Annotated in this window: 57 protein-coding genes and 2 pseudogenes (2 of these 59 running past the window's edge); 53 read left to right on the forward strand and 6 right to left on the reverse strand. The window is 42.5% G+C overall.

The window, feature by feature from the left end:
- The 5 genes from ACYQ3Q_RS16865 to ACYQ3Q_RS16885 form a co-directional block, all read left to right on the forward strand.
- A protein-coding gene (locus tag ACYQ3Q_RS16865; protein WP_459927235.1) for a transposase crosses the window boundary here: on the forward strand, nucleotides 1–96 show its 3' end. It extends 192 nt beyond the left edge of the window; 96 of the gene's 288 nt are visible here — the last part of the coding sequence; its start codon lies beyond the left edge, outside the window; its stop codon occupies nucleotides 94–96.
- A gap of 23 nt (nucleotides 97–119) precedes the next feature.
- Nucleotides 120–995, forward strand: coding sequence for an IS3 family transposase (locus tag ACYQ3Q_RS16870; protein WP_459927236.1), 876 nt, complete (start codon nucleotides 120–122; stop codon nucleotides 993–995).
- A 225-nt stretch (nucleotides 996–1,220) separates the two neighbouring features.
- Nucleotides 1,221–1,940 (forward strand): transporter substrate-binding domain-containing protein, encoded by a 720-nt coding sequence (locus tag ACYQ3Q_RS16875; protein ID WP_459929695.1) that lies wholly within the window; start codon nucleotides 1,221–1,223, stop codon nucleotides 1,938–1,940.
- Between the two features lie 182 nt (nucleotides 1,941–2,122).
- The gene (locus tag ACYQ3Q_RS16880) at nucleotides 2,123–2,776 is read left to right on the forward strand and encodes an amino acid ABC transporter permease (RefSeq protein WP_459929696.1); all 654 of its coding nucleotides are present in this window, start codon (nucleotides 2,123–2,125) and stop codon (nucleotides 2,774–2,776) included.
- Between the two features lie 5 nt (nucleotides 2,777–2,781).
- Nucleotides 2,782–3,504, forward strand: a complete 723-nt coding sequence (locus ACYQ3Q_RS16885; protein ID WP_459929832.1) for an amino acid ABC transporter ATP-binding protein — start codon at nucleotides 2,782–2,784, stop codon at nucleotides 3,502–3,504.
- 48 nt (nucleotides 3,505–3,552) lie between these two features.
- Here ACYQ3Q_RS16885 and ACYQ3Q_RS16890 read toward each other — a convergent pair whose 3' ends face one another.
- On the reverse strand, nucleotides 3,553–3,693 hold the full coding sequence (locus ACYQ3Q_RS16890) for an ATP-binding protein (RefSeq protein WP_459929833.1): 141 nt from the start codon (nucleotides 3,691–3,693) through the stop codon (nucleotides 3,553–3,555).
- Nucleotides 3,638–3,769, reverse strand: a complete 132-nt coding sequence (locus ACYQ3Q_RS16895; RefSeq protein ID WP_459929697.1) for a PAS domain-containing protein — start codon at nucleotides 3,767–3,769, stop codon at nucleotides 3,638–3,640. Before ACYQ3Q_RS16895 ends, ACYQ3Q_RS16890 begins: the two co-directional genes overlap by 56 nt.
- A gap of 526 nt (nucleotides 3,770–4,295) precedes the next feature.
- Here ACYQ3Q_RS16895 and ACYQ3Q_RS16900 point away from each other — a divergent pair.
- Together ACYQ3Q_RS16900 and ACYQ3Q_RS16905 are read left to right on the forward strand one after the other, a co-directional pair.
- A complete protein-coding gene (locus tag ACYQ3Q_RS16900) occupies nucleotides 4,296–5,402 on the forward strand; it encodes an ABC transporter permease (RefSeq protein WP_459929698.1) in 1,107 nt (368 codons plus the stop codon).
- Entirely contained in the window at nucleotides 5,402–6,337 is a 936-nt protein-coding gene (locus ACYQ3Q_RS16905; protein WP_459929699.1) for an ABC transporter permease, read from the forward strand. The genes ACYQ3Q_RS16900 and ACYQ3Q_RS16905 overlap by 1 nt, the downstream gene beginning before the upstream one ends.
- Nucleotides 6,338–6,457: 120 nt before the next feature.
- On the opposite strand, the gene ACYQ3Q_RS16910 is transcribed toward ACYQ3Q_RS16905, so the two are convergent.
- The gene (locus ACYQ3Q_RS16910; RefSeq protein WP_459928991.1) at nucleotides 6,458–7,702 is read right to left on the reverse strand and encodes an IS110 family RNA-guided transposase; all 1,245 of its coding nucleotides are present in this window, start codon (nucleotides 7,700–7,702) and stop codon (nucleotides 6,458–6,460) included.
- Nucleotides 7,703–8,005: 303 nt separating this feature from the next.
- On the opposite strand from ACYQ3Q_RS16910, the gene ACYQ3Q_RS16915 reads away from it, so the two are divergent.
- The 4 genes from ACYQ3Q_RS16915 to ACYQ3Q_RS16930 all read left to right on the forward strand — a co-directional run bounded on the left by ACYQ3Q_RS16915 (nucleotide 8,006) and on the right by ACYQ3Q_RS16930 (nucleotide 12,014).
- Entirely contained in the window at nucleotides 8,006–9,037 is a 1,032-nt protein-coding gene (locus ACYQ3Q_RS16915; protein WP_459929700.1) for a BMP family protein, read from the forward strand.
- 13 nt (nucleotides 9,038–9,050) lie between these two features.
- Complete coding sequence (locus ACYQ3Q_RS16920) at nucleotides 9,051–10,559, forward strand: ABC transporter ATP-binding protein (protein ID WP_459929701.1); 1,509 nt, start codon at nucleotides 9,051–9,053, stop codon at nucleotides 10,557–10,559.
- Between the two features lie 214 nt (nucleotides 10,560–10,773).
- The gene (locus ACYQ3Q_RS16925; protein WP_459929702.1) at nucleotides 10,774–11,235 is read left to right on the forward strand and encodes a peptidoglycan-binding domain-containing protein; all 462 of its coding nucleotides are present in this window, start codon (nucleotides 10,774–10,776) and stop codon (nucleotides 11,233–11,235) included.
- Nucleotides 11,236–11,651: 416 nt separating this feature from the next.
- Nucleotides 11,652–12,014, forward strand: coding sequence for a MarR family winged helix-turn-helix transcriptional regulator (locus ACYQ3Q_RS16930; RefSeq protein WP_459929834.1), 363 nt, complete (start codon nucleotides 11,652–11,654; stop codon nucleotides 12,012–12,014).
- A 52-nt stretch (nucleotides 12,015–12,066) separates the two neighbouring features.
- Here the strand turns inward: ACYQ3Q_RS16930 and ACYQ3Q_RS16935 are convergent, their stop codons facing one another.
- Nucleotides 12,067–12,315 (reverse strand): peptidoglycan-binding domain-containing protein, encoded by a 249-nt coding sequence (locus ACYQ3Q_RS16935; RefSeq protein WP_459929703.1) that lies wholly within the window; start codon nucleotides 12,313–12,315, stop codon nucleotides 12,067–12,069.
- A 274-nt stretch (nucleotides 12,316–12,589) separates the two neighbouring features.
- Between ACYQ3Q_RS16935 and dsdA the strand changes: the two genes are divergently transcribed.
- Complete coding sequence (gene dsdA / locus ACYQ3Q_RS16940) at nucleotides 12,590–13,948, forward strand: D-serine ammonia-lyase (RefSeq protein ID WP_459929704.1); 1,359 nt, start codon at nucleotides 12,590–12,592, stop codon at nucleotides 13,946–13,948.
- A gap of 402 nt (nucleotides 13,949–14,350) precedes the next feature.
- Nucleotides 14,351–15,919 carry an amidohydrolase gene (locus ACYQ3Q_RS16945; RefSeq protein WP_459929705.1) on the forward strand — a complete coding sequence of 523 codons (1,569 nt, stop codon included), beginning with the start codon at nucleotides 14,351–14,353 and terminating at the stop codon, nucleotides 15,917–15,919.
- Between the two features lie 80 nt (nucleotides 15,920–15,999).
- Here ACYQ3Q_RS16945 and ACYQ3Q_RS16950 read toward each other — a convergent pair whose 3' ends face one another.
- Nucleotides 16,000–16,836: a DUF2889 domain-containing protein gene (locus tag ACYQ3Q_RS16950; protein WP_459929706.1), complete on the reverse strand. Its 837-nt coding sequence runs from the start codon at nucleotides 16,834–16,836 to the stop codon at nucleotides 16,000–16,002.
- A 536-nt stretch (nucleotides 16,837–17,372) separates the two neighbouring features.
- On the opposite strand from ACYQ3Q_RS16950, the gene ACYQ3Q_RS16955 reads away from it, so the two are divergent.
- The gene (locus ACYQ3Q_RS16955) at nucleotides 17,373–18,182 is read left to right on the forward strand and encodes a methyl-accepting chemotaxis protein (protein ID WP_459929707.1); all 810 of its coding nucleotides are present in this window, start codon (nucleotides 17,373–17,375) and stop codon (nucleotides 18,180–18,182) included.
- A 366-nt stretch (nucleotides 18,183–18,548) separates the two neighbouring features.
- Nucleotides 18,549–19,169 carry a DUF4352 domain-containing protein gene (locus ACYQ3Q_RS16960; RefSeq protein WP_459929708.1) on the forward strand — a complete coding sequence of 207 codons (621 nt, stop codon included), beginning with the start codon at nucleotides 18,549–18,551 and terminating at the stop codon, nucleotides 19,167–19,169.
- Nucleotides 19,170–19,202: 33 nt separating this feature from the next.
- On the opposite strand, the gene ACYQ3Q_RS16965 is transcribed toward ACYQ3Q_RS16960, so the two are convergent.
- Nucleotides 19,203–19,529 carry a DUF1904 domain-containing protein gene (locus tag ACYQ3Q_RS16965; RefSeq protein WP_459929709.1) on the reverse strand — a complete coding sequence of 109 codons (327 nt, stop codon included), beginning with the start codon at nucleotides 19,527–19,529 and terminating at the stop codon, nucleotides 19,203–19,205.
- 311 nt (nucleotides 19,530–19,840) lie between these two features.
- On the opposite strand from ACYQ3Q_RS16965, the gene ACYQ3Q_RS16970 reads away from it, so the two are divergent.
- From ACYQ3Q_RS16970 to sucC, 38 genes and pseudogenes are all read left to right on the forward strand, one after another.
- Complete coding sequence (locus ACYQ3Q_RS16970) at nucleotides 19,841–20,245, forward strand: DUF2089 domain-containing protein (protein WP_459929710.1); 405 nt, start codon at nucleotides 19,841–19,843, stop codon at nucleotides 20,243–20,245.
- Nucleotides 20,246–20,448: 203 nt separating this feature from the next.
- Nucleotides 20,449–20,637: an SHOCT-like domain-containing protein gene (locus tag ACYQ3Q_RS16975; RefSeq protein ID WP_459929711.1), complete on the forward strand. Its 189-nt coding sequence runs from the start codon at nucleotides 20,449–20,451 to the stop codon at nucleotides 20,635–20,637.
- 86 nt (nucleotides 20,638–20,723) lie between these two features.
- Nucleotides 20,724–21,332, forward strand: a complete 609-nt coding sequence (locus ACYQ3Q_RS16980; RefSeq protein WP_459929712.1) for a TetR/AcrR family transcriptional regulator — start codon at nucleotides 20,724–20,726, stop codon at nucleotides 21,330–21,332.
- Between the two features lie 250 nt (nucleotides 21,333–21,582).
- Nucleotides 21,583–21,750, forward strand: a complete 168-nt coding sequence (locus tag ACYQ3Q_RS16985; RefSeq protein ID WP_459929713.1) for an ATP-binding cassette domain-containing protein — start codon at nucleotides 21,583–21,585, stop codon at nucleotides 21,748–21,750.
- A 21-nt stretch (nucleotides 21,751–21,771) separates the two neighbouring features.
- Nucleotides 21,772–22,155, forward strand: a complete 384-nt coding sequence (locus ACYQ3Q_RS16990; protein ID WP_459929714.1) for a hypothetical protein — start codon at nucleotides 21,772–21,774, stop codon at nucleotides 22,153–22,155.
- A gap of 234 nt (nucleotides 22,156–22,389) precedes the next feature.
- Complete coding sequence (locus ACYQ3Q_RS16995; RefSeq protein ID WP_459929715.1) at nucleotides 22,390–22,707, forward strand: DUF3870 domain-containing protein; 318 nt, start codon at nucleotides 22,390–22,392, stop codon at nucleotides 22,705–22,707.
- A gap of 432 nt (nucleotides 22,708–23,139) precedes the next feature.
- Nucleotides 23,140–23,538, forward strand: a complete 399-nt coding sequence (locus ACYQ3Q_RS17000; protein ID WP_459929716.1) for a thiamine pyrophosphate-binding protein — start codon at nucleotides 23,140–23,142, stop codon at nucleotides 23,536–23,538.
- A 62-nt stretch (nucleotides 23,539–23,600) separates the two neighbouring features.
- Complete coding sequence (locus ACYQ3Q_RS17005; RefSeq protein ID WP_459929835.1) at nucleotides 23,601–24,443, forward strand: DUF6282 family protein; 843 nt, start codon at nucleotides 23,601–23,603, stop codon at nucleotides 24,441–24,443.
- Nucleotides 24,444–24,727: 284 nt separating this feature from the next.
- Nucleotides 24,728–25,759 (forward strand): DctP family TRAP transporter solute-binding subunit, encoded by a 1,032-nt coding sequence (locus ACYQ3Q_RS17010; protein ID WP_459929717.1) that lies wholly within the window; start codon nucleotides 24,728–24,730, stop codon nucleotides 25,757–25,759.
- A 57-nt stretch (nucleotides 25,760–25,816) separates the two neighbouring features.
- On the forward strand, nucleotides 25,817–26,347 hold the full coding sequence (locus ACYQ3Q_RS17015) for a TRAP transporter small permease (RefSeq protein WP_459929718.1): 531 nt from the start codon (nucleotides 25,817–25,819) through the stop codon (nucleotides 26,345–26,347).
- The gene (locus tag ACYQ3Q_RS17020) at nucleotides 26,344–27,621 is read left to right on the forward strand and encodes a TRAP transporter large permease (RefSeq protein WP_459929719.1); all 1,278 of its coding nucleotides are present in this window, start codon (nucleotides 26,344–26,346) and stop codon (nucleotides 27,619–27,621) included. The genes ACYQ3Q_RS17015 and ACYQ3Q_RS17020 overlap by 4 nt, the downstream gene beginning before the upstream one ends.
- Nucleotides 27,622–27,885: 264 nt before the next feature.
- Nucleotides 27,886–29,049, forward strand: a complete 1,164-nt coding sequence (locus ACYQ3Q_RS17025; protein WP_459929720.1) for a 2-methylaconitate cis-trans isomerase PrpF family protein — start codon at nucleotides 27,886–27,888, stop codon at nucleotides 29,047–29,049.
- Between the two features lie 28 nt (nucleotides 29,050–29,077).
- Nucleotides 29,078–29,758: a 4Fe-4S dicluster domain-containing protein gene (locus ACYQ3Q_RS17030; protein WP_459929721.1), complete on the forward strand. Its 681-nt coding sequence runs from the start codon at nucleotides 29,078–29,080 to the stop codon at nucleotides 29,756–29,758.
- An 11-nt stretch (nucleotides 29,759–29,769) separates the two neighbouring features.
- The gene (locus tag ACYQ3Q_RS17035) at nucleotides 29,770–31,395 is read left to right on the forward strand and encodes an FAD-binding protein (protein WP_459929722.1); all 1,626 of its coding nucleotides are present in this window, start codon (nucleotides 29,770–29,772) and stop codon (nucleotides 31,393–31,395) included.
- A gap of 13 nt (nucleotides 31,396–31,408) precedes the next feature.
- On the forward strand, nucleotides 31,409–32,389 hold the full coding sequence (locus ACYQ3Q_RS17040; protein ID WP_459929723.1) for a cytochrome b/b6 domain-containing protein: 981 nt from the start codon (nucleotides 31,409–31,411) through the stop codon (nucleotides 32,387–32,389).
- A 32-nt stretch (nucleotides 32,390–32,421) separates the two neighbouring features.
- Entirely contained in the window at nucleotides 32,422–34,350 is a 1,929-nt protein-coding gene (locus ACYQ3Q_RS17045) for an aconitate hydratase (RefSeq protein WP_459929724.1), read from the forward strand.
- Between the two features lie 91 nt (nucleotides 34,351–34,441).
- On the forward strand, nucleotides 34,442–35,650 hold the full coding sequence (locus tag ACYQ3Q_RS17050) for an NADP-dependent isocitrate dehydrogenase (RefSeq protein ID WP_459929725.1): 1,209 nt from the start codon (nucleotides 34,442–34,444) through the stop codon (nucleotides 35,648–35,650).
- 54 nt (nucleotides 35,651–35,704) lie between these two features.
- Nucleotides 35,705–36,968: pseudogene (locus ACYQ3Q_RS17055) on the forward strand (methylaspartate mutase subunit E); the annotation flags it as partial.
- A 657-nt stretch (nucleotides 36,969–37,625) separates the two neighbouring features.
- Nucleotides 37,626–38,780, forward strand: a complete 1,155-nt coding sequence (locus ACYQ3Q_RS17060) for a mandelate racemase/muconate lactonizing enzyme family protein (protein WP_459929726.1) — start codon at nucleotides 37,626–37,628, stop codon at nucleotides 38,778–38,780.
- A 17-nt stretch (nucleotides 38,781–38,797) separates the two neighbouring features.
- Nucleotides 38,798–39,955: an iron-containing alcohol dehydrogenase gene (locus ACYQ3Q_RS17065; protein ID WP_459929727.1), complete on the forward strand. Its 1,158-nt coding sequence runs from the start codon at nucleotides 38,798–38,800 to the stop codon at nucleotides 39,953–39,955.
- Nucleotides 39,956–40,223: 268 nt separating this feature from the next.
- Complete coding sequence (locus ACYQ3Q_RS17070) at nucleotides 40,224–41,285, forward strand: TRAP transporter substrate-binding protein (protein WP_459929728.1); 1,062 nt, start codon at nucleotides 40,224–40,226, stop codon at nucleotides 41,283–41,285.
- A gap of 116 nt (nucleotides 41,286–41,401) precedes the next feature.
- Nucleotides 41,402–41,878 carry a TRAP transporter small permease gene (locus ACYQ3Q_RS17075; protein ID WP_459929729.1) on the forward strand — a complete coding sequence of 159 codons (477 nt, stop codon included), beginning with the start codon at nucleotides 41,402–41,404 and terminating at the stop codon, nucleotides 41,876–41,878.
- Complete coding sequence (locus ACYQ3Q_RS17080; RefSeq protein ID WP_459929730.1) at nucleotides 41,863–43,146, forward strand: TRAP transporter large permease; 1,284 nt, start codon at nucleotides 41,863–41,865, stop codon at nucleotides 43,144–43,146. Before ACYQ3Q_RS17075 ends, ACYQ3Q_RS17080 begins: the two co-directional genes overlap by 16 nt.
- Nucleotides 43,147–43,168: 22 nt before the next feature.
- Nucleotides 43,169–43,894, forward strand: coding sequence for an N-acyl homoserine lactonase family protein (locus ACYQ3Q_RS17085; protein ID WP_459929731.1), 726 nt, complete (start codon nucleotides 43,169–43,171; stop codon nucleotides 43,892–43,894).
- 296 nt (nucleotides 43,895–44,190) lie between these two features.
- On the forward strand, nucleotides 44,191–46,026 hold the full coding sequence (locus tag ACYQ3Q_RS17090) for an aldehyde ferredoxin oxidoreductase family protein (RefSeq protein WP_459929732.1): 1,836 nt from the start codon (nucleotides 44,191–44,193) through the stop codon (nucleotides 46,024–46,026).
- Nucleotides 46,027–46,046: 20 nt separating this feature from the next.
- Nucleotides 46,047–46,334, forward strand: coding sequence for a MoaD/ThiS family protein (locus ACYQ3Q_RS17095; RefSeq protein WP_459929733.1), 288 nt, complete (start codon nucleotides 46,047–46,049; stop codon nucleotides 46,332–46,334).
- 21 nt (nucleotides 46,335–46,355) lie between these two features.
- Nucleotides 46,356–46,805: a 4Fe-4S dicluster domain-containing protein gene (locus ACYQ3Q_RS17100; protein ID WP_459929734.1), complete on the forward strand. Its 450-nt coding sequence runs from the start codon at nucleotides 46,356–46,358 to the stop codon at nucleotides 46,803–46,805.
- 2 nt (nucleotides 46,806–46,807) lie between these two features.
- Nucleotides 46,808–48,634 carry an aldehyde ferredoxin oxidoreductase family protein gene (locus tag ACYQ3Q_RS17105; RefSeq protein WP_459929735.1) on the forward strand — a complete coding sequence of 609 codons (1,827 nt, stop codon included), beginning with the start codon at nucleotides 46,808–46,810 and terminating at the stop codon, nucleotides 48,632–48,634.
- Between the two features lie 364 nt (nucleotides 48,635–48,998).
- Nucleotides 48,999–49,457, forward strand: a pseudogene (locus ACYQ3Q_RS17110) (IS1595 family transposase).
- 262 nt (nucleotides 49,458–49,719) lie between these two features.
- The gene (locus ACYQ3Q_RS17115; protein ID WP_459929736.1) at nucleotides 49,720–50,487 is read left to right on the forward strand and encodes a GntR family transcriptional regulator; all 768 of its coding nucleotides are present in this window, start codon (nucleotides 49,720–49,722) and stop codon (nucleotides 50,485–50,487) included.
- Nucleotides 50,488–50,489: 2 nt separating this feature from the next.
- Nucleotides 50,490–51,287: a succinate--CoA ligase subunit alpha gene (locus ACYQ3Q_RS17120; protein ID WP_459929737.1), complete on the forward strand. Its 798-nt coding sequence runs from the start codon at nucleotides 50,490–50,492 to the stop codon at nucleotides 51,285–51,287.
- Between the two features lie 15 nt (nucleotides 51,288–51,302).
- A complete protein-coding gene (locus tag ACYQ3Q_RS17125) occupies nucleotides 51,303–51,518 on the forward strand; it encodes a 4Fe-4S dicluster domain-containing protein (RefSeq protein WP_459929738.1) in 216 nt (71 codons plus the stop codon).
- A complete protein-coding gene (locus ACYQ3Q_RS17130; protein WP_459929739.1) occupies nucleotides 51,511–52,635 on the forward strand; it encodes a 2-oxoacid:acceptor oxidoreductase subunit alpha in 1,125 nt (374 codons plus the stop codon). Before ACYQ3Q_RS17125 ends, ACYQ3Q_RS17130 begins: the two co-directional genes overlap by 8 nt.
- Nucleotides 52,628–53,425: a 2-oxoacid:ferredoxin oxidoreductase subunit beta gene (locus ACYQ3Q_RS17135; RefSeq protein WP_459929740.1), complete on the forward strand. Its 798-nt coding sequence runs from the start codon at nucleotides 52,628–52,630 to the stop codon at nucleotides 53,423–53,425. The genes ACYQ3Q_RS17130 and ACYQ3Q_RS17135 overlap by 8 nt, the downstream gene beginning before the upstream one ends.
- Nucleotides 53,426–53,440: 15 nt before the next feature.
- Entirely contained in the window at nucleotides 53,441–54,034 is a 594-nt protein-coding gene (locus tag ACYQ3Q_RS17140) for a 2-oxoacid:acceptor oxidoreductase family protein (RefSeq protein WP_459929741.1), read from the forward strand.
- The gene (locus tag ACYQ3Q_RS17145) at nucleotides 54,022–55,440 is read left to right on the forward strand and encodes a HEAT repeat domain-containing protein (RefSeq protein WP_459929742.1); all 1,419 of its coding nucleotides are present in this window, start codon (nucleotides 54,022–54,024) and stop codon (nucleotides 55,438–55,440) included. Before ACYQ3Q_RS17140 ends, ACYQ3Q_RS17145 begins: the two co-directional genes overlap by 13 nt.
- Nucleotides 55,437–56,882 carry a methylaspartate mutase subunit E gene (locus tag ACYQ3Q_RS17150; RefSeq protein ID WP_459929743.1) on the forward strand — a complete coding sequence of 482 codons (1,446 nt, stop codon included), beginning with the start codon at nucleotides 55,437–55,439 and terminating at the stop codon, nucleotides 56,880–56,882. Before ACYQ3Q_RS17145 ends, ACYQ3Q_RS17150 begins: the two co-directional genes overlap by 4 nt.
- A gap of 42 nt (nucleotides 56,883–56,924) precedes the next feature.
- Nucleotides 56,925–57,671, forward strand: partial view of an ADP-forming succinate--CoA ligase subunit beta gene (gene sucC / locus ACYQ3Q_RS17155; protein WP_459929744.1) — the 5' portion only. The gene runs 369 nt beyond the window's last position; 747 of the gene's 1,116 nt are visible here — the first part of the coding sequence; it begins with the start codon at nucleotides 56,925–56,927; its stop codon lies beyond the right edge, outside the window.

Raw genomic sequence — 57,671 nt, forward strand, 5'->3', positions numbered from 1 at the left:
ACCAAAGCAATGGAAAAGAAGATTAAAGACCTTGAAGCCGCCAATGATATTCTAAAAAGGGCCTTAGGTTTTTTCGCAGAGAGCCAAAAGAAATAGCTGCACGAGAGCTTTTTCATTGGATGTGGTTTCACAAAACTAAAGAGAAAACCAAGCACAGCATAAAAACCATGTGCAGAGTATTACTGGTTAGTGAAGCCGGATATTATAAGTGGTTAAAAAGGCAGTCCAAGCCTTACAAATACGAAGAACTTTTGGCTAAGATCCTTCAAATTCGTGCGGACAACCCGGACTATGGAGCATACAGGATTTATCTCCATTTAAAACTTTATCAAGGCTATACCGGTAGCTATTATGTAATCCTTAAGCTCTGTAAAATCAACCATCTTATGCTCAAGAAGAAACATCACTGTAGAGGAATAACCAAAGCAGATCTAGCCGCTCAAGCCAGTGCCAATCTCATCAAACAAGACTTTTCTGCAGTATCACCCAATCAAAAATGGCTTGGAGATGTCACAGAAATCCCAACGGCTGACGGAAAGCTTTATTTAGCCGCCGTATTGGATTGTTTCGATGGAAGTATCGTGGGATTTAAAATGGCAAATCACATGAGAGCCGAGCTATGTGTCGAAGCCTTTACCTCGGGTGTTAAGAGGTATCAAGCCTATGGGATGGTCTTTCATTCGGACAGGGGTAGTCAATACACAAGCGGGATCTACCGTCAAGCACTCGCCCAGCATGGTGCGAAACAGAGTATGAGCAGTACTGGTAAATGTTATGACAATGCCAGAATGGAGTCCTTTTTTGCCACATTAAAGAAAGAAAGCATCTATAAATTCAGAACCGAAACAATGAGTATGGAAAAGATTAAAAGCATAGTGTTTAGATTTATAGAAACCTATTACAATCGGAAACGAATTTACACTCCAAACGGAGGTTATCCGCCCCTAGTAATGCGTTCACAGTATTATCGAGAGCGTTTACCCCAAGCGGTGTAACAGTTAAGAGGCTTCGCCTCTTGAGTTTATCGCTTTTTGGTTCTCCTAAGGATAGAAATAAAGATACCAGGGTGATTAAATATATCCCCTGGCTATCCTTAGCAGAACTCTACCGGCCGCTCGTGTTGCTCTCCAGCATTTCACTATCCTGCCTGTAGATAAGAGCCAGTTATATTATAACCATAAATTGGTACTAAAATTACGAGTTTAGGGACTAAACCAAATTTGACAACTCCAGCTAATACTCGTATTGACGAAATTAAGAAAAATGGAAAACTTGTATTGGCTACAGGTAATTATCGTCCTTTTGAGTATCATGATGAGAAAAGCGACAAGATCGTCGGTTATGACATCGATGTAGCAGAGGCTATTGCCAAGAAAATCGGTGTGCCCCTAGAAATAAAAGAGATGCAGTTTACCAGTTTAATTCCTACATTACAGATTGGCCAAGCAGATTTTGTTATTGCTGCCATGTATATCACGGATGAACGTAAAGGGGTCGTTGACTTTGCTGACCCGTATATGGATACCGGTATGGTATTGGTAACACGTGTAAACGATGAGGCTATTAAGAGCACAAAAGATCTAGATGGAAAAGTGGTCGGAGTAAAAGCTGGGGCCACCAGTGAAAAAGTTGCCCAAGATTTAAAGGACAAAGGGCAAAACTTAACGATTAAAAGCTATAAGGAAACTGTAGATTACTTAATGGATCTTGAAGCGGGCCGAACGGACGTGGCTATCAACGATTTACTTAACCAGCTTGAATACAATAAAACTCACCCTAATGTAAAAATTGTCGGCGATCCGTTCACGAAATCTTCCTTGGGAATTGCCGTTAAGAAGGGTGATAAAGAATTATTGGATCTAATTAACTCCGTCTTAAAAGAAATGACACAAAATGGCGAATCAGCAAACCTGTATAAAAAATGGTTAACCAAGAGTTAATTAATGAGTAATTTTAAAAGTAATAAATCGTCTTATATTCGGAGGTTTGGAAAGTTTGCTCCGAACCTCTCCTTCCATCTATCACCTTTGTACGATGGATAGCAAAATACTTATACATTTCTAAGGGTAGTAAAGTAAAAATATCCCTTTAAAACGTTCTATGGTAAGAAAGGGAGATAAGAATGAACTTAGATTATTCCGTTATATTTAATAAATTGCCAATTTTATTACATGGCGCCGTTGTAACCCTACAAGTATCTCTCTTAGCGTTATTGTTCGGTATGATATTAGGGCTGATTGGAGCCCTGTTTAGAATTTCATCCAACCGTGTGCTGAATGTCATAGGCTTTCTTTATGTTTGGATTATTAGGGGTACTCCTCTCCTGGTGCAATTGTTTATTTTATACTTTGGTCTGCCCCAAGTAGGGATAAAGCTCTCAAGTATGACTGCAGGCATATTAGGACTTGCCATAAATACCGGAGCCTATGTTTCGGAGATTTTACGGGCTGGAATTCAAGCGGTTGATAAGGGGCAGATGGAAGCGGCACAGTCGTTAGGGATGAGTTACAGTAAGTCAATGACCCGAATCATTGCTCCACAGGCAATTAAGATTAGTATTCCCCCTTTAGTCAACCAATTTATCATGACCTTAAAGAATTCATCCATTGCGTCGTTAGTAACAATCACAGAATTGCTACGGACCGGGGAGCAATTGATTTATACAACATTCCGCAGCTTCGAAGTTTATACTACTCTGGCTGTTATTTATTTGATGATAAATTCCGTCTTAATGGTGATAGCTAATCAACTCGAAAGGAGGATGGCGCTGAAATGACACACATGGTTGAAATGGAAAATGTCTACAAATCATTTGGCAGAATTGAAGTTTTAAGGGGAATAAACTTGGTTGTCGATGAAGGGGAAAAGGTTGTAATCATAGGACCCAGTGGTTCTGGTAAAAGTACAGTCTTACGTTGCATAAACCGTTTGGAGAATATCCAGGCCGGTACCCTTCGTTTCGAAGGGATGGAGGTTAACGATAAGACGGATCTGTGTGCACTTCGGACTAACATTGGAATGGTTTTTCAGCGTTTTAACCTATTTCCCCATAAAACTACATTGGAGAACGTGATTGAAGCACCAATGCAGGTAAAAAATATAAATCGTCAACAAGCAGTAAAAACTGCGATGCAATTACTGGAAAGAGTAGGCTTAGTTGACAAGTGCGACGCTTATCCCTCTCAATTATCCGGAGGTCAGCAGCAACGTGTAGCGATTGCCAGGGCGCTGGCGATGAATCCAAAAATAATGCTTTTTGATGAACCGACATCTGCCCTCGATCCGGAATTGGTAGGAGAGGTATTAGCCGTGATGAAGACACTTGCGAATGACGGTATGTCCATGATGGTGGTTACACATGAGTTAGGTTTTGCTCGAGAAGTTGCTGATCGAATTGTATTTATTGATCAAGGGGTTATTGTGGAAATGGGTAGCCCAAAAAAGTTTTTCGAGGATCCCCAGCAGGAGCGGACAAAAGTATTTCTCAGCCGTATGCGGTATTGAATTTAAAATACTGCACATGTCCCTCTGTTTTATCCTAATTTCATGGGATTAGCATGCATTAAACCTAATATAAAAGGTAGTCCCAGTTGGACCAGAATCAAAGCTAATAGTAGCGTTATGCCTAGCAACAATGCTATAACATGTTGCTAATCCTAAGCCAGTGCCATTTCTTCTGAATCCATTTACCAATAACTTCATGTCTCGAGTAGCCTAAAAGATCTAACCATGCTTTATTAACCTCTAAAATAGTTCCATCAATGTCCAATGATACAGGTGTGTTACATTAAGAAAATTCGACAAGTCATCTTATACTCTACAATTTTATACTGTATACTTTTAAATTACCCCTTGTCGGTTGGCTTATAAAGTGATAATTTATGAATAATTAATATCGAGCAAAGGCGCTCTTTAAAGATTTAGCAACAATCTTTAGCGGGGGTCTTTGCTCGATATTTTTATCCAATCGTAAGATTCCCACTTCTTCGAGTGGGAGTGGGTCCCCGTACTCTGCTTCGGTGGGGGTAGAGTCCCCCACCGAAGACTCGATGTTCAGCTTTAGCTTGACGAGTTCACTTTCAGAAGTTTATCAACATGTGAAAAATAATCCACTCTAAGAATTTATTGTATTTTGTAGGTATAGGTAATATAATATACCTTGTACAGTAATTGGCATTAAGCTTTCTGGAGATTGTTATCTCTAGGAAGCTTTTCTTCTTGGCAGAAGGGAAGGTGAGCAGAACAACAAAGAAAAATACATCGGTGAATTTCCAACAGGATGGAGTTGTAGCGTATTGAACTTAAAATTCAGAGGGGTCCTAAAACAAGTCTTAGTATTGTTTGCTGCTCTAGTGGGAGCATTGCTTGTAGGTGCACTATTTCTTCTTTTAGCTAAGTCAGATCCTATTAAAGCCTATGCAGTTATGTTTTCAGGCCCATTGAATGACAAATATGGGATAACTGAGACTTTAGTGCGCACAGCTCCTCTTCTTTTGGTGGGGTTGGGTATCGTTATTTCCTTCCGCAGCGGGATCATCAACATTGGCGCGGAAGGTCAGATTTTGGCAGGAGCTATTGGGGCGGCTTCCGTAGCCACTTCCTTTCCTCATCTTCCAGCGTATATCTTGCTGCCAATGGTATTTCTGGTCGGCGGTTTGTGTGGAGCGATCTGGGGAGGAATTGCTGGTTGGCTGAAGGCGCGTCTATCAGTGAATGAGATTTTAAGTACTGTAATGCTTAACCAGATTGCGATACAGTTATATATGTTTCTCATACGTGGACCATTAATTGACCCACAAGAGGTATCATACGGCACAGGGGTACCACAAACAGCTTTAATCCCTGATCAAATCTGGCTTAGCAAACTTATCCCAGGGACTAGACTTCATTCTGGTATAATTTTCGCGCTTGTGTTAGCGGTCTTGGTTTATATTTTTTTATGGCGTACCAGTATCGGATATCGTATGCGAGCGGTAGGTGCTGGACCTGAGGCTGCTCGATACGCTGGCATTAAAGTAAAATGGTACTTAGTCCTGGCTATGGCTCTTGCGGGAGGAATGGCTGGTCTTGCAGGTGTCGTTGAGGTGACGGGAGTTCATCACCGCGCTTTAGAGGGTCTATCAGCAGGGTACGGGTTCAGTGGTATCGTAGCTGCCCTTTTCGGTCGCTTGCATCCTTTAGGTACTATTCCGGCCGCGATACTGTTCGGTGCTCTGCTTTTAGGGGCTGAGATGATGCAAAGGGCTGTCAATATCCCAGCAGCCATGATCATGGTAATCCAAGGACTCGTTGTCCTATTTGTAGTCTCCAGCGATTACTTCCTAAGGAACTCAGGTTCTTTAGCCCAAGTAAAGGCTAAGCTATTTAGAGAAAAAGTGGACAAGGAAGGTGGCGAGTCATAATGGATGGTGTCCTGAATTTCGATATTATCATTATTATACTGGCTACTGGTATCCGTCTGGCCACCCCTTACCTTTTAGCCGCCCTAGGGGAAATGTTCGTCCAACGCTCAGGTGTTTATAACTTAGGCGTAGAAGGAATTATGATGATGGGCGCTTTTGCGGGATTTTATGCAACTTTGCAAATGGGAAGTCCTCTGCTAGGCATCGTCGTAAGCTTGGTCATAGGGGCTTTAATGGGCTTGTTAATGGCTTTGGTCAGCGTGACCTTTAAGGCCGAACAGGGAATTAGTGGTATAGGACTTTACATGTTTGGTTGGGGTCTGTCGGGTGTGCTTTTCCGCCTGTACGTGGGAGGAATTACTTCCATCGAGGGCTTAAAGACTATAAAAATCCCACTATTGAGTAGTATTCCATTTCTAGGACCCGTACTATTTGACCATAATGGATTAGTGTACACGGCGTTTCTTCTAGTTCCGTTGACAGGCTTTATACTTTTTAAGACGAGTTGGGGTCTTAATGTGAGGGCAGTAGGCAATAAACCAGAGGCAGCGGATACCTTGGGGGTAAGTGTAGTACGTATCAGGTACCAGTGCTTGATTGTAGGCGGTATGCTGGCTGCTCTGGCCGGGGCCTTCTTAACGATTGGCCAGGCTAATATGTATGCTGACAATATCACAGCAGGCAGGGGTTTTATTGCCATTGCCCTAGTTTACTTTGGACGATGGAGTCCCTGGGGAATCCTGCTTGGCTCTCTTTTATTTAGTTTGGCGGATTCCTTTCAGAGCATGGTTCAAGTGTTGGGAATCAATTTCCCCTACGAATTGGCCGTTATTTTGCCTTACATGGTAACCATTATTGCTCTAGCAATTTCCTATGGACGCGTCTGGGCCCCAGCAGCACTGGGTAAGCCCTTTCAGCGCGGAACCAGAGGTTAATTATAGAGAAAATTTAAGGAGGAAAAAAGTCTGAAACATTTGTAGGATAACGCACATTAGTTCGAGAGCATAGCAAACAAGCCATCAAGAGATGACTTAAAATTGAATTAATATACTGAGTCAGGCTGTAGTTTTTATTCGGTATCCTTGATTTTTAGCGATCAAAATTGCTTGTTCAACCGTGATTTCGCGGTCTACTGGAAGAACATCGGATTTTTTGTATAAGTCAGCATTATAGGGTTCTTTCTTTTTAAGAATCATATAAATCGCAGTTAGTAACATGCGCGCAATTGCGATGATTGCTCGTTTGTGCCCACGACGCTTTTTGAGTTTTAAGTAGCGGTTACGGATTTCAGGATGCTTTTCACTCTTTACCACAGCAGTGGCGCATTGGACTAAAAGTGGTTTGATGTAACAACCAGCTTTTGAAATCCTAACAGACTTTTTCTTTCCGGCACTTTCGTTATTCGTAGGTGTAAGCCCTGCCCAGGAGCATAAATGCTTAGCTGTCGGGAACACGTCCATATTGACACCTATTTCGGAAACCACAGTAATGGTAGAAAAGATGTTTTTAAAGGACGGAACAGTTAAGATCAAGTTTAGTTCTTCTGCGTAGGGCACGGAAAGAGAAAGGATAATTCCCTCAAGATCTGATTTGCGCTCAGTGAGATCTTCATAGTGTCGCTTGATGATTTTAAGTTTCCCCGCTTGTTCGAGTGTGATAAACCCATCAACGGCAAGCTCAAGTTCAGGAAGTTTTTTAAACAGAGAACAATGTACAAGGGATTCTAAGTCAAACGTGGTATCCAGGGGGTTCTCAAGGATCTTGTCAATAATCTTCATAGAACTCTTGCCAAAAGTGTCCGAAAGGACATTGCCAAGTTGAATGTTGGATACCGTCAAGCAATTTTGAAGTCTGTTTTTTTCGCTGGACATAAAGTTGGTCAGCTTAGCGCGATAGCGCATCAAGTCTCTAAGCTGTCTAATGGCAAGTGGTGGCATAAAGCTACCTGCGACAAGGTCATGCTTGAACAAGTCGGCAATCCACTGAGCATCTTTATTATCCGTTTTTTTACCGCGGATCGCTTTGACGTATTTCGGGTGAGCGAGGGTAATGTTGCAAGAATCTTCAAGAATGTTGAAGATTGGAATCCAGTATTTTCCTGTAGACTCCATACAAACTTCGCTGCAGTTGTTTTCACAAAGCCATTGTGACAGCTCTTTTAGGCCTTTTGTAAAGGTAGAAAAGCGATGGCGTTTGTAACTAGTAACCCCCTTGTTGTTTGTCGTAGCAATACAGGCAACCACAAAGGTTTTGTGGACGTCAATGCCACAACAAATTTGATGGACAATTTTTAAAGCCACAGTAGAATCTCCCTTCCTAGATTTGAAGGGATAGACAGCATTGACTGATTGCCTAGCTATAAACGAGTAATGTTTATACAAAGATAAGTCTGCGTGCTCAAAGTCACACTTATTTGTGCTTGGAAAGGCAATCTACACATATAAACATGCGGTCACTCCGTGTTTGGAGTAGCCCACTCACCTCCCCGTGGTTTGTAGTTAACTGCTATCCCTACGTTTATAGGATAAATAAAATAACGCTCAAAGCCAACACGTTTCATAACGTTTTGTGCCTTGAGCGCAGCGAAAGGAATGGATATAAACATGAAAAAAAGAGTACTTACTTTATTGTTGGCTGCCCTTACTCTCTTAGCTTTAAGTGGTTGCGGCACCAAACCCACCGCTCAATCCACTCCTACCCCTGCTCCTGAGGCTCCAAAAGTGGAAAAGATCCGCATCGCTCTTGTGCTTCCGGCTACTGTAGATGATTTAGCTTGGGGCCAGTCCATGGTGGAAGGCTTAAAAGCCGTTCAGAAAACCATGGGTGAAGACAAAGTGGAGGTTGCCATCAGCGAAAAGTTGGGGAATGCTGTAGACGCAGGGTCTGCCATCCGCCAGTATGCAACCCAAGGGTATGATATAATTTTTGCCCACGGCTCCCAGTACCAAAGCGTCTTAGCCGAAATTATCAAGGACTTCCCTAAAACAACGTTTGCCTATGGGACCGGTTTCGCCACTCATCCCAACGTTTTTGCTTATGATCCACAGGCTCAAGAAGGTGGCTACCTGTTAGGTATGCTCGCTGCCATGATGACCAAATCGGGTATCGTGGGAATTGTTGGACCCGTAGAATCCGGTGATGCAGTAAAATACAACTATGGTGTACAGCAAGGTGTGATGGCGGGTAAAGCAGATGTAAAATCGCGTATCTCCTATACGGGCTCCTTTAATGATATCGTGGGGGCAGGCAATATGGCCAAAACCCATATGAGTGCCGGAGCTGACATCATCACAGGTTCCTCTCAGCAGGCTGTAGGGGCCTTGAGAGCAGTTGCTGAAACCGAGGGCAAATACTGGCTTTCAACGGATATGGATCAGAGCAATATTGCTCCTAACCACGTTTTAGCAGCCCAGGTCTATAACTGGGAGAAGATTGTTGGCAAAATTATTGAATTAAGAAAAGCGGGAACTCTTGGTGGACAACACTTAACCCTGAGTTTAGCTGACGGAACGATTATATTAAAGTACAATGAAAAATTAGCAGATAAGATCCCTGCTGAGGCCAAAGCTGCAGTAGAAAAAGCTAAGCAAGAGATTATCAGCGGAAAACTAAAAGTGGAATTACCGAAGAAATAACGGGTGAGTACAAATGGAAGAAAAGATTGAACACTTAGAGATGTCTGGAATCACCAAACGTTTTCCTGGTGTCCTATGTAGTAACAATGTCAATATTCAAATAAAATCCGGTGAAGTACTGGCCATTCTGGGTGAAAATGGAGCAGGCAAAACCACTTTGATGAATATCCTTTACGGCCTTTACCAGCCTGATGCAGGTAGGATCTTGCTAAATGGTAAACCAGTCAAGATAAATTCTCCCAAGGACGCTATTGCGCTCGGAATTGGTATGGTGCATCAGCATTTTATGTTGGTGCCCACCCTTACTGTCTGTGAGAACGTTATACTAGGGTTATCCAAGACGTTCTTAGTGGATCTCAAAACGGCTGCTAAAAGGATTAAAGAAATTACGGACACCTATGGTTTAGCCATCAATCCCGATGCCTATGTCTGGCAGTTAAGTGTTGGGGAACAGCAACGCGTAGAGATTATCAAAGCGCTTTATCGCGGTGCCAATCTATTGATCCTGGATGAACCGACAGCAGTACTCACGCCCCAGGAATCCAACGAATTAATTCAGTTGCTCAGAAACATGGCCGCGCAGGGAAACTCGATCATAATAATAAGCCATAAATTACATGAAGTAATGGCTTTGAGTGATAGGGTTACCGTCCTTAGGGATGGGGCAGTGTGCGCCGATGTTTTGACCCGGGAAACTTCGCAAGAAGCTCTTGCGCAGTTAATGGTGGGAAGAGAAATGGCTCCCTGTAAAAGGGAAGGAACGTTCTCGCCGGGTAAGACTGTATTAGAGCTTGAGAATGTTTTTTCGCAGGGGGATAAAGGAACAGAGGCTTTGGCTGGAGTTTCTCTCGCGATCAGAGAAGGAGAAATCTTAGGAATTGCCGGAGTTTCAGGTAATGGGCAAAAAGAACTTGCTGAAGTGATCGCTGGACTGAGAAAAGTAAGTAAAGGTAAAATTAGTTTAAATGGCAAAGAAAGCACCAAAATGTCACCGGCTCATATCATTGAGCAGGGCTTGGGTTATATCCCAGAAGATCGGCTTCATGTGGGAAGTATCCCTTCCTTTAGTATCTGGGAAAACGTTATTCTGAAAGATCACCACTTGCCTCCTTTTGCCAAACATCTGCTTCTCCAAAACTGGGCAATTAGGTCCCACAGTTCATCGTTGGTAGATAAGTACGGGATCAAAACACCTGACTTGGAAACTCCTACAAGCAGTTTGTCCGGTGGCAATATCCAACGGGTCATTCTAGCTAGGGAAATAACCCGTAGTCCAGTAGCGCTGGTAGCTGCTTATCCTACTCGGGGACTGGACATTGGGGCGACAGAGTATTTGCATAGCAAACTCCTGGAAGCCCGTAGAAACGGTATTGGAGTCTTATTGATTTCTGAAGATCTTGAAGAGCTGACGAGCCTATGTGATAACATAGCAGTACTTTATGAGGGCAGGGTTATGAAGGTTATGCCGGTTGAGGAAACAAATGAACGTATTCTGGGTCTCTTGATGGCTGGTATAGCCTAAAGGAGGCTCGAGAGCTAGGAAAAACAACTCCCTCAGAATTGCTTAATTGCTCTGAGGGAGTTGTTTTTGCTGGATTCAATACCCTTTTGAACTAGCTAGCCGTTGACAATAACTTATCATAGTAAAGTTTAAATATTAATAGTAGGTCATATGCGGACAATTAACATGATTAGTCGATCCTACATATATTAGCCAAGAAAGGGAGGGCTTCAATTTGAATAATAACATATCGCAATGTCCTTTATTAAAACAGGGTTCTACGGGTGCTAGCGTTAAAACATTGCAACAAAGGTTAGTAGCAGCCGGTTTCGCCCCTGGAAGCATTGATGGAATCTTTGGACCTATGACTCGAGCAGCTGTGGTTGCTTTCCAGCAGAGCGAGGGACTAGTGCAGGATGGAATTGTCGGTAGAATGACTTGGACTGCATTGGGCGTAAATTGTAATACACCACCGGTAAATAACTGCCCGACACTTGCACAAGGAAGCACCGGACCAGCTGTAACGAGACTTCAGGGACTTCTTAAGACCAGGGGATTCTATGAAGGCAATATCGATGGGATTTTTGGACCCATTACTAGAACAGCTGTAATTAATTTTCAAAACACTTCGAAACTATTGCGAGATGGAATCGTCGGAATACAGACTTGGACTGCTCTAGGCGTAAATTGTGTTTAGCGCCCAAAAAGAGAAAAAAGGGCCGCAATCAATAGGTAAGGAAACAGCGTAGCTGTACCTCTTTTAATCCATTAATCCGTGGACAATCTTTTCGAATAATTATTATCGGGGTAGTATCCAAGTAACTCCTGTTTCTTGGATAGCTAACCTTATCCCCCTTTTGGTATTTTTTTAGGATTTACAAATTTCTGAAATGAATAGGTGGTCAGCTCCTAGAGTTGATGAAGATACTATGATTATGTCCATGAAGGGGCGCTTTCCTTACTCTTCAAATCATATCAAATTTCCTTCTAGTATGACATGTTAAGTATGGAATGCCATTGAATTATGTGGTTGCAAATTGCAGAAAGAATCTAACTCAGGGAAGATAGGGCTTATTGCCCCTTTGATTTGCTCTACTCTAGATTTGTGTTATTATAACCTTAAATGTCACAACAGAACAATGGGCAATCCTAAATGCTGTGTATCATAATCCAGGGGCGTCACAAAGTGACTTAGCCCGTGCGTGTCTTAAAGATAAAACAAACGTAACAAGAAGCTTGGACTTGCTAGTAAAAAAAGGATATGTGGTTAGAAATATTGATCTAAATGACCGTAGGATTTATAGCATAACCCTTACAGAGTTAGGCGAAAGTGTCCTTGAACAACTCATCGAAATTTCTGATAATGCAAATAAGGCATTCATATCTGATTTAAATCAAGATGACTATCGAGAGATTATTCGTACCTTAAAAACAATTACTGGCTCGATCGAAAAGCTATTATCAATGACAAAATAGTAACAGCAACTAATTCGCACGAGATTGATACGATACTTTTGAGCAATACTACTTAAGGTTCTCCATATATAGTGGTATAATTCTCATAACCTAAGAGAAACTTTTGTAACACTGTATGAGCATTCAAGCCTATAATACCATCCGCACTTAGACCGTAATCTCTTTGAAACTGTTTACTTACTTCCTCGGTTCGAAGGCCAAAAATCCCGTCAATGGAACCAAGATTATAACCCATCTTTGCCAAGAGGCTCTGGATTTCCATGACATCATTACCACTAGAACCGCGTTTGAGCGTCCGCATATCATACACCCCCCTTTGTAGCATATGTGCGGGGCGTTATTCTGTGTTAATAACAATAAAAAGTATAGGGTTAAAACAAGATGATTTTTTGGCTGTGTGGTACAGTTTCTTAGAGATCTTGGTGGATTTCTCTTTTATTGAACAAAGAATCAAATCACAGAATTGAGAAACACGAATAAAGGGATTTGTGTTATTCTGATTACCAAGAGAAGTTTTTTAGCTCCCTTGGAGGGATATGATAGGCAATGATTGATTAGAGGAAAGCAAGGGGGAAATGATATTGAATAACGATGTTATCCTTGGCAGAACACTTACTGAGTGGAAGTTAGAATTTCCATTACTGAATAAACTGATCTCTACTCAAGAGGTTTTCTGGACTAATCCAAAATACAGGACGTCCGAAAACCCTGTTCCAATTCGTGAAAAAGAAATCTCTGAAGCGGAGGAGAGGCTCATTCGCTTCGCCCCCTACATCGCGCACGCCTTCCCAGAAACCCGAGACACCGGAGGGCTCATTGAATCATCCCTTGTACCTATTCCGGATATGCAGGGATATCTGGAAAAATGCTACGACTTAAAAATTCTTGGGCGTGTCTTGCTTAAATGTGACAGCCACCTCCCGATATCTGGCTCGATCAAGGCTCGAGGCGGAATCTATGAAGTCCTTAAGCATGCTGAAGACCTTGCAATCAAGCAAGGTATAATGGAACTAGATGACAATTATTCAATTTTAAATACACTAAAGTTCAAAGAATTCTTCTCCGGTCACTCTATCGCAGTAGGATCGACGGGGAACCTAGGCCTAAGTATTGGCGTAATCGGAGCAAAACTCGGATTCCAGGTCACAGTCCACATGTCCTCCGATGCCAAGTCTTGGAAAAAGGAACTTCTCCGTTCAAAGGGAGTCCAAGTAATCGAATACAGCTCGGATTATAGCAAAGCGGTCGAAGAGGGGAGAAAGCAAGCTAAGAAGGATCCAAACTGCCATTTTGTCGATGACGAGAACTCCCGTGATTTATTTATAGGCTATGCTGTAGCTGCTTATCGTTTAAAAAGACAATTGGACGAGATGAACATTGCCGTGGATTCGGATCATCCACTCTTTGTCTACCTTCCCTGTGGTGTGGGGGGTGGACCGGGGGGGATAACCTATGGCTTAAAGCAAGTCTTCAAAGAGAATGTCCATTGCTTCTTCGCTGAGCCGACTCATTCCCCGTGTATGCTCTTAGGTTTGGCGACCGGCCTTCATGATCAAATCTCGGTTCAGGATATCGGTCTGGATAATAAAACCGAAGCCGATGGATTAGCCGTTGGTAGAGCTTCGCGTTTCGTAGGAACAGTGCTTGAACCCATACTGAGTGGCGCCTACACCATTAAAGACGAGGTACTTTTCAGCTTGCTTCAGGCCCTGAGTGATGCCGAAAACCTCCAGCTTGAACCTTCTGCACTTGCTGGAATGCCCGGACCGGCCAGACTATTACAGGCCGATGCGGGCCTTGAGTATTTAAAGAAGTTCGAACTGGAGAATAAAATGGCCCAAGCTATCCATATTATTTGGGCGACCGGTGGAAGCTTAGTTCCAAGCGAAGTAATGGATCAATATTTGTGTACAGGCACAGTAGATATACAGTAGATATAGTAGATATAGTAAGTACGAGAAGCACGTTGATGTCACTTCAACGTGCTTCATATTAGCTGCGGAAAAGTTTTGGAACATTCTCCTCCAGACTCAATTCCGCTGTCAAGGATCCCTGATCAGAGTTACCGGAGGGTTCTGTGAATACTCATGATTTTAGCAATCTCCTCATCCTTCATATGTCCTAAAATGACGGCAATGCGTTCTTCTGATGGAAGCTGAGTGTTGGCATGTTCAAGGGATTGCTTGTATCGGGATATTGTGCTTGTAGTAATTGAAAAGAAATTAGTAATTGTTGGGAGGAAATGTGGGAAGTTCGGCGAAAACAAAAGTATGAACCATTCGCTGAGTAGAATAGTCAGGTAGTGAAAATGAGCAAATATAGGTAGGTGTGACACAATGAGGCTTTATGAAAACGGAGAATTTATATCTTGTGAGGACGAGAATAGAACCTTTAAAGTCTTGATTGAGGACCAAGGTAAGATCGTTTTTACCGGGGACCGACTTCCCGATGAATATGCAGGAATCAAGCAACGGGTAGATCTGGGCGGAAAATGCGTTGTGCCAGCCTTTGCGGACTCCCATCTCCATTTCGCCTCATTCTCTTTATTCCTGTCTACCCCAGATGTCCGCACTGTTCGTGACTTTAACGAGATGGGAGACGTTATCAACATGTACAGGCGAAATAACCCTCAGGAAAAACTCATTCTAGGGTTTGGCTGCTCAGCTCATATTGTAAAGGAGAAACGACTTCCCAACCGTGCTGATTTGGATAAGATCACAACCCTTCCCCTCTTGCTGGTTAAATATGATGGACATGCAGCAGTGGCTAACACAGCGTTACTAGCCAAGTTTCCAGATGCTGTCCAAAAAAGCCCAGGTTTTGACCGAGAAACTGGGTGGTTATACCACCAAGCCTTTTACGATGGAGTTAATTACATAACCGGATCTGTTTCTCCCTTTACTCTTCTAAAGAATCTAATCAACGGCGCGGATTATTTAGCACGCAGGGGTATTGGTTTGGTTCATACTGTTGAAGGAGTTGGATTCCCACGGGATATCGATGTAGACATGATGCGGGTTTCGATTTATGGTTTGCCCCAAACTTTCCGTATTTATTTTCAAACGATGATCGTTGATAAGGTTCAGAAACGAAAAATGCCGCGGATCGGTGGTTGCTTTGCTACGGCTTTAGATGGCTGTTTCGGTTCAGAGGATGCAGCCTTAAGTCAACCTTATAGTAATAATAAGAATAATAAAGGCGTACTGGTCTATTCACAACAAACAGTATCGGACTTCGTCAAAAGGGCTAATCGGCAAGAACTTCAGGTTGCAATGCACGCCATCGGAGATGCTGCGGTCGAACAAGCAGTAGTGGCTTATGAAGAGGCTCTGACGGATTATCCACGAAGTGACCACCGTCATATTATTATCCATGCGGATCTGATCCCACCGCCTTTATTGGAGAGAGCCGCCAAATTAGGATTACACTTCGCTGTTCAAACCCCATTTCTTCACTGGGAGCAGGAGCCTAGCGACTATTTAGCAGAAATTCTCGGTCAAAGGGTCAATGACTTGATTCCTCTCCGGAACATGATAAAGCACGGTCTGACAATAGCTGGTGGTTCTGATGCCCCCTGCACGTTGCCTGATCCGGTACAGGGTATCTTTGCCGCTTGCCAGCATCCAAACCCAGAGCAGCGAATTTCAGTGCTGGATGCTCTGCGGATGCATACATATTGGCCGGCAAGGCTGTCTTTTGACGAAGCCGCTAGAGGCACTCTGACTAAGGGGAAGATGGCTGACTTTGTAGTGCTGGATAAAAATCCGCTTCAGGTAACACCGGCGAGGTTAGCGGAGATTAGAGTCGTAGATCTATTCCTCAAGGGGCAAAAATACATGGGTCCCCCTGCTAACTCACTGGGGCTATTGCTTGAAGCTGCTAAAAACAAGTTTATCTCTCGTTAAGGCAAACAAATTTAGTTTTTGAGCATAAAAGCGATTGGTAAACCAATCGCTTTTATCTACCGTTTTATTAAACATGTCAATTAAACCATAACCCTATGATCACCTTTGTAAGTTTCTAAGATATAGGCACAATCACTGACTAAATCAATCAAATGAACGCATCCCTGTCCTTTACCTAAGATGCCAGCAAGTTCTTTTTTCGCAATTCTCCGTAAGTTTATGCCATGAAGATTTACAAGTAACACAGTTGCTTCGCGGCAAATTAGATCTGGAGTCCGGAGAAGAACCCCATCAGCCTCTGCCACGATAAATCCGTCTAATTTAATCTTAACATTGACTTCGTGGAATGAATCACTCAAATTCCCAGTCAGTAAATATTGATGATTACCCAAATCAAAAAAGCTCTGGGTCTTGAACCGAACAAATAAATTTCCATCTCGTTTACTCTCGCCGACATGGTCATACCAGGTCTTTGTAATCCTATCCAGGCTACTGAAGAAGCGACAGGAGCCTGAATAGAAGTTCATCCACTTGTTTTCATAGTCTTGTTCCGAAGCAAAGCCTCGTTCGTGTAGGAGGAAGGTTTCAGCTTGGATAATCCCTTTTATGGTTTCGGAAAATAGAGCAACCGCCAGAGGGTCCTTGAGAAACTCAGCCGCTTCTTTGAGTGCGGGACCAGAACTAAAGTAAGCTTCAGATCCACACAGGGGTGTAACCTGAAGAGTGCGGGCATTGATGGGTTCCGTAGATCTCTGTTCTTCCCACCAAGCTTCTTGGATGACGAAAGAATTTACGTCAACGATTAGATGGGCCACGGCTTCCCGGTAAGTATCAACATAACTGGTTTTCGCCTTGAGTAGTCCATTGTCGCTGCGGCGCACCTCTGTATACCAATTGCGCTGAAAAAGATTCTTCATAAAAATACCTCCCTAACCCTATTTCAAAGCTATTTATCAGAATATTCTTTATCGAAAGAGTTAAATCCTTCTATAGTTTGATACAAGTAATGAGGAACTTCTTTTATTTGACGGCAACAAGTGGTAATTTTCGAAGTAAGGTTAGAGTGGTATAATTAGATAGATTTAAGAACTTGTCCCCTAAATAATGATTTACCTATTACATGACTATATAAATTAGTGAGGAAATGGAAGGTAAGCACAATGTCTGACTACATACTGACCTAGCGCAGCACTCAATTCAGTGCTATCAGGAAGCAAAAAGCCGAGGATATTCGGCAAAGGTGCAATTCGGTTGCCTTCCAAAAAAGGTCACTTTTGAATCGGGTGACCTAACGAGAAAGGGCCAGAGGGATTATTATAGCGCGAATATTAAAGGTTTTATTCTATTAATGTCGAATATAGTTGCGTTAGTTATCTTCAGGATTTTAGGGCAACTTAAAGAGGATGTCATGCGTGAAATAAACGGTATATGCTTATAACACGGAGGTATTGAAGTGACAAAATTCGAGGCTTACCAGCTAATAGTTCCAGAAGTTCAGCAATTTTTCAATGATGACGTCGCCGTTACACTTTTCGATACGGAGAAGATTGTTGCTTATTACCCTGGGAAGACAATCAATACTAAAGCCAAGCTTGGGAACCCACCAACTCCGGGCTCTAATGTTTTGGAAGCTCTTACGAGCGGGAAGCGTGTTGTAAGGCGTGTATCCAAAGAACTTTTCGGGGTTCCCTTTGTCGGTATTGCCCTGCCAATCTTTGAAGAGTCGAAAATTGCTGGTTGTATTGCAATAGCATGTTCCGTTGAGTTTTATGACAAACTTATCGCAACTGGTAAGGAAATTCTTGAGGCTGTAGTAACGATTTCTTCTTCAGCCCAAAACTTGTCTGGTGCTACTGAAGAACTAGCGGCAACAATTAGGAATATGGACGATGAAACTGAAAACGTGAACGCAGAGATGGGTAGAACCAATGAATTAACCCAGAAAATCAAGAAAATTTCCAAACAAAGTAACATCTTAGGACTCAATGCAGCTATTGAGGCTTCTCGGGCGGGTGAACATGGACGGGGGTTCGCTATCGTATCTGAAGAAGTCAGGAGGCTTGCTTCGGATACTGATGCTTCCACGAAAGCGATCGACAGTAATATTCAGGAGGTGCAATCCTCTGTGGGACTTTTAATTGCGGCTATCAAGCAACTGACCGCGGTGACCGAAAATCATGCCACTGACGTTTCTGAAATTGCCCTAAGTTTGGAAAGAATTGAGAGTATGGCTAAGAAGCTTGTGGAAATGGGACAAAGCTAAGAATTTATTAAAAAAGGTATCGATTTAAAAAATCGGTGCCTTTTTTAATTGGTAATGTAGTCAACCAAAACGTTGCTAGTTTAATTGAAAATAAATTAGGGGTGTTATAATAAATAATAATTATCATAGATTTTTTCTATAGGCTTAATAACTGTAACCAATCGTTCATATTCATTGAAAAATACAAAGTTCGCCAAAATATTACATCATAGACTAACACCTATTAAATTGATCATAGTATTAAGTAATGATGTCATTTGATGAGGCTATAGACAGATGGCCATCTTCGTGATAATCTTCACTTAAGAAGTTATTAGCACCAGCTTGTAGGTTGGCAACCTCCAAGCGAAGAGGAGGATGAAGAACATGGAGAAATATGTAGCGACACTTAGGGCGGATAGGCAACGTCGGTATTGCTCGCAGATTCAATATTGCTTGATTGTCCTATTAGTTCCGATGATGATCTTTTTATTAGGAGCGGTAGCTTTAACTACTCAGGCTTACACTAATTCACAACAATTTCAGACGCAGCAAATTCCAAGTACAACGCAACAAAAGATTTGTGTTCTGGGAGAGACTTTTAAGCTGGGGAATCTCCAATACAAAATCAACAGTGTAAGGACTTTTGATGGTGACGGTGATGTAGAGAAGTCACCTAGGCAAGGAAATACTTTCCTCCTAGTGGATTTAACTATAGAAAATCAGGGGAATGCTGATGCTGAAGTTAGGAGTATGTTAGGTTTTAAACTTAGAGATAACACTGGCAAAAGTCAAAGCTTCAGTATAGGTGCCGCTCTAGCAGTCAAGGATGCGATAGATGGGACAATCAAAGCTGGAGAAAAGATGTCGGGTGAATTAGGGTATGAAGTGTTAAAGGGAGCTCAAACATTTGAGTTAGTGGTTATCCCTGATCCATTAAGTACTAATAAAAGAATTGCAACCATAAAAATCCCTGTGCATGATCAACACTATGCAGTTGTTAACTAATTCTTGTTTTAAGGTTATCCCCTAGCCCTTTGTCTAATAATGCTCTCCATTTTCGTAGTAGCGTGGTTTTTCCAAAACAGTAAACATAATATCTACGCTGAAGCAGCCGGCTTCATTGAGGAAGCGGCTAATGGCTTGCGCCACTTGGTCTTGAATCTCTTGTCCACGGTCAAACCATGCGATCTCAATAAAGGGATAGCCTGAGACAACGTCTCCATCCATGAGAAAGGTTGAATGAATCACCTCGAGGGTGAAGTCATCCCTCGGAGACTGTGTCAGGACTGCAAGTTCGTCGATCAACTGCTTACTTAGGTTACGGACAATCTCTAATTCAATTCCACGCATCTTAATTTGGGGCATTTGTATCACCTCCATGGTATTATTCTATCAAACATAATGCAGCTAGTCTCTCCGGGGGCTAGCTGCATTATGTTTATACTGTCTGAGTGGTAGCTATGGACAAGTATGGGGTGTGTCAATTGTATCCCTCAGCTTGCCTCTCCGGAGGCTAGCGCCTTATACAGCAAAAAAGAAGGAAAAGTATGCTTATCCTTAAGTATATTAGAGAAATAATTAAATATATTAATTCAAATATTGACATAATAAATATTAAGATTTATTATATTAAGTATAGAAGTCTTCGGCGCCAACTTTACGGAGAGGTGATAATCTTGGATTATAAGGTACCCCATCGCTGTCCAGTGTGCGATCATGAAATGAAGATTAGCAAACTAACTTGCACCTACTGTCCGACAAAAATTGAAGGGGAATTTAGCTCGTGTAAGTTTTGTCGACTTCCAACTGAACAGTTAATCTTCGTGGAAGCGTTTATCAAGTGTCGTGGGAATATAAAAGAGGTTGAAAAAGAGTTGAGTATCTCTTATCCTACCGTACGAGGTCGCTTAGATAGTGTGATTGAGGCCCTTGGTTACGGAGCTTTTAAAGAAAAAGACCCTGAAAACGAAAGGAAGAACCTCCATGAGGAAAGTCTACGTCGGCAGGAGATCTTGGAGGCTCTTGAGCGGGGAGAAATATCAGCACTGGAAGCTACTCGTCAAATGAGGAAACAGGATTAAGAATTAAGAATAAGTATCCAAAGATAAAAGTTAAATTAAGAGTTGTTAGGGCGCGGGCTAAGGATGGCCTAGTGTCCCAGTAGCTAAGACTCGAACAGGACGTTCGAGACTAGAGTATAGCCATGTATGGTTTGATGCCGTGATGCCAAGAAGCTGTGATGACGTGAAGGGACCTACCAAAAGACAGGAAAGGAGTATGGGAAATGGGCAGTGAAAAAATCAAAATTCTTGAGATGATTCAAGAAGGTAAACTGACAGCGGTTGAAGGTCTGGAACTACTGAAGGTGATTGAGGAGGGAAACTCGCAAAATGAAGGGGCTCAGATCGTTGGGAATGGGTTAGCAAAAAAGGGAATAAACTTAACTGGGGAGACTCCATCCCCCATTTCATAATGATGTGAAATGGGAGTTAATATAGTATTATTGAGTTTACAAAAATAAACAAATCGATTACTATAATAATAAGCAGGTGATTACTAATGCAATATAAAAAAGATGAGTTGCGCGAAAATATTTTAGTCGAATCCGAAAAAGAGTTTTTTGAGAAAGGCTATCGTAACGCTTCCTTACGTCAGATAGCTAAACGAGCAGGTATGACAATAGGCAACTTGTATCATTACTTTGACAGCAAAGAAGCCTTGTTTGATGATCTTGTAAAACACGAACATGTTGCCTTTATCTATATGCTTAACAACCACTATGATGGTGAACTTATGGCAGACGTCAGTGAATCAGTTGATCTTGCCGTGTGGAAAGAATCTTTACGCAGTTTTTTAACAGAATTAAAGCCTATCTTTACAAACCGATTTTTAATTATGTTAGATATGAGCGCAGGAACGAACTATGAACATACAAAGGGGGAATTTGTAAAGTTCCTCAGCGCCCACTTCTTTGAGCACTTTGAGCAGTATGAAAATCCTGGGATGCTTTTTTCCACTAAATTTGTTGAGCTTATTTCGGTACAAATTATCGATGGCATCATCACGATACTTCGTAACATTTCCGATGAAAATGAGCGGCTTGATATGATGGCCGACTTGTTCCTATTTTATATCCTCGGGATAATGGGCATGACGAAGAGAAGCTGAGTTTGGAGCTCTCGCAGATTATTAACTCGAACAGAGTTGTTTGAGATTTGAACAACTGCCATGACTCGAACACGGACATTCTAGGTTAGAACACCGCCATGACTCAAGGGATGTTCGAGATTAGAGCATCGCCATGGATGGCAAGATGCCGTGATAGTAAGACGCGACCCCTTATAGAATTAATTAGTCCTAGATTCGGAAATTTAATAGTTTAATAATGAGCGCATGATTATTTTAGGAGGGAAGCAGGATGTTAAGAGTCGAAAATTTGGCATATAAGTATCGTGGGGCCAAGGGAAACACACTCAAAGGCATCGATTTCAGGATCCACCCTGGGGAAGTTTTCGGTTTCCTCGGTCCCAGTGGGTCAGGCAAAACAACCATCCAAAGAGTTTTGATCGGGCTTCTGAAAGGGTAGGGTTATATTGCCAACCGATTATTGATTCCATTTGCTTTATGTATCCCCTATACGATATTGAGTTGCTTCAGCTTAGCAATTGTCGAGCTGTCCGTGATCCAAGTATTCTTCATTGCTTTATTGAGTGGTGTGCAAAGTGTAGTGGTCTCTCTGATTATGTTTTCCCTAGCCGACAACAAGGTTCAAGGATTGACCTATTCCAAAGGCCTTAATATCTTTGTTTTCGCTGCACTGGCTGATTTATTAGATTTAAAATGGCTAAGTGATATCTCAGCGTTCATACCGTTTTACTGGACTTCTCAGCTAGTCAGACATTCTGAGAATCTTACTACTTTGGGTCAAGCACTAATTGTGCACCTGGCTTGGCTGTATTTAGCTATTAGTCTTGTAAGGGCACGCAGGTAAGTGAAACAGAGTGCCTGTCCCCTTGTTTTTCCCCCTTCTTTTGACGCAGCTCAGCTGTTCTTCCTCTGACAGAATACTTAGGAATGCTTTTTGTATATTTGGGGATGTTCAGCTCCTATCTCGAATTTAAAGGTTTTTATACAGGAATGTCGAAACAGTATATTAATTTGCTATGCAAACTAATCTTTAAGGTTAATCCAGTGTAAAGATTTATTGGCAGAGGAGGTGCAGACTATGACGAAGCAAAAAACAATCATGATTGTCGGACATTCTAATTTACCACAGGGTATGGCTGCTAAAAGCCTATTTGGAACTTTTGCTATTGTAACTGAGGTAGACAAGAAGTATGGGGTGATCGTCAAAGTTTCTTGTACCCTGGTTACTCAGCAGGCTCAAGATTTCTTGGCCCAGATCTTGGTGGGTAGTTCCTTAAACGACGGGCTTGAGGGTGTGTATACAGAAATTAAGAGTGTTTATCATGGTGCTGCTCAGAATGCAATAATAGCAGCCTTAAAAGATCTACATCGTATTTATCTGACGTTGTCAAAATGAATACTCGTTTAATTCCAGATAATCGAATAAAGTGTTGAGGCATTTTTCAAAAGGAGAAAATTTAGAGGAATTCCTTTAAATAATCAGAAAATTTATAATTGACTATATATTATCTATAATATATTATAGAAATACAGTCAGGCTATAGCGATATCTTCCTCGGCTATAAGCTGGTAGCAACTGTATCAACTACAATCCCCGAGAGATCGGGTCTTTGCGTAGTAGAATAAACCGGTTGCACGTTTTTTAACGTGCACCGGTTTTTTTATTTTTAGCTAACACCTCTCAAATACAATTAATTCACAAATAACCTTCGATGTTTTTAACACTGCTGCAAGTGTGTCTAGAGTCAATCAAACCTTCTAGAGTTTTAATGCGTTAGGGATTTTCATGTGATTAAATAGTTCTTAACAAGAAGAGAGGAGTCAAAATATGAGTTCGGATACGAAGAAAGTTATGACTGGGGGACAAATGATTGTCGATTACCTCATTAAAGAGAAAGTCCCTTATGTTATTGGGGAGTGCGGTCATGGAACCGTTCAGGTATTAGATGCACTCTACGAAAGACAGGAAGAAATTAAGTATCTTAGTGTTCGACACGAACAAGCTGCCGGGCATATGGCAAATGCCTATTTTATGGTTGCCCACAAACCATTGGCAACTCTTACTTCCTGTGGACCAGGTTCTGCAAACATATTAATGGCTACAGAAGCAGCTTTTGTAGATTCTTGTGCGTTTCTGGCAATTACCGGAAACGTCGATACTGCCCAGTTTAATCGTGGCCCCTTTCAGGAAGCTGGGCGGCATTTTCAGGCAGATTTCCTTCGGTAATTCGGCCAATTCGTCCTGAACGATTAGTTCATGATATCCGAACAGAACTCCCAGAGGATGCTATCGTATTAGCAGATGTCGGGGTTCATCATAATTGGCTCATACAACACTTCAAGGTTTATAAGCCCCAAACCTTCCTGAACAATTGGGGATTTGCGGGAATGGGATTTGGTCCATGCGGAGTCCTTGGGGCAAAGCTAGCTGCACCGGACAAAATCTGTGTTTGTATTTGCGGGGATGGTGGATTTATGATGACGCCACATATTCTGTGCACCGCTGTCGAATATGATATTCCTGTGGTTTGGATCGTCTGGAACAATTTTGCCTATTCTGCGATTAGGGATATTCAAGTATTTTCCTTGGGGGGACGTGAGCTAGGAACGAGCTTCAAAATTGATAAAACGGGAGAACCCTATAATCCTGACTTCGTGGCCTTAGCCAATGCCTGTGGGGTGGAAGGGATCTTGGTGGAACGACCTGAAGACATCAGAGGTGGATTAAATCCTGCGGCGGTCACTGCTGCAGCCAGACTTGGGGCCAAAATTGTTTGGATGCCGACGTTTTCATCGAGACAAGATCATATAAATACGGGGCAACCCGGTGGAGTTGAGATCACAGATTATCAAGGTCAATTGCATAATTCTGTCAAAGAAATCTTGCAAATCATGAGTCAATATGATCTTACTTTGGCTACTGGGCACATCTCGAGGGACGAAATTTTCGTTTTGGTCACAGAAGCTAAAAGAGTCGGTATTCAACGAATCATTGCTACACACGTGTCTACCGTCCAATTTGGCCCAAATCTTTGTGTTACGGATCAAATCGCATTAGCTAAGATGGGCGTGTATTTAGAGCACACCTTCGTTTGTACTTTGCCAACCTATGATCGAATTTCACTAATCTGAAAATTTAAAATTGACTCCACAATTCAAATAATATATACTGAAGTAGACCAGACTTAGCTAGCTCATTCATTCAAGAGCAATAGGCTGATAGCAACTGTATTGACTACATTCGCTCGAGAGATCGAGCGTTAAGCGTAGAAGAAAGAACCGGTTGCGCGTTTTTAAACGTGCGTTCCGGTTCTTTTATTTATTCTTACCAATGGGAGGTGGAGGAGGATCAAAACTTAATGGATTTTGTTATTTCTCTAGTTAATGTATTCACTAGAATTAAAGGAGGATAAAAGATGAGAAAAGGTATCAAAAAGGGATTGTATTTATTGCTCATTCTAACAGTCGGATTATCCCTGTCAGGGTGTGGAACGACACCGACAAAAACTGGTGAACAGGAAAAGAAAGTTGAGAAAATTTCGGCAAAATTCACTCACGTAGTGGCTGAACAGACCCCTAAAGGACAGGCAGTTATAAAATTTGCTCAGCTCGTAAATGAACGTTCTCAAGGACGCTTAGAAATAAAAGTATACCCTTCTAGTCAATTATTTGGCGATAAAGATGAAATGGAGGCTCTACAAGCCAATAACGTTCAATTCATTGCTCCTTCAGCGGGTAAATTGGTGGCTTTCGATAAGCGGTTTCAAATCGGAGATGTTCCGTTTCTCTTTGATGACAACGCAGCTGAATCTCGTTTTTGGGATGGAGAAACGGGTAAGAGTTTAATGAAGGGTTTGGAAGCGAAAGGGATCTTAGGCCTAACATCGTGGCCGAATGGCATGCGTCAGTTTATGAACAGTAAAAAAGAGCTGAAAGTTCCGGCAGACTTTGAAGGTTTGAAATTCCGCATCCCAAGTGGTGGCGTGCTAGTTGATACATGCCTAGCGCTTAAGGCTGGATCGTCGGTTATTCCTTTCGGTGAGACCTACACCGCTTTACAACAAAAGGTCGTCGACGGAACCATAGCCACGTTTGATAACATTGAGAATGAGAAATATGCCGAAGTTCTAAAGAATCTGACCGTGGTCAACCTTAACAGTCTCTCCTATATCGTACTCATGAACAAATCCTTCTACGATGGGCTTCCAGCCGATTTACAACAAGTTGTAACTCAAGCCATTAAAGATGCCTCAAATTATGAACGTGAACTTTCGGATAAACAAGATAAATCAGGACTGGAAAAGCTTAAGAAGGCGATTAAAGTTTATGAGGCTACCCCTCAAGACAGAGAACTATACATGCAAGCAGTAAAACCCATTTGGGATAAATTCGAACCGATTATGGGTAAAGATGTGTTTGATGCAGCAAAGAAAGCGAACAAATTGTAAAGTTTAAGAAGAATTTACGTTTTCCTAAACAAGGGCTAGTCGCTGAGGAGGTATAGAATGAAGGATCTTCCAGCCAAGTATGAATTATTCGAAGACATATTCTCTGGAGTGTTTTTCTTAACGGGTGTAACGCTCATTTTCTACGGCGTAATTATGCGTTATATCTTCAAAACCCCCGTTTTCTGGGTTGATGAGGTTTCAACGTACGTTTTGGTTTGGGGAGCCATCCTTGGTTGGAGTATTGCGCAACGCGACGGACGCCACATTAGAGTGACTATACTTTATGACAAGTTTCCAGTTAGGGTTCAACGACGGATAAGTATTTTCTCTCGAACCTTAAGTTTTCTCTTTTGTCTTTTCTTAGCCTACTTAGGATTATTGTTGGAAATGAAGTACCTTGTGTCTCATCAAGTCTCAATAAATATCCAGCTACCCTTGTGGATTGCTTACTTTTTCGTACCTGTTGCTGCGTTGATGCTCGGACTACGCTATATTTTAGATCTTCGCTTTCTCCTAAAAGATAAGGGGTCGGAATGGATCGACAAAAGGCTTAAGGATATTGAGATGGGGGGGAGCGGGCATTCATGACTACAGTAGTTCTCTTTAGTCTCTTCATTGGTTTATTTCTACTAGAAGTACCCGTCGCGCTTGCCCTAGCAATTTCAAGCGTCTTAATTGTAGGAACGACTACGGATTTCACCATGTATATGATCGCCCATAAGATGTTTTCTTCTTTGGAGAATTCCCCCCTCATGGCTATTCCGGGGTTCGTGCTTGCGGGTTCAGTGATGTCATATGGTGGAATTTCCAAATACTTGATTGATGCCTTGCGCACTTGGGTGGGTCATGTGCGGGGTGGGCTATCCGTTGTTACCGTACTGGCCTGTATGATCTTTGCTGCGATCTCAGGATCAAGCCCTGCTACGGCTGCGGCAGTCGGTGGAATTCTCATCCCCGCCATGATTAACTCCGGCTTCGATAAGAAATATGCGATGGGGCTCGTAGCAGCCTCAGGGACACTGGGGATCCTCATTCCCCCCAGCATCACCTTCGTACTTATCGGCGTGACGACAGGGGAATCCATCGGGAAACTCTTTATGGCTGGTGTATTGCCTGGAATATTTTTAGGAGGATGCCTTATGGTAACGGCGATCATCTTCGCCAGAGTTAAAGGCTTTCCCACTGAGGAAAAAGCCAGCTGGAGTGAACGCTGGATTGCTTCCAAAAAAGCAATTCCAGGCTTTCTACTCCCAGGGATCATCTTAGGAAGTATCTATGGTGGAATCGCTACTCCGACAGAAGCCGCGATCATCTCGATCTTTTACGCTCTCTTCGTTACAATTTTCATCTATAAAGAAATGACGTTAAAAAAGTTCCGGGCGATTATGCGAGAGGCGATCGGAATCAGCTCAATGATCTTTCTTATTATTCCGGCAGCCATGACCTTTGCCATGTACTTGACCAGTGAGCAAATTCCCATGAAAATTGCCCAGTGGGTAGCGGAAAACAGTTTGGGAATCGTGGTATTCTGGATCGTAGTGCAGACGATGTTCTTTGTGATGGGGACCTTCTTGGAAGCAGTTTCTATTGTGCTGATTACCTTGCCCGTTCTTATTCCCATTGTTAATCACTTGGGTATTAGCATGATTCATTTTGCGGTCGTTATGGTTGTTAACATGGAACTGGCTATGATTACCCCCCCAGTCGGTTTGAACTTGTTTGTTGTCTCGGCTGTCGGTAAATCCAAACTTGAAGAAGCAGTGCGAGGGGTTATACCCTTCCTCCTAGTTATGATTGCTGTGCTTATTGTATTGGTTGTGTTCCCTGAAATTTCTCTCTACCTACCCAATAAAATGGACTAGAAAGTTTAATTCTTACTTACAAGAAATGAAATTCTTAGCTTGGATAAAGTTTTTACCCTAAAACTATTATTCAGATTCCAAGATTATATTATGGAAGGACTATCATTCCCTCTGTTTAGAGTAGATAGTTCTGAGCACAACTGTTTATCTACACCCATCTAGGGAGACCGGATGAGTGCGAGTAGATAAAGCAGCCAGTTGTATTGATGAATACAATGGCTGCTTTATCTTTTTGAAAATTCAGTTTATGGGAGGGATTTTAAGTTGTGGGAAAGTGAAAAGGTTCGCGGGGTCATTTATCGTGGAGGAACCAGCAGGGGCGTCTATCTCTTGGAAAATGACTTACCTAAGGAGCCAAACATAAGAGACCAAGTCATTTTATCGATTTATGGTAGTCCTGATGCTCGTCAAATCAACGGCTTAGGTGGTGCAGATTCTCTGACAAGTAAGGTTGCCATCATTGGTCCTGCGGAGCGTGAGGATGCTGACATTGATTACACCTTTGGACAAGTAAGTATCACAAAGCCTTTGATTGACTATGTTGGGAATTGTGGCAATATTTCTTCTGGGGTCGGACCTTTTGCAGTGGACGAAGGACTGGTCAAAGCGGTAGAACCTATAACCTATGTTCGGATTTTTAACACTAATACGCAAAAGATGATAGTGGCTGAAGTCCCAGTACATGCGGGAAAAGCCCTCAGTGAAGGGGACTATGCCATAAATGGAGTACCGGGTACAGGTGCTAAAATCATCTTGAACTTCCTCGATTCGGGTGGAGCAGTGACTGGAAAACTCCTACCCACTGGGAATCTCAAGGATGAAATCTTGCTAGCAGATGGAACTCTGCTTACCGTTTCCTTAGTCGATGCAGCGAATCCCGCAGTCTTTGTCAAAGCCTCGGATCTTGGGCTGACTGGAACTGAAATGCCGGATGCAGTGAACTCAAATCCTAGTTTGCTCCAAAGAATTGAAGAGATTCGCAGTATTGCAGCAGAAATCTTAGGTTTAGCAACCAGGCAAGAAGCGACCGATAAAAGCCCAGCAGTTCCGAAGATTGTCTTCGTGGCACCTCCGACGGATTACAAGACCAGTGATGGTCGGCAGGTTGGCAAGGAAGCCATAGACCTTGTCGCTCGTACGATGTCCATGCAAAAGATGCATAAAGCCTTCGCCGTTACAGGGGGGATCTGTACTGCGACCGCAGCCAAACTGGAAGGAACCGTAGTCAATGAAATTTTTAGTACAGTAGCAAGTCAAGGAAATACCGTTCGACTGGGTCATCCCTCTGGAACGTTGGATTTCGAGATCACATTCAGAAGAACAGAGGATGGTTTACCAGAGTTAGAAAAGGCAGCGGTTAACCGTACGGCTCGCCGAATTATGGAAGGGTATATTTATGTGCCCAGGGAAATCTATTGGCCAAGTTAGTGAGCTATTTATATAGGAGGCAGAGACAATGGATGAACAGTTAGTCCCTATTTACGTCATGGGAAAACATTATCAAGTTCCTGAAGGGCATACCATCATGACGGCTATGGAATGGGTGGGTTACAAATATGTCCGAGGGTGTGGTTGCCGGGGTGGATTTTGCGGGGCCTGTTCCACGGTCTATCGTTTACCTGGTCAACATAAATTAATGGTCGGCCTGGCCTGTCAGACTAGGATTACTCCTACGATGCATCTCATGCAAATCCCGTTCTTCCCAAATCCGAAAAAGATTTATGACCTGGAGAACGTGGGAAATCCCGTTCAAGCCCTGCTGGATATATTTCCGGAAATTACAAAATGCGTAGGCTGCGGTGCTTGTGCCAAAGCCTGTCCGAACAATCTCCGCCCGATTGATTATGTGGCTGCGGCTCTTAGAGGGGATTGGGAAAAGGCGGCTGAATTGTCCTTTGATTGCATCATGTGTGGGTTATGTGCCTCAAGATGTACTGGAGAGTTGGTCCCCCATAACATCGCGCTTTTTGTGCGCAGGTACTATTCGAAGGTCGTTCGCCCCAAACCCCAACAATTGCTGAACCGCAACCAAGAAATCAGGTCTGGGAAATTTAATACCGCATTGAGTGATTTTGCTAAATTAGATGAGGCAAAGTTACGAAAAATGTACGATGAACGAGACTTTGAAAAAATCTAGGAGGGGTAATTATGTCAGGCTATCCAGCAAGTATGCAAGAATCGATCAAGAAATTAGAACATACTCGTAGGTTGCGTTTAACACAGGAAATTCCCCGTCTTAGTTTTGCAGAAAGAGAACAACTGTTGAAGGCCTGCCATCCAGATTATCGGGTTGATAGCATTAAGGAAGTGCGCGTTGGAGCAAATCAAGGAGAAAAATTAACCAATAATTTAGTGGATTTATTAGAGGCTAGAAGCCGGATTGATCCAGATCGAGTTGACTTAACTCAAATCGATTTTGAGGTTGATGTGCTCGTGATTGGAGGCGGCGGAGGAGGAATTAGTGCAGCACTTGTAGCCCATGAGAATAATGCCAAAGTACTGCTCGTTACTAAGTTGCGGCTTGGTGATTCTAATACCATCATGGCTGAAGGTGGGATAGCCGCTGCAACACAGGCCAATGACACACTGGAACGTCACTTTATGGATACCATTGGTGGTGGACGTTTCCAAAACAAACGTGATCTGGTTGAAGTTTTAGTTCATGACGCCCCCTATACGGTTGAATGGCTTAAAGACTTAGGTTGTATGTTCGATACACATGCCAATGGGGATCTCGTCGTATCGTTCGCTGGAGGACATCAGCGCAAAAGAGTGCATTCTTGTAAAGATTTAAGTGGGATGGAATTCCTACGCGTTGTGAGAGATGAATTATACAACAAAGAAATACCAATCCTTGAATTTAGTCCCGCGGTCGAGATTCTGCTTGATGAAAAAGGGCAGTGTGCCGGGGCAGTGTTGTTTAACTTAGAGACAGAGACCTATGTCATCGTCCGAGCGAAGGCTGTCATTCTGGCCACAGGAGGGATCGGGCGTCTCCACCCCAATGGTTTCCCGACCACTAATCATTATGGGGCAACCGCCGACGGGCTGGTCATGGCTTACCGTGCTGGAGCAAATCTTCTCCACATGGATGCCATTCAATTTCACCCGACTGGAGCAATGTGGCCAGATCAAATGCTCGGTCAATTAATCACCGAAGCCTGCCGCGGAAACGGAGCACATTTGGTCAATAAAAATGGAGAGCGTTTTATCAATGAGCTAGAAACAAGAGATACAGTCTCTTCTGCCATCTTAAGGGAAGTTCTGGATCGTGGGAATGGCGTGAAGCCTCCTGCTAAAGGAGAAGGAGTATGGTTGGACACTCCTTTGATCAACATTCGTGGAGATGTAGGAAAGCTCGATCGCATGTTTGCTGGGATCGTTCATCGCTTCCATCAATACGGGATCGATGTTCGAAAAGAACCCATTTTAGTTTTTCCAACCCAACACTACCAAAACGGTGGCGTCGAAATCAATCCCCAAAGTAGAACTAGTGTGCCAGGTTTATACGCAGCTGGAGAATGTTCAGGGGGGGTTCAGGGACGTAATCGACTAGGCGGTAATTCCTTATTAGATATTTTCGTTTTCGGCCGGATAAGTGGCAAGGACGCTGTGGACTATCTCCAAACGGCTAAAATCGGGACCTTAACCCTTCAACATGTAAGGGCATACCATCATCAACTCGATCTAGCTGGGATCTCCAATAATCTTCAGTCACCTTTACTGCTACCCGACTACATTCGGGACGAAGTGAAGCAACGACGCTATAACTAAGAGGGGTGAAAACATGCCTGGATTAAATTCTTTTCCTCAGAATCGGGAAATGATCACCAAAATACTGGATACCCCGTCATCACCCGTGGGGATGTTTCGACTTCTATCAGGTGGGGTGTCCCCCAACAATTTATTAGAAAACTCAGAGCAAGCGGTGGGTCAAAAGGTTTGCTTAGCCTGCGGAAACTGTGTGGATGCCTGCCCCGTTGTGTTGAGAGAGCAGGATAAAATCGAATTGCAAGTGCAGCGGACATCTCTTCATCTTGAAACTGTCGTAGAAGATAGTTGTTTAAGATGTTACTCCTGTATCAAAGTTTGCCCTCAAGTAGATCGTCCCTTAAAATTATTGGCGGCCAAGCATCGTATTACGGAAAAATTTGTCCATGCTTGGCTAGCCGTTGCTTATCTTCTCACTGCAGGAACGGGAATCTTTCTTAACCACTTTCGAGGGGATGGGTCAGACTTCTTAATCAATTTCGATAGTGTCGCCCACAAAATAGGGGCAATTATGTGGTTGCTTGTTCCAGTTCTCTTTTATTACTTCGACAAGTGCCACTTTAAGCGAACGATGAAAAGTATTCTTTCCCTTGGTACGCATGACGTTACTTGGTGGAAAGAGGCCATCAAAGCCCTATTTAGTAAAGGAAAACGACCCTTTCAAGGAGAGTATAACAGTGGGCAAAAAATCTGGTACCTCGTTGTCTTAGGCACAATGCTTGTCTTGGGAATTTCAGGGACTATACGTTGGATCTGGGCAGATACTTTATCCACGACTACCTTGAACCTAATCATCTGGATTCACGTCATCACTGCCTATACTATTGATATTAGCTTCGCGTATCACTTTGGTCGAAAATTCTTCATGCGTATTGTCAAGAGGTTTAGACACATCTTTAGAGATTCACTCATTTTAGATGAACAGACAAGTCAAGATCAACAAGAAGGCTCTTCAGCTTCTTTGCATGAAATACCGCCCATGTTGTTGAAAAGTTAAGATTGAAGACCTAAATTGTGGGAGGGAAACCTATGGGACTGAGTTTAGCTGCGAAAATCATTAAAGATCATCTAGTGGACGGAGTCATGACAGCCGGGGAAGAAATCGGTCTAAAAATTGACCAAACTCTCGTCCAAGATGCCACGGGAACCATGGCTTTTCTACAATTCGAGGCCATTGGAATCCCTCGAGTTAAGACAGAGTGTAGTGTCGTGTATGTGGACCACAATACGTTACAAACCGGATTTGAAAGCCCTGATGATCATCGTTTTTTGCAAGATATGGCCTCAAACAGCGGGGTATATTTCTCCAGACCAGGTAACGGAATCTGTCACCAGGTACAATTAGAACGTTTTTCAATCCCGGGTAAAACCCTTTTAGGAGCAGACAGCCATACTCCCACGAGTGGAGGGTTAGGTTCGTTGGCGATCGGAGCTGGGGGACTTGATATCGCAGTAGCTATGGGTGGTGGCCCGTTTTATCTTACAATGCCCCGGATCATTAACGTTCAGTTAATCGGGGCACCTGCGCCTTGGGTTACCGCTAAAGATATCGTCTTAGAAGTTCTGAAACGACTTTCTGTCAAAGGCGGGATAAAATCTATCCTGGAGTATTCCGGTGAAGGGCTGCAATATTTGAGTGTCCCGGAACGAGCAACTATTACCAACATGGGAGCAGAAACTGGTGCAACCTCTTCAATTTTTCCTAGTGACGAAATAACCAAGGCGTTTTTTCAAGCCCAGGCGAGATCAGAGGTATGGCGTGCGTTAGCTGCTGACCTTGATGCTGACTATGACGAAGTCATGGAAATAAAGCTTAATGATCTGCAACCCATGGTGGCCTGCCCTCACAGTCCGGATAATATAGTTTCTGTAGAGGAAATAGCGGGGATGAAAGTTGACCAAGTCATGATTGGAAGTTGTACAAATTCATCGTATATAGATCTCACTAAAGTTGCCCAATTACTTAAAGGAAAGAAGGTTCATCCAGACGTTAACCTCGTCCTAGCCTGTGGATCAAGACAAGTGTTTAAAATGCTGGCCCAAGAAGGGGGACTTACCGACATTATCGAAGCAGGTGCTCGTGTCTTGGAATGTGCCTGTGGTCCGTGTATTGGAATGGGACAGTCGCCGCAATCGAAGGGCATTTCTTTAAGAACTGTGAACCGCAACTTTAAGGGGCGCTCAGGTACAAAAGATGCTGAAGTTTATTTGGTTAGCCCAGAGACTGCAGCAGCAAGCGCAATTGCAGGGCAACTTGTCGATCCTCGCAGTCTAGGAGAAGCCCTCCTCGTCCAACAACCCAGAGCATTTGCCGTCGATGACAGCATGATCATAGTACCAAAATCAGGTGATGAGCAAGGTGAAGTTCGGCGCGGACCTAATATCAAAGCCCTGCCAACTCAGGCTGAACTACCGAATTCCCTTGAAGGTGAAGTACTGATTAAAGTCGGTGACGACATTACGACAGATCATATCATGCCTGCAGGAGCCAAAATACTCCCCTTGCGTTCCAATATTCCTGCTATGGCCGAGCATGTTTTCGAACCCCTTGACCCGGAATTCCCTAAACGTGCCCTAGCGAAAGAGGGTGGACTAATCCTTGGAGGGGAGAATTATGGACAGGGTTCCAGCCGAGAACACGCCGCCTTAGCTCCTATGTTCCTTAAAGTTAAAGCGGTCTTAGCCAAGTCGATTGCTCGAATTCATCATGATAATCTAGTGAACTTCGGAATTGTCCCGTTTGTCTTTAAGCACCCACAAGAGTATGACGAGATTTCCCAAGGAGAACGACTAAAAATCGAAAACATTAAGCAAGCCGTAGAGAGTGGTGCCGAAACCTTAACCGTAAAAAACCTTAACAACGGTAAGGAATACCAAGTCACTCTTAAGCTATCCGAGCGACAAAGAGGCATTCTTTCAGCGGGTGGAACCTTAAATTGGACGAAGCAGCAGAATTAGTGAAGAAGTGGGGACCTTGAAAACGGGATAAATTAGGTACTCGCCATTTCTGAATAACCACAGAGGGTCTAATCTTGAGGAGGAAAAAATAATGAAAAAAATCCAAATGAACGTTCCTTTAGTTGAAATGGACGGAGACGAAATGACTAGAATCATTTGGCAATTGATTAAAGATAATTTATTGAAACCTTATATTGATTTAAAAACAGACTATTACGATCTGGGATTAGCAAAAAGGGATGAAACGGAAGACAAAATTACAGTGGATGCTGCCATGGCTACGAAAAAATATGGTGTCGCTGTAAAATGCGCTACGATTACTCCAAATGCCCAGAGGGTTGAAGAGTATCACTTAAAGCAAATGTGGAAAAGTCCGAATGGAACCATCCGCGCCATTCTCGACGGGACAGTCTTCCGCACTCCCATCATTGTTAAAGGTATAAAACCTTTAGTAATCCCCTGGAAAAAGCCGATTACCATTGCACGTCATGCGTATGGAGATATTTATAAGAATGTAGAGTATCAAGTTCAAGGTCCTGGAACTGCTGAACTGGTTTTTACCAGCAAAAACGGGGATCAATCACGTCAAATCATCCATGATTTTCAAGATAAGGGCGTTATTATGGGGATGCATAATCTCGATGGATCGATTGAAAGCTTTGCCCGCTCTTGCTTCAACTACGCACTAGACCTGAAACAAGATTTATGGTTTTCCACAAAGGATACAATCTCAAAAATATATGACCATACCTTCAAGGATATTTTCCAAGACATCTATGAAAAGGATTACAGAGGAATATTTGAAGCGGCCCAGATTGAATACTTTTACACATTAATTGATGACGCAGTGGCTCGCGTTATGCGTTCCGAAGGTGGAATGATATGGGCTTGTAAAAACTATGACGGTGATGTGATGTCTGACATGGTGGCAACTGCCTTTGGTAGCCTAGCGATGATGACGTCTGTGTTGGTTTCTCCCAATGGTTGCTATGAATTTGAGGCTGCTCACGGCACCGTCACACGGCATTATTATAAACATCTTAAAGGGGAAGAAACCTCGACAAATTCTATGGCAACCCTCTTTGCTTGGACCGGAGCCTTGAGAAAACGTGGAGAAATGGATGGAATCCAAGAGCTCGTGGATTTAGCGGATAAATTAGAAAAAGCCTCGATTAAAACTATTGAAAATGGAGTCATGCCGAGGGATTTAGCACAGATATCCGACCTCGCCGCTAAGCAAGAAGTCAGCACAGAAGGTTTCCTTTTAGAAATTAAGAATACTTTGGACGAAATGATCTAAGGAACTATACAAGAAAACAAACAACTTTGGGAAAACATTGGTTACTGCAAGGATACCATGGCTCAACCCCGGGCTGGAGTCGCTTTTCAATGAACATATCGAGATGCTTAAATACCTTCAGGATGAGGGTGGAGCCGATTTATTGCCGACGACCATTGATTCCTTGACCAGACAAAACCGCTATCAGGAAGCGGAAAAGGCGATCGAAGAAGGTAAAATAGCCGGTCGTTCTATTCTCAATGGTTTTCCGGCGATCAATTATGGAGTGGTGGCTTGCCGTAAAGTCATCGAGTCCGTGAATTTACCTTGTCAAGTACGCCATGGCACTCCTGATGCGCGTTTATTGGCCGAAATTACGTTAGCCGGTGGGTTTACAGATTTTGAGGGCGGCGGAATTTCTTATAATATTCCTTACGCTAAGAACGTGTCTCTAGAAGAAACTATCAGTAACTGGCAGTATGTGGACCGCTTAGTTGGCTTGTACGAAGATCATGGAGTTAGAATTAATCGTGAGCCGTTTGGCCCTTTAACAGGCACGTTAGTCCCTCCCTGTATTTCCCATAGTGTCGCAATTATTGAGGCTTTGCTTGCTGCTGAACAGGGTGTAAGAAATATCTCCTTAGGGTACGGGCAATGTGGGAATCTGATTCAAGATATAGCCGCAGTTCGAAGCTTAATTGAGTTAGGAGAAGAGTACCTAGCGCGCTTTAATTATAAGGGCATTATGTTGACCAGTGTCTTCCACCAGTGGATGGGAGGTTTTCCTCAAGACGAAAGTCAGGCTTTTGGGGTTATTTCCTGGGGTGCTGTCGCCGCTGCCCTAGCAAAAGCGACTAAGGTTATAGTTAAGACTCCCCATGAAGCCTTAGGTATTCCATCAAAAGAAGGTATTGCATCCGGTATTAAGGCCACTAAGCAGGTACTTAACATGTTACGGGGTCAAGCATTGCTTGATTCAGAGGATTTGCAACAGGAAAAAGAGGGTATCAAAGCCAAAACTAGGGCTATTGTGGATAAAATACTAGAACTAGGGGATGGAGATATTGCTGTGGGCGTCGTACAGGGATTTAAGAAGGGCTTAATTGATATTCCCTTTGCGCCAAGCCGGTATAATGCTGGAAAAATACTACCCGCCCGTGATTCTCAAGGAGCTGTGCGCTTCTTAGATCATGGTAATTTACCCTTTAGTCAGGAAATCATAGAGTTTCACAAAGAGCGCATTGCTGAACGAGGAAGGATGGAAGGTAGGGATCCATCGTTTCAGATGGTTATTGATGATATTTATTCAATTGGCAAAGGGAAGCTTCTGGGGCGCTAAATACAGACCAACATACCCAATGTTCTATAGAAGGGTCGCCTCGAACGGAGTTAGGGCATGTGACAGAATATGCCTGTGTTCTTATAGAGAGTAAATGATGGCATAAGGACTAAGGGGCGTCAGTAGCAATCGCTACTGATGCCCCTTAGTCTCATGTGATGAGTTTAACCATGCCACTATTAGCGTTTCTAAGGCTGTTTTCATCTGGATTACGAATCACAAGGGGATTAGACCTACCAAGTTGGTTCTTTACGGATCTCCCGAGCAAGTAATGCTGCACCCAAAGCGGCAGTAATTACCGGCTCCCGGGATACAAGCAGGGAATAGCCTAGCTGCTTAGCCAGGGCATTAACAACGCCTTGGTTATGAGCAACTCCTCCGACGATAAAACACCCATCGCACCTCTATTTCCACCGTCTGAATGGAGCCCTTGGGCCGACGCGTCTGACCTGGTTCAAGATCCGGCTTGATGATGTCCTTCAGGATCCACGTGGTCTCAAACGCCGTCGAGCGGGTACTTTTTTAATGCAACAGTAGTAATGTGCTTATAAAAAAAGGCAGAAAATTATAAATTTAAGAAGAGGAATTTGCCTAAACATGCAGAATACAATATTTAGAATATAGCATGCTAAAAAAATGAAATGGAGGGTATTTTTTATGAAGATTATGAACGTGGAAGCAATGACCCTAGTAGTGCCTATAAAGAATCCAATTAAGGCACCTATCAGTATTCCTTATGCAGATGAGTTAGAAAAAGTAGTATTTAAAGAGTATCGTACTACATTAGTGAAAATATCTACGGATGAAGGTATTACGGGCTATGGAGAGTGTATGGTTAGGCTCTCTCCCACATCTACTAGAGATATTGTCGAATATATAAAACCTATACTTATTGGCAAAGACCCTATGGATACTGAATTTATTTGGGAATTGATGTTTGGTGCGATGATGAACAGGGGGCATTACCAAGGATTTTTTATTGAAGCCATAAGTGGAATTGACATAGCGTTATGGGATATTAAAGGGAAAGCGCTAAATCTCCCGTTATATAAATTGATTGGTGGTAATAGTAACCCTAAAATCTGGGCTTATGCATCTTCCGTTAGATTTAGAGGGATGGAAACCATGCTGGAAACAGCCCAGAAGTTTGTTGATCAGGGCTTTACCGCAATGAAAATTAAAATAGGTCAGGGTTATAAGACGGATGTGATGGCAGTTGCTGCAGTTAGAGAGCATGTTGGAGAAGATATAACACTTATGGTTGATGCCAACTGCGGATATGACATCAAAACTGCATTAAAGATCGGAAAAGAATTGGAGAAGTACAACATTAGATGGTTCGAGGAGCCTATATCACCGGATGACTATGAAGGTTATAGGAGGTTGTCTGAGAGTCTGGATATTCCAATTGCTGCGGGTGAAGCGCATTTCCTTAGATATGGGCTAAAAGAATTAATTGTCAGAGGCAAGGTCGATATTATTCAACCGAATGTCTGTAGAGCCGGTGGAGTTACGGAGTGTCTAAAAATACATGGTCTCAGTAGTTCTTTCAATGTGCCTTATTTAGTTCATACAGGTAGTTCATCCGCAGTATGTATAGCTGTATCCTTACAATTGGCAGCTGCTTTTAAGGATAGCTTTATTTTTGAACATATGCAAAGCGATTGGTCTAAAGATCAGAGAAATCCCCTTCGTTGGGATCTCACGCCTTTGCCGATTAAATCTTTTAAGGATGGATTTATTGAATTGGAAAATAAACCTGGAATTGGTGTTGAGATTAACGAGGAAGTCATTAATAAATATCGTGTTTGATGAAAGGGGTAATAAATATGTTTATCTACGACAAAGGTTTTGACTTCGACGCTAAACTTAGTATAAGATTTAGGCCCGGAGCTGTTAAAGGTGTAGGAAAAGAACTTAATACGATGAGTATTAAAAAGGTTTTGGTGGTTTCAGACGCTGGTGTTGTTAATGCTGGATTACATCATGGATTAATAAAATCTCTAGATGACGAAAAGATTGCTTATGTTCTATTCACAGATGTTGAACCAAACCCTAGGGATTTAACAGTCGAGAAAGCAGCATTGTTAGCAAAAGACTTAATGGTTGATGCGGTTATTGGAATTGGTGGCGGAAGCTCCTTGGATACGGCTAAAGGTGTAGGATTCCTTCTTACTAATCCAGGTAGAATAAAAGATTATAATGGAAAAGATAAAGTAAAAAATAACCCAGTGCCGATAATAGCTATTCCAACCACTGCCGGTACAGGAAGCGAAGTGACGGCAAATGCTGCTATTACAGATGCAGAACAGCATATAAAAATGTCTGTGCGTTCTACAAAGATCATACCATCTTTAGCTGTACTTGACCCAGAATTGTTATCAACATTACCTAAAAGAGTTGCAGCATGCACTAGCATGGATGCATTAATTCATGCTATAGAGAGTTATTTATCAAATGGAGCTAATGCTTTAAGTGACTTCTTTAACATGAAAGCTATTGAATTGATAAGCAACTATATTAGGGCATTTTGTGCTAACCCATCTAATATGGAAGCTGCAGGTAATATGTTATTAGGGAGTATGTTTGCAGGATTAGGAATAAGCAATACTGGTACAGGTAATGCCCATGCAATGGGGAGAGCTCTTGGCGGTGAATATGATATGGCCCATGGTTTAGCTTGTTCTGTTGTGTTTCCTTATGTGATGAAATTTAATTCAGTAGCACAACCAGACAAATTCGTTGAGCTGGCAAAAGTGATAGGCCTTGCTACTATCGGTTTGAGTAAAAAAGAAATAGGGCAAAAAGTAGTCCAGGAAATATTTGACTTAATGAATGACCTTGATATTGAAATAAATCTTAGTAAACTCAACGTTCAAAAAGATGCTTTTGAACGTATGGCTAATGTAGCAATCAGTAATGTTAAACCTAATCCCAGAAAAACAACCCTACAAGATTTAATACGTTTATTTGAAGAATCTTACTAGTTTTTTTAAGTAGATGATAAATATTTAGTTTTTAATGGCTAATGAGCAATTTTTGTTTATCCCTTTAGAAAGAAGATTATGTGAGGACCTCGATTGCAAAAACGTAAAGTCATCAGTTTATTTGATCCTAAATCCTAGAAAGACAACTTTGGAAGACTTAATTCAGTTGCTTAATGAAGCATATTAAGTGGGGAGGTGAGATTGAAAGGTAAATATGGGATAGGCACGGAATAGTACAAAATAAATTTATTTTTGGGAGGGATTGTGTGTGAAAACTAAACTAACAAGGTTTAAAATCTTTTCTCTTTTGTTAATTCTGGTTATGTTGTTGTTTACTCTTGGGTGTGGAGGTTCTAAAAAAGCTGAGACTTCTCAGTCAAAGTCAAGTGAACAGCCAAAGAATGAACCGATTAAACTGGTACTAGCGCATTCGGCTACTCCAGATAACTCCCTGGCAATTACTTATGTAAAGTTCGCAGATATAGTTAAACAAAAGTCAAACGGTAAGCTTATTATTGAAATTCATGACAGCGGTACGTTGGCAGGAGACCAAACCGCTGTTGATGGTGTCAAAATGGGAACCATCGACATGGGATCTTCCGCAAGCAACAATATGGCAGGATATACAAGTGCGTTCCTTTTTGCTGACCTGCCATATGTATTCAATAGTATTGAAAGCTCACATAAAGTTTGGTGGGGTGCTATCGGGGATGAAGTTAAACAAAAAGTTGAGAAAGATATAAATGCTAAAGTTCTATTTTTCATAGATACTGGTGGAGGATTTAGGATCATTACAAACAATAAAAAGGTTGTCAAAACCCCTGATGATTTAAAAAATCTAAAATTACGTGCAACAGCCTCTCCAATAGAAATTGCATTACTAAAAGCGTGGGGAGCAAATCCTACCCCTATCGCCTGGCCTGATGTGTACACCGCCCTTGAACAAAAAGTAGTTGATGGTGAAAACTTACATCCAGTTTGGATATATCAGGCAAAACACAACGAAGCACTAAAATATATGACTGAAGTAAATGCAATGGCAAATGTTCACGTTGCTCTTATAAGTCAGAAGGCGTGGAAAAAACTCACCCCTGAATTACAAAAAGTCATATTAGAGGCTTCAAAAGAGGCTCAGGAATATGGCGCAAAAGTTGATGCTGAACAAGGTCAAGAAACATTCAAAAAGCTTGTGGATGCTGGTTTGCAGCCTTATAAGCCTAGCCCGGAAGAAGCTAAAAAGTGGAGAGATATAGGTATGTCAATCTGGCCTCAATTCTATGATAAAGTCCCTAGGGAACTAATTGATAGGATATTGGATGCCCAAAAGTAGTAAGGAGTTCTTTTTGTGGAGGAGCTCTCAGGGGCTTTCCTCCACAATCCTATTTGAAGGGAGACGATAATATTTTTAAACGGATTTATAGAGTCGTTGACACTACAAGCTTATATGTGAATAAAGTAGCGAAATTCCTGATAATAGCTCTTTTGTTGATAATGGCTTTCTCTACAATATTACAGATATTCTGCCGTTATATATTAAACTCAGCATTAACCTGGCCGGAGGAATTAAATATATTTTTAATGGCTTGGATTACCTTTACTGGTTCAAGTATTGCTTTGAGGAATAAGCAACATATTGGTATTGAAATGTTTATAAATATGCTTCCCAAGAGATTAATCTGGTTTATTAATTTATTAATTCAAATAATTATGTTAGTTATTGTCCTATTAATTATTAAATATGGTTATAATGTTGCAGCTCTAAATCTTGGTGTTACATCCGATGCTTTAGGGATATCAATGTTTATACCTCGTTTTAGTTTAGTGTTAGGTGGAGTATTGATGCTAGTCCAAATAATAAATTTGATAATGAGGGACCTCAGGGTGATATTTGTAAAGGAGGAAAGATCATGGTTTCATGGCTGATTGTACCTTTTGCAGTCGCATTAATTGGTGGGGTCCCTATTTCTTTTAGCCTAATACTTGGTACAGTTACCTTTTTATTAATAGGTGCTAAGGGCGAATCCCTTGACATTTTAGCCCAGCAGATGTATCAATCAGCAGCATCATTTCCTCTAATGGCAATAGTGTTTTTCCTCCTGGCGGGTGATCTAATGGATAGAGCAGGCATAACTAGTCGTATCATAAAGTTCTTATCCATAATTGTTGGTCGTGTAAGAGGCGGTTTATCTCAGGTTATGGTACTTTCGGGAACAATCCTAGCTGGCTTAAGTGGATCGGGGGCCGCGGATACAGCCGCTTTGGCGAAGGTGTTAGTTCCAAGTATGAAAGAAGAAGGATATGATGTTGAGTTTAGTGCCGCTTTGGCTGCTGCTGTAGGTGTACTCGGACCTATTATTCCACCAAGTATTGTTATGATTGTCTATGGCTCTCTTATGAATGTATCTGTTGGTGCATTATTTATGGCTGGAATTATTCCGGGTTTATTATTAGCTGTTGGTCTTATGGGTACTGCCTATGTTATTAGTAGAAAAAAGAATTACCCAAAGCGTGAAGGCCCATTTAGCTGGCAAGAATTTTTCAATGGCCTCAAGGATTCCTCTTTAGCCTTATTTATGCCGTTTATCATATTATTTGGTATTAGAGGAGGTATCTTTACACCAACCGAAGGCGGGGCAATTGCTGTTTTATATGCACTTGTACTGGGCTTTTTTGTCTACCGCTCACTTAGTCTTAAAGACCTTTTTGAGGCTTCATTAAGTAGTGGGGTGATGGCTGCTGTAATCATGCTAATAGTAGCGGCTGCTAATCCGTTTAGTTGGTTATTATCACTGCATCAGATACCTCAGCAAGTGGCTGGAATCATGTTGAGTATCACAGATAATAAATATTTGATCCTGTTTCTAATTAATATTTTGCTGCTGATTATGGGGATGTTAATGGAGACTAACGCTATAGTATTGCTACTTGCTCCTATTTTGGCCCCAATTGCCGTAAAAATAGGGGTGGATCCATTACATTTCGGAGTAATTATGGTGATTAACCTGTGTATAGGTTTAGCAACACCTCCGGTTGGATTGAATTTGTTTGTGGCTGCCCCTATTGCACGTATCAGTTTAGAAACCATAAATAAAGCAATTTTTCCCTTTGTAATGGTTGAAATCAGCATTCTATTCCTAATTACCTATTTCCCCCAGATCGTACTGTATGTGCCTAGGGCACTAGGGATGTAATAGTAAGGCAGGTTGAAACTGAATGTGGAAAATAACTCCGCTTAATTTGGGTGTGTTAACTGTTACTAAGAGTGGTTTGACGTATGGTCGTGGTGGAAGGGAAAAAGTGGAGGTTCCTTGTATAGGCTGGCTTTTAACCAATGACCGAGGGACGAAAATATTAGTTGATGCAGGGCCATGCGATGATACACAGTGGGGAACAAAATATCATAACCCTTTGAAAAAAGAGAAAAGTCAAAGGCTCGAAAATGTCTTATCTACACTTGGAGTTGAACTGGGAAATATAAATAAATGCATCTTAACTCATTTGCATTGGGATCATGCATATGGGGTACTTAAACTTCCGAATGCGGAAGTAATAGTTCAGAGTGATGAACTAAGATATGCAATAGATCCATTTCCGGTAGACTGGAAGCACTATGAGACTTGGATAAGTACCAAAATACCTTTCTTCATGGGATTTTACCCACAAATAAAAACTGTACGAGGTCGATGTGAACTTGATGATGGCCTTGAAGTAATCCCGCTACCGGGCCATTCTCCTGGTTCACAAGGAATACTAGTAGAAACCGAAAAGGGGAAATACCTGATTGCTGGTGATGCAATAAACATAATGGAGAACTGGTTAGAAAAAATACCTCCAGGGCTATTCTATAATCTAGAAAAATGCTATGAAACTTACGACAAATTGAGGGGTATGAAAGTTAAAATTTTACCAGGTCACGATTGGAAGGCCTTTGATGTTTAATATTTCTTCATAATGCCATCAATGAAAATCAACCCATTTTTGTTGAGCGATGTGCCACTGTTCTACTTGTAGACGAGTCAGCCGCATGAGACTGCCCCTTATAGCCAGAATTTCATTTATTGGCAGGAAGACACTTTAAAAACCCTAAGATTTGCCAGTAACGGAAGTATTAAAGGTCGTTGCCCCTGAGAATAGAGTAGAATGGAATGTTTTTAATTATTAGGTGATTTTAGTAAGGTCATGTCCCATCTGGCTCGGGGAATATTGAGAGGTTATGAATGAATGGGGTGGATTAAGTGAAAAGTGCATATGGTGGTAGTATTCTTTATGTTAATTTAAGCGATTCTAGTTATAGAATTGAAGAAACCACTCAGTTATTAAAAGAACAATATTTAGGCGGAAATGGGTTTGGGGTTAAATTAATCACTGATTTAGTCAAACCGGGTATAGACCCATTATCCCCGGATAATGTATTAGTTTTTGCTGTAGGACCTACTACTGGCACAATAATTCCTTGTAGTTCTAGGTTCGGAGTATTTTCAAAATCTCCCTTAACTGGACTTTTTTTTGATAGTTATTGCGGGGGTACGTGGGGAGAACAACTGAAGAAAGCTGGATTTGATGCCTTAGTTATACAAGGTCAAGCTGAAGCTCCGATTAGTATAGTCATTGACAATTATAAAGTTAGTTTCAAACGGGCTGTTGATTTATGGGGAGAAAATACTTTTAATACCCAGAAAAAGCTCCTTACACAAGTAGGCGATGGCTTTACAATTGCTACAATAGGGCCTGCTGGTGAAAACTTAGTTCGTTATGCAGGAATAATTGCAGAGACCAGGGCCGCAGGTAGGGGTGGAATGGGTGCTGTAATGGGTTCAAAGAGATTAAAAGCAATAGCTGTCCGTGGCAATAAAGATATTGAAGTACAGGATCCAAAAATTTTAATGGATTATGTCTATAACTTAAATGAGCGCATAAAAAAGCACCCTGGAACTGGAAACGTATTACCTAATCTTGGTACTTCTGTCGGAGCAATTACATTCAATGATCTTGGTATATTAGGCTCATATAACTGGCAGCAGGAAATCTTTAAGGGCGCAGAGAAAATTTCCGGTGAATACATGAAACGGAAGAAGATTTACCGTAAGACTAAAGCTTGTTTACACTGTCCAATAAGGTGTAGCAAGATTGCTAAGGGAAGAACAGGATTGTTACAAGAATACGTAACGGATGGCCCCGAATTCGAAACGGTTTACTCATTAGGAAGTCTTTGTGGTAATGATGATATAAACTCAATAATTGCCGGGGATCGGATTTGTGATGAATTAGGGTTAGATACAATATCTGTTGGTGCTGTATTATCATTCATTATGGAATGCCATATGAGAGACATATTACCTAGTGATGTCACTGATATGGTAAATCAATTAGGCATAAGGTTTGGTAAGTTAGAGAACATAGTTAAGATTCTATATACCATAGCTAATAGAGAGGGAATTGGCGACCTTTTAGCTGAAGGAACACAGAGGATGGCTGATCAATTTGGTGATGAAGCTCAAAAAGTATGTGTCGCAGTAAAAGGTCTAGAAATATCTGGACATACCGCGAGAGGAGCAAAAGGTATGGGTTTAGGCTATGCTGTAGCTACAAGAGGGGGGACCCATCAAGACGCACGACCAACTTTGGAGAGATCTGGTAAATATGATCCATATACAATTGAGGGGAAAGGGAAACTGATTAAAGATAACCAAGATATGACCGCAGTGGGTGATTCCTTAATTGTATGTCGTTATACTGAACCAATATTTGGATTCTTCATTAACGAAGATTTTGTAACTATTGCAAACCTCACAACTGGTTTCAGTTATAGTATGGACGGCATTCGGGAAGTTGGCGAGAGAATATATACCCTTGAAAGGTTATTTAATGTAAGGGAAGGTATAGATAGGAGTAAAGATACATTACCCTATAGATTCATTAACGAACCAATACCAGATGGACCAAGAAAGGGTATGCATGTTACGAAAGAAGAGTTGCAAATGATGCTAAATGATTATTATAAGTCACGTGGGTGGGATATAGAAAAGGGAATACCAACCCAAGATCTACTTAATCATCTATCAATCTCTTAATAACAAGATTGGAGACGAATATGAAGGTTAAGGTTATGTATCATGGTTTATATAGGGAAATTACAGGAGTGAAAGAGGAAATCGTCACACTAAAAGAAGGCTCATCTATTAAAGTTCTATTAGATGTACTAGAAAATAAATATGGTAGCGATTTAACTGGGCAATTGATAGATTTTGAAACAGGTAAGATCTGGTCTCTCATGGCATTAGCCATTAATGGAACAATCATTAACAGCGATAAGTTATATTCAAAATTGTTAATGAATAATGACGAAATAATTTTGTTGCCTCCAGCGCTTGGTGGATAAAATGAAGGGAGTTTAACTGTTATGAAAAAGTTACTAATCGACAACAAACTTTGTAGTGGGTGCAGGATTTGTGAATCAATATGCTCATATAATAAACTTCGTGAAAAGTTTAATAGAAAAAAGGCAGCTATAAAAGTTGTTGTTCAGGGTGAGCTCGGAGAAATTAATAAGCCAGTAGTTTGTAGACACTGCAAGAATGCAAAATGTTTTGAAGTTTGTCCTGCGGATGCCTTTTATACTCATGATGTGACCGGTGCTCTGCTTATTGATTCTACTAAATGTATAGGCTGTGGATTATGCGCTCAGGAATGTCCATTTGGAGCAATTTTTTTACATGAGGAATTGGAAGTTCCTATTAAATGTGATCTTTGTAATGGTGACCCGTTGTGTGTGAAATATTGTGTCCCCGGTGCAATTAAGTACGAAGATGAGAATAGAGTTGGGGCAAATAATAGAGAGAGGAGGGGATAAATATGATTTGTGGTTATAACAAAATATTAAAGATAGACTTAACAAATGAAACTTACACTAGTGAATATACTGACCCGCTTCTGGCACGCAAATTTTTGGGTGGAAATGGTTTCGGAATAAAACTACTCTATGACGCTGTTAACGAAACGACAAATCCTTTAGAGGCAGATAACGTTATTGTTATTACTGTAGGTCCTGCAAATGGTACTCTTTTTCCCGGTGCTGCAATTGCCTGTATAACGACTAAGTCTCCTTTAAATGGTTTGTTTATTGACAGTTATATGGGTGGACACTTTGCAACGGAAGTTAAAAACTCAGGTTATGACGCTGTAGTGATTAGTGGCAAACTTAACAAACCCAAGTATATATCTATCGAAAACGATAAAATAAGCTTTTATGACGCTTCAGAATTATGGGGGATGGAGACTACAAAGACCCAACAGAAAATTAAAAATCTATTATATAATCCCGAATTTCAGGTAGCCTGTATTGGTCCCGCAGGTGAAAATTTGGTAAAGTATGCTTCAGTTATATGTGATACTAGAGCATTCGGTAGAGGTGGGATTGGAGCAGTATTTGGATCAAAAAATCTGAAAGCAATTGCAGTCAGAGGTGATAAAGATATAAATATTGCCTACCCTGATAGATTTATGACATTCACATCTACTTCTATTGTTAAGATGATGAAACATCCTGCTTTGAGTAAGTCAATACCTAAAATGGGAAGTACAGGTTCTATCGATGGTAATAATTCACTTGGTATCCTTGGTACAAGAAACTGGCAGCAAGAAACTTTTGAAAATGCATATAAAATTAGCGGTAACTACATGGTTGAACAAAACTTAAGGGTAGGTCATAAGGCTTGTTCTAGCTGTATGTCCTGTTCAGCAATTTTTTGGAAAGCAAATAGTGGTCCCCATAGTGGAGTAATGAGTCGTGGTCCTGAGTATGAAACACTATATTCGTACGGTTCGGTCCTTGAAATAGATAATCCTAATGTAATTATTGCAGCTGACAGACTATCAGATGAATTGGGTATTGATACTATGAGTACCGGCGTGGTAATTGCGTGGGCGATGGAGTGTTTTGAAAAAGGAATCTTAACGGTATCTGACACTGATGGGCTCGAGGTGGTGTTTGGAAAAGAGGATATTTTGTTAGATGTCATCAAGAAGATTGCATTTAGGGAAGGCGTAGGCAACCTGCTTGCCGAAGGTATAAAAGCTGCTAGCAAACAAGTAGGTAAAGGTAGTGAAGATTTTGCCATACATGTAAAGGGATTGGAATTAGCAGGTCATACTGCCCGTGGCTTAAAAGGTATGGGACTTGGTTATGCTGTTTCGTCTCGTGGTGGAAGTCACCAAGATACAAGACCTGGTGCGGAAAGATCTGGTAAATTAGATCGTGCTGTAATTCATGGAAAACCTGAACACGTTGTACAAAGTCAGCGAATGACAACTATTGGAGATAGTTTAATCTTATGCCGTAGACATGCAGAACCATTTTTTGGCGAGTATCTCTCCGAACTATATCTTGAATTAATTAATGCGATAACTGGGTTTAACATGGATTTAGAGGAACTGAACAGGGTTGCAGATCGGATTTACACATTGGAACGACTCTTTAACTGTAGAGAGGGCATAATTCGTAAAGATGATACATTACCTAATCGTTTCATGAGGGAACCAATACCTGATGGACCAAGTGCGGGAATGTATATGCGACCTGAGGAACTGGATTCTATGTTAGATGAATACTACCATTTAAGAGGTTGGAATATAAAAACTGGAGTTCCAACAGAGCAAACACTCACAGAATTAGGTTTATAAACGCACTTTACCCAACTTGTCCTCCCTGATATAAGGAGCATTTTTGTAATGCAAGACAACAATGGGAATGGATACGACAGACTAGGAAAATGAGCAGAGAGTGACGGAATCTTTGGTAAAAGCAATAAAGGGTGAGCAGTTCATACTTCAAGATATAGCACAAATATTCAGGTGTAAGTAAAGGGGATGCCGAAGGGGTACACTTACTTAATAATAAAGTTTTTCTTGTAGATGTGGGGCTGTTATACCATTGTATAATATTAACGCAGACTGCTAGCCGTTTGTAAACGGCTGAGGCAGTAGTGAACTGGGACTGAAAAGCTTCCAGACAGCTTGGACGTGGCTCCACAAGATACGTCGAGCGATGGTTAGACCCGGTCGGGACCGTCTTAGCGGCGTGGTTGAGGTTGACGAAACGTTTGTAGGTGGTGAAGAAATAGCAGTTCGTGGACGCCAGACTGAAACAAAATCATTAGTGTTCATCGCTGCCCAAGTTAATGGTAATGGCATCGGACGCATTCGCATGCGATGCATACTTGACGCCTCGTCGGAAAGCCCGTTACCCTTCATATAGAACGTAATCGAGCTTGGTAGTATCGTGCGTGCAGACGGATGGAGCGGTTACGCTAGGCTGTCCAATCTCGGCTACAGACATGAAGTGAAGGTGCTGCGAGGTAAAGGAAAATCAGCTTCAACCGAACTGTTGCCCAGGGCTCACAGAGTCTCCTCCCTTCTCAAGCGGTGGCTCTTGGGTACGCATCAGGGCGCAGTGTCGGCAGAACACCTAGATTCCTATCTTATAAAAAAATTGGTTTTTTTATAAGAACCACTAGATATGGGGGTTGGCTGAGTGATATGGATATCCCAGTAAGGTTAAACAATATCTAAGCGATCTAAAAATGGTAAAAAAGCTGCCAATATTGAACAGATCTTTGTTCCTGGTGAGATTGAAAATCGTAATAAGAACAAGGCTTTAGCTGATGGTATAATATTATTTGAAGAAGTGGTAAATACAATGAATAAATTATGTGAGAAATATGGCTTAACTAAGTTATTATCACAAAGAAAGGAATTAAAGGAGAACCATGGAAACTAAGATTTTAAAACCCCTTCCCTTATTTAGAATGGGTTACAAGAAAATAAAAAGTCTAATTATTGATGGAACACTTAATCCGGGGCAGCGTTTAACGGATAAACAATTGTCCGATCTTTTGGGTATAAGCAGGACACCTGTAAGAGAGGCAGTTAGAATCCTGTGCAGGGAAGGTCTTTTAGTAGGGGAGGACGGGATACTAACTGTGTATGAACCTACCCCCAAGGATTTAGGAGAGATTTATACCGTCCGGGCTTCTTTGGAGGGATTAGCTCTTTCTATTATTATGACACGAGGTATACATGAACAAGTTGCTGACGAACTACAGGAATATGTCGATATTAGTTTGGCTGCAGAAAGAAGCAGAGATTATTACAAGGTTGCAGAATGTAACAGGAAAGTTCACAGCAGAATCATTGAAGCAAGTGAAAACCAGCTAATTGCTGAGCAAATGAAAACCATTAATGCAAGAATGCATTTATTCCGCCGACTGTCATTAAAGCAGGATACACATGTTAAGATTTCTATCAAAGAACATCAAGACTTGGTAAAGAAACTGCGCAAGGGAAATATTCTAGAATGTAGAAATTTATTAGAAAAACATATTATACACGCTGGTAATCGCTTGTTCTGGGAACTGATTAATGGTAGTGCTTTTAAAGATACTGGCTGTAAACCCATAGGTGATTATTTGGAAATGATGATTAAGTTGTTTGATGATGACTATTCAGGTACTCCATTGAAGTCAACTCAAATTTAGGGGTGCCAAGCACCCCTAAATTTGGTCAGGTTAAAGCTGCGGATGAGAAAAAAGAAGGTAGGGCTTACCCTCACGGTGTGCCCATTTATGACACTGTGGAAGAAGCCATGGTGGCTGAAAAAGCCGAGGCTTCCGTAATTTTTGTACCGGCCAAACAAGTAAAAGATTGTGCTTTCGAGGCTATCGACGGCGGAATCAAAACTCTCGTGATGATTACTGAGCACGTGCCTTTACATGATGCTATGGAAATTATGGCCTTTGCGGAAATGAAACAAGTACAAATCATTGGGCCAAACACCTTTGGTCTGATTTCACCGGGTAAATCGAAGATCGGAATTATGCCTAACAGTATTTTCATCCCCGGTTCAGTCGGAGTCGTGGCGCGGAGTGGGACTCTCAGTTATGAAATTGTCTCCCAGTTAACCAATGCTGGGATTGGTCAGTCGACGGTTGTTGGGTTAGGGGGAGACCGAGTCGTCGGTTTATCCTTTATTGATGTGTTGGCTCAATTCGAGGCAGATCCGGAAACAAAAGCGGTTGTTTTGGTGGGGGAAATCGGCGGTAATGCTGAAGAAGAAGCGTCGATTTTCATTAAAACGATGACTAAACCAGTGATCGCCTTCTTAGCAGGCAAAAGCGCTCCTCCTGGGAAGAGAATGGGTCATGCCGGAGCTATCATTGAACGTGGCAAAGGAACCTATGACAGTAAAGTCGTCGCCTTGAAGGCAGCCGGAGCCTATGTAGCGTCACTACCCTGGGAAGTGAGTGATCTCGTTAAAAAAGCGTTGACTGAAGCATAAGGAGATGTTTAGGTTTTGGTACTAGCGATACAGACTGCTACCGTTTTGGTCAGTCAAGATTGGTGTAAGAAGTGCGGGATATGTATAGCGTTTTGTCCTAAAAAAGTGCTGGAAAGCGACGAATTAGGAAGGGTTGTGGTTGCTAAGCCAGACCAGTGCATAGCCTGTAAGATTTGTGAACGGCTTTGCCCAGACTTTGCCATCAATATCGAGGTGACTAAAGATGAATAAAGCCAGATTAATGCAAGGAAATGAAGCCGTAGCCGAAGGGGCCTTAGCGGCCGGGGTTCTTTTTTACGCAGGCTATCCGATCACTCCGTCCACAGAAATAGCCGAAATAATGGCCGAGAAATTGCCTTTAATCGGGGGAACCTTTGTCCAAATGGAAGACGAAATAGGGAGCATGGCAGCGATCATCGGGGCCTCCTTAACCGGACTTAAAACCCTGACCGCAACCAGCGGGCCAGGAATTTCACTCAAACAGGAAAATCTGGGGTATGCCATAGCGACGGAAGTCCCCTGTGTCGTGGTCAATGTGCAACGTGGAGGACCAAGTACTGGACTGCCGACGTCCCCCGCCCAAGCGGACGTTATGCAAGCTCGCTGGGGCACACATGGCGACCATCCGATCATCGCCTTAACGCCATCCTCAGTGCAGGAGTGTTATGAACTTGCAGTAATCGCCTTTAATATGGCCGAGGAGTTTCGAATCCCCGTCATATTGCTCATGGATGAAGTGGTTGGCCATTTGCGAGAAAAAGTAGTCCTACCTCAAGAATTAACCATCGTTAACCGGAAAAAGCCGGCTGTACCACCGGGTGAATATATCCCTTATGAAAACAATGAGAGCATGATCCCCGCTATGGCGAACTTTGGCGACGGTTACCGCTATCATGTAACAGGGTTAACTCATAATGAAAAGGGCTTGCCTACAGGGAACCCGGAAGTGACAAAAAAGTTTATGCAGCGTTTAACCCAGAAGCTAAACCCTTATTTAGATCGGATCCAATTAGTCGAAGAAGTACAGCTTGACGATGCGGAACTGATCGTGGTAGCTTACGGCTGTACTGCCCGTTCAGCCTTGGAGGCGGTTCATATTGCCCGCAGCGTTGGCCTAAAAGTTGGACTCTTTCGCCCCATCACGATTTGGCCTTTTCCGAAAAAACAGCTGGAGAAGTATTCTGACCGGAAGTACTTAGTCGTGGAAATGAACAGCGGCCAATTGGTCGGCGAAATCGAAAGAATCTTTGGCTATAAAGTAGTTGAGCGCCTGAACCGCATTGACGGAGAACTCATCACTCCCCAGGAAGTGCTGGACAGAATTCGGGAGGGGATTCACAATGTTTAGTGATATTGCTCAATATTTCCGAACCGAGACGTTACCGCATATCTGGTGCCCAGGGTGTGGGATAGGAACCATCACGGCAGCCATCGTCCGGGCCATCAAGACGTTGCAGCTTGACCAAAATAAGGTGATCTTTGTTTCTGGAATTGGCTGTTCCTCTCGCCTGCCGGGCTACTTAGACTTTAACACCATCCATACGACCCATGGGAGAGCGTTACCCTTCGCCACGGGAATTAAAGCGGCCCGCCCAGAGTTGGATGTCTTCGTGATCATGGGAGATGGAGATTCAACGGCCATTGGTGGTAATCATTTAATTCATGCCGCCAGGCGCAATATTGATCTAACAGCCATAGTCATAAATAATAGCATTTACGGTATGACCGGTGGTCAGACCTCTCCCTTAACCCCTCATGACAAACGGGGAACGACCTCGCCTTTTGGCAACTTGGAGAGACCCTTTCAAGTTCTGGAGTTGGTTAAAGCAGCGGGTGCTACTTATGGGGCCAGAGCCACGGCCTACCATAATCAACTGCTCACAAAATTAGTCATGGATGCTTATAACAATCCGGGTTTTTCGCTCGTGGAAGCCATTTCCCAGTGTCCTGTTTCCTATGGACGTCGCAATAAATTTAAAACCCCAGCGGATATGCTGCTCTGGCAAAAGGAACACGCCTTCAAAGAAGGAAAACGGGCTGCCCGCGAGGACGATTTCCAGATCGGCGAGATTTTCTCACGACAGGCACCAGAGTATACGCAAGAATACGAGAAACTAAGACAGAGATTAAGAAATTAAGGGAGGGCAGTCGCAATGGCTAAGCAAGAATTTCTGTTAACCGGAACGGGCGGACAAGGCCTGATTTTAGCGGCGATCATGTTGGCTGAGGCAGGAATTAATGCCGACCAAAATGTTGCACAGAGTCAAAGCTATGGTCCCGAGGCCAGGGGAGGTGCCAGTCGGGCGGAAGTCATCATCGGCAACGTTGCGATTTATTACCCTAAAGTCGAAAAACCGGACTTTGTCTTAACCCTCAGTCAAGAAGCCTATAAAAAGTACGGCTTGCATCTTACTGAAGAGGCCATCCTGATTGTGGATAATTCCCAGGTTACAGAAGTTAAGCCGCGCAGTAGAAATTTTTATTCGTTGCCGATCACAAAAACGGCCCGCACTCAATTTGGTTCCGAACAAAGCGCTAATGTAGTGGCTTTGGGAGTGGTGGCTTCCTTAAGTGGGGAAATTCCTTGGGAGAATGTTATGCAAGCAGTCCAGCAACGGGCTCCTAAAGGGACGGCGGAACGAAACATCAAAGCTCTGGAATTAGGGTGGCAAATGGGTTTGGACGCTGGGGCTAAACAAAAAACTAGACATAGTCAAAACGAAGGTGATGAGCAGTGGCGGAATTAATGAAATGGGACTGGACCAAGCATGATTTAACCAGCTTAACGGAAAGCCTAGCAGCCGTTTTATTAGAGGAGTGGGGCGGGCCTAGAAGTCCTCTTGCTCTTAAATACATCAATGAAACCATCATTCCAGATCTCGTCTCTTGTTTTAGCAATAATGCGGACTTACTGACGAATTCCACCTTTGCCGAGATAATACAATGGAAATTAAAAAACCAGTTTGCTAACCCGTCCGCTGTCGTCGTGGATTTAGCCAAGGACTTACTAAAACCAGCGCAAAGGATCATCAACCGTCCGCAAATTACGGATCCTAAGGAACCCTGGCGCCGAATTTTCCGCCTCTGGATCGGTGAGGAATCCCTACCCAATATCGCAGAAAGGACCGGCTATCCGTTAGATTATCTGGATTTACTGGTCCTCAGATTAAAAAAACTAAAAGCTTTTACGGCTAATACCAGGGCAAGCCTCTTAGAATGCCAACAGAACCCAGAGTTAAGAGAATTCGGCTTTGAACAGCTAAGTTTCCTCTACCAATTCCAAACTGCGGTAGCTGGAGAACCCTTATATAAGGAACGTTTAATCTTGGAGCAGGTGATTTGGGACCTGGGGATGCCTTTGCAGGTTCAAGATTTGGTGACTCTGCTTGAAATTATTCATACTCATGAAGGCGAGTTGGATGGGGACTCATTAATTTCAGCCATGAGCGAGGCTGCCGGAAGGTGGGGATCCGGAATTGGGGCATCTGGTGGCGACCAACGAGTAAATCTGTTTTCGTGCGTCCTAGATGGACTGATTTCCCTCCATTATATTCAAAAGAACAAAGCCGGGAAATTAACCCTTAGTGAAAAGAGCGCTCAAACCATTGCTGGTTATTTGCTCCCTAAACTTGGGGAACAGTTGAAGAGGGCTACTTCAATTCATGATTTTGAATTGGCCAAAGGAATTTTGCTTGGTCAAAATCAGGCAGTTTTAATACGACTGATTGATTGGACTTTGCGTGAATTAAACCAGGAACAGGCCTTTGAAGTGCTGAGCGGTATCTATAAAAAGGTTAGCAGACGGGTCGATATATACTTACTCAAGGTGTTCGCCAACTTACCCCTTGCCTTTGACCTTCTGATGAAATGCTTGGCTGACAATGACAGCTTGATCCGTGCTAGAGCATGTGAAGCCTTGGGGCGTATTGGAAATAAAGTAGCGGTTTTTTCGTTAATCCAATTGCTGCGAGACCCGGTTGTTGGGGTGAAGGAAATGGCGGCGCAAGCACTTGGAGAAATGGGAGCATCAGCTGCTGTCAAAGAATTATTAAGAGTTGCCGAGGATTACGGAGAATCGATTAATGTTAGAGAGCGAGCCCGCGGGGCGGTCCGAAAGATTGAAAGTCATAGTGGGGAGGGCTTTTCCTCATGATCAATAAACGTCTCGAAGTTGATGAATTTAATGCCCAGCGACAGGAGGTTCTCAAGCAATGGCCAACTGGGGCAGATGTCAATTTATTAGAAGTTGTCACCTATCATAAGGCCATGCCAAGAGAGAAAGTTTTTGCGGAAGTGTTAGCCAAAGCTAAAGCAGAAGGACGAACCCTGGCTCAACCCCGGGCTGGAGTCGCTTTAATCAATGAACATATCGAGATGCTTAAATACCTTCAGGATGAGGGTGGAGCCGATTTATTGCCTACGACCATCGATTCCTTGACCAGACAAAACCGCTATCAAGAAGTGGAAAAGGCATTTGAAGAAAGTAAAATAGCTGGACATTCCATGCTTACTGGTTTTCCGGCGATCAATTATGGAGTGGTGGCTTGCCGTAAGGTCATCGAGGCCGTGAATTTACCTTGTCAAGTACGCCATGGCACTCCTGATGCGCGTTTATTGGCCGAAATTACGTTAGCCGGTGGGTTTACAGATTTTGAGGGCGGCGGAATTTCTTATAATATTCCTTACGCTAAGAACGTGTCTCTAGAAGAAACTATCAGTAACTGGCAGTATGTGGACCGCTTAGTTGGCTTGTACGAAGAGCATGGAGTTAGAATTAATCGTGAGCCGTTTGGCCCTTTAACAGGCACGTTAGTCCCTCCCTGTATTTCCCATAGTGTGGCAATTATTGAGGCTTTGCTTGCTGCCGAACAGGGCGTAAGAAATATCTCCTTAGGGTACGGGCAATGCGGGAATCTGATTCAAGATATAGCCGCAGTTCGAAGCTTAATTGAGTTAGGAGAAGAGTACCTAGCGCGCTTTAATTATAAGGATATTATGCTAACCAGTGTCTTCCATCAGTGGATGGGAGGTTTTCCTCAAGACGAAAGCCAGGCTTTTGGTGTCATTTCCTGGGGTGCTACTACGGCGGCGTTTGCTAAAGCTACTAAAGTAATCGTAAAGTCCCCCTACGAAGCCATAGGAATTTCTACTAAGGAGGCCAATGCTGCCGGGATAAAAGCTACGAAACAAGTCTTGAGTATGCTAAAGGACCAAATTTTCCCCGATACTCCGGAACTGCTACGGGAAAACGATTTGATCAAACTAGAAACCAGGGCTATAGTAAATAAGGTCTTGGAATTGGGAGATGGGAATATAGCTCTGGGCACCGTACGTGGATTTGAAGCAGGGGTCATAGACATTCCTTTTGCTCCCAGCAGGTTTAATGCCGGGAAAATACTGCCAGTCCGTGACTCGTACGGTGCAGTACGTCTACTTGATCATGGAAACCTGCCCCTTGGCAAGGAAAGCTTGGATTTTCACAGGGAGCGTATAGCAGAGCGTGGCAAGGAAGAAGGCAGAGTGCCGTCTTTTCAGATGGTTGTTGATGATATCTATGCTATCGGTAAAGGAAGGCTGGTCGGGCGTCCGAGATAGATAGATGATAAAGGTATACTGACGAGGGGAGAGATTCGGGTAGTGAAAATGTTTGAATATATGGGTAAGGAAGTTTTCGCCAAGTTCGACCTTCCAGTGCCGAAGGGGAGAATGGTTACCAATCCGGATGAAGCGTTTCAGGTAGCCACGGAAATTGGGGGCCCTGTGGTGATCAAGTCCCAGGTTCTGTCCGGTAAGCGGGGTAAAGCTGGTGGTATCAAGTTCGCCGATCATCCGGAAGGAGCGAGAGCCGCAGCCCAGGAACTGTTGGGTATGATCATCCAGGGCCTATCGGTAGATATCCTGCTTGTGGAAGAAAAATTGCAGATCGACAGAGAACTATATTTGTCCATCACCATCGATGCAGCGACCAAAATGCCAGTGCTTATCGCATCGGCCCACGGTGGTATGGATATTGAAGAAGTTGCTGAAAAGCACATTGTTAAGAAACATATCGATGTAGAACTTGGTATGCAAGAATTCATCGCCCGCGATGTGGTCAGAAGAATGGGCATACCTTTGAATGCCCCCCAAGGCAAGGAATTGGTCAAGATCATTAAAACCTTGTACCAAATCTTTACCCAAAAAGATGCTGAATTGGTTGAAATTAATCCGTTAGTGATCAGTGGAGACAAAGTCATTGCTGCAGATGCTAAGGTGACGATCGACGACGAGGCGCTCTATCGCCAATTAGACCTACCTCGGGTGGAAGAACGTACCGCCGCCGAAAAAGCGGCTCACGACCTGGGTCTTTCTTATGTGGAACTGGACGGTGATATTGGAGTTATG

It is taken from the genome of Desulfosporosinus burensis, assembly GCF_054657535.1.

Excerpts from the sequence above, each read along its gene's own strand:
- ACYQ3Q_RS16870 (WP_459927236.1), top strand. The coding sequence starts at position 120 with ATGTGGTTTCACAAAACTAAAGAGAAAACCAAGCACAGCATAAAAACC.
- ACYQ3Q_RS16880 (WP_459929696.1), top strand. The coding sequence starts at position 2,123 with ATGAACTTAGATTATTCCGTTATATTTAATAAATTGCCAATTTTATTA.
- ACYQ3Q_RS16885 (WP_459929832.1), top strand. The coding sequence starts at position 2,782 with ATGGTTGAAATGGAAAATGTCTACAAATCATTTGGCAGAATTGAAGTT.
- ACYQ3Q_RS16905 (WP_459929699.1), top strand. The coding sequence starts at position 5,402 with ATGGATGGTGTCCTGAATTTCGATATTATCATTATTATACTGGCTACT.
- ACYQ3Q_RS16915 (WP_459929700.1), top strand. The coding sequence starts at position 8,006 with ATGAAAAAAAGAGTACTTACTTTATTGTTGGCTGCCCTTACTCTCTTA.
- ACYQ3Q_RS16920 (WP_459929701.1), top strand. The coding sequence starts at position 9,051 with ATGGAAGAAAAGATTGAACACTTAGAGATGTCTGGAATCACCAAACGT.
- ACYQ3Q_RS16935 (WP_459929703.1), bottom strand. The coding sequence starts at position 12,315 with ATGCGGACGCTCAAACGCGGTTCTAGTGGTAATGATGTCATGGAAATC.
- dsdA (WP_459929704.1), top strand. The coding sequence starts at position 12,590 with ATGATATTGAATAACGATGTTATCCTTGGCAGAACACTTACTGAGTGG.
- ACYQ3Q_RS16945 (WP_459929705.1), top strand. The coding sequence starts at position 14,351 with ATGAGGCTTTATGAAAACGGAGAATTTATATCTTGTGAGGACGAGAAT.
- ACYQ3Q_RS16950 (WP_459929706.1), bottom strand. The coding sequence starts at position 16,836 with ATGAAGAATCTTTTTCAGCGCAATTGGTATACAGAGGTGCGCCGCAGC.
- ACYQ3Q_RS16960 (WP_459929708.1), top strand. The coding sequence starts at position 18,549 with ATGGAGAAATATGTAGCGACACTTAGGGCGGATAGGCAACGTCGGTAT.
- ACYQ3Q_RS16965 (WP_459929709.1), bottom strand. The coding sequence starts at position 19,529 with ATGCCCCAAATTAAGATGCGTGGAATTGAATTAGAGATTGTCCGTAAC.
- ACYQ3Q_RS16975 (WP_459929711.1), top strand. The coding sequence starts at position 20,449 with ATGGGCAGTGAAAAAATCAAAATTCTTGAGATGATTCAAGAAGGTAAA.
- ACYQ3Q_RS16980 (WP_459929712.1), top strand. The coding sequence starts at position 20,724 with ATGCAATATAAAAAAGATGAGTTGCGCGAAAATATTTTAGTCGAATCC.
- ACYQ3Q_RS16985 (WP_459929713.1), top strand. The coding sequence starts at position 21,583 with ATGTTAAGAGTCGAAAATTTGGCATATAAGTATCGTGGGGCCAAGGGA.
- ACYQ3Q_RS16995 (WP_459929715.1), top strand. The coding sequence starts at position 22,390 with ATGACGAAGCAAAAAACAATCATGATTGTCGGACATTCTAATTTACCA.
- ACYQ3Q_RS17000 (WP_459929716.1), top strand. The coding sequence starts at position 23,140 with ATGAGTTCGGATACGAAGAAAGTTATGACTGGGGGACAAATGATTGTC.
- ACYQ3Q_RS17010 (WP_459929717.1), top strand. The coding sequence starts at position 24,728 with ATGAGAAAAGGTATCAAAAAGGGATTGTATTTATTGCTCATTCTAACA.
- ACYQ3Q_RS17015 (WP_459929718.1), top strand. The coding sequence starts at position 25,817 with ATGAAGGATCTTCCAGCCAAGTATGAATTATTCGAAGACATATTCTCT.
- ACYQ3Q_RS17020 (WP_459929719.1), top strand. The coding sequence starts at position 26,344 with ATGACTACAGTAGTTCTCTTTAGTCTCTTCATTGGTTTATTTCTACTA.
- ACYQ3Q_RS17030 (WP_459929721.1), top strand. The coding sequence starts at position 29,078 with ATGGATGAACAGTTAGTCCCTATTTACGTCATGGGAAAACATTATCAA.
- ACYQ3Q_RS17035 (WP_459929722.1), top strand. The coding sequence starts at position 29,770 with ATGTCAGGCTATCCAGCAAGTATGCAAGAATCGATCAAGAAATTAGAA.
- ACYQ3Q_RS17040 (WP_459929723.1), top strand. The coding sequence starts at position 31,409 with ATGCCTGGATTAAATTCTTTTCCTCAGAATCGGGAAATGATCACCAAA.
- ACYQ3Q_RS17045 (WP_459929724.1), top strand. The coding sequence starts at position 32,422 with ATGGGACTGAGTTTAGCTGCGAAAATCATTAAAGATCATCTAGTGGAC.
- ACYQ3Q_RS17050 (WP_459929725.1), top strand. The coding sequence starts at position 34,442 with ATGAAAAAAATCCAAATGAACGTTCCTTTAGTTGAAATGGACGGAGAC.
- ACYQ3Q_RS17060 (WP_459929726.1), top strand. The coding sequence starts at position 37,626 with ATGAAGATTATGAACGTGGAAGCAATGACCCTAGTAGTGCCTATAAAG.
- ACYQ3Q_RS17065 (WP_459929727.1), top strand. The coding sequence starts at position 38,798 with ATGTTTATCTACGACAAAGGTTTTGACTTCGACGCTAAACTTAGTATA.
- ACYQ3Q_RS17080 (WP_459929730.1), top strand. The coding sequence starts at position 41,863 with ATGGTTTCATGGCTGATTGTACCTTTTGCAGTCGCATTAATTGGTGGG.
- ACYQ3Q_RS17085 (WP_459929731.1), top strand. The coding sequence starts at position 43,169 with ATGTGGAAAATAACTCCGCTTAATTTGGGTGTGTTAACTGTTACTAAG.
- ACYQ3Q_RS17095 (WP_459929733.1), top strand. The coding sequence starts at position 46,047 with ATGAAGGTTAAGGTTATGTATCATGGTTTATATAGGGAAATTACAGGA.
- ACYQ3Q_RS17100 (WP_459929734.1), top strand. The coding sequence starts at position 46,356 with ATGAAAAAGTTACTAATCGACAACAAACTTTGTAGTGGGTGCAGGATT.
- ACYQ3Q_RS17105 (WP_459929735.1), top strand. The coding sequence starts at position 46,808 with ATGATTTGTGGTTATAACAAAATATTAAAGATAGACTTAACAAATGAA.
- ACYQ3Q_RS17115 (WP_459929736.1), top strand. The coding sequence starts at position 49,720 with ATGGAAACTAAGATTTTAAAACCCCTTCCCTTATTTAGAATGGGTTAC.
- ACYQ3Q_RS17130 (WP_459929739.1), top strand. The coding sequence starts at position 51,511 with ATGAATAAAGCCAGATTAATGCAAGGAAATGAAGCCGTAGCCGAAGGG.
- ACYQ3Q_RS17135 (WP_459929740.1), top strand. The coding sequence starts at position 52,628 with ATGTTTAGTGATATTGCTCAATATTTCCGAACCGAGACGTTACCGCAT.
- ACYQ3Q_RS17140 (WP_459929741.1), top strand. The coding sequence starts at position 53,441 with ATGGCTAAGCAAGAATTTCTGTTAACCGGAACGGGCGGACAAGGCCTG.
- ACYQ3Q_RS17150 (WP_459929743.1), top strand. The coding sequence starts at position 55,437 with ATGATCAATAAACGTCTCGAAGTTGATGAATTTAATGCCCAGCGACAG.